This is a genomic window from Pseudomonas fluorescens (genome assembly GCF_001902145.1).
Classification (GTDB): Bacteria; Pseudomonadota; Gammaproteobacteria; order Pseudomonadales; family Pseudomonadaceae; genus Aquipseudomonas; species Aquipseudomonas fluorescens_BV.
In genome coordinates this window covers 116,342-174,012 of the sequence record NZ_MRST01000026.1, presented here as the reverse complement: position 1 = coordinate 174,012, position 57,671 = coordinate 116,342, and the positions used below count along the sequence as shown (strand labels likewise).

General features: G+C 60.5%; 49 protein-coding genes and 1 pseudogene (1 of these 50 cut by a window edge). 21 read left to right on the top strand and 29 right to left on the bottom strand.

Translation table 11 applies throughout. The features are described 5' to 3' along the window. The 3 genes from BUE92_RS20230 to fba all read left to right on the top strand — a co-directional run. Positions 1-161 carry the 3' portion of a hypothetical protein gene (locus BUE92_RS20230; RefSeq protein ID WP_073525920.1) on the top strand. It extends 67 nt beyond the left edge of the window, so the window shows 161 of its 228 coding nt (coding positions 68-228); its start codon lies beyond the left edge, outside the window; it ends in the stop codon at positions 159-161. Between the two features lie 60 nt (positions 162-221). Beyond that, positions 222-554 carry an MliC family protein gene (locus tag BUE92_RS20225; protein ID WP_054898180.1) on the top strand — a complete coding sequence of 111 codons (333 nt, stop codon included), beginning with the start codon at positions 222-224 and terminating at the stop codon, positions 552-554. Between the two features lie 123 nt (positions 555-677). Then, positions 678-1,742: a class II fructose-bisphosphate aldolase gene (gene fba, locus BUE92_RS20220; RefSeq protein ID WP_003177554.1), complete on the top strand. Its 1,065-nt coding sequence runs from the start codon at positions 678-680 to the stop codon at positions 1,740-1,742. A gap of 114 nt (positions 1,743-1,856) precedes the next feature. Here fba and BUE92_RS28190 read toward each other — a convergent pair whose 3' ends face one another. From BUE92_RS28190 to BUE92_RS20210, 3 genes and pseudogenes are all read right to left on the bottom strand, one after another. Further along, positions 1,857-2,204, bottom strand: a complete 348-nt coding sequence (locus BUE92_RS28190; protein ID WP_143170010.1) for a hypothetical protein — start codon at positions 2,202-2,204, stop codon at positions 1,857-1,859. Between the two features lie 150 nt (positions 2,205-2,354). After that, a pseudogene (locus tag BUE92_RS20215) lies at positions 2,355-2,557 on the bottom strand (fructose-bisphosphate aldolase). A 318-nt stretch (positions 2,558-2,875) separates the two neighbouring features. Beyond that, complete coding sequence (locus BUE92_RS20210; RefSeq protein WP_073525918.1) at positions 2,876-3,541, bottom strand: polysaccharide lyase family 7 protein; 666 nt, start codon at positions 3,539-3,541, stop codon at positions 2,876-2,878. A gap of 313 nt (positions 3,542-3,854) precedes the next feature. Between BUE92_RS20210 and BUE92_RS20205 the strand changes: the two genes are divergently transcribed. From BUE92_RS20205 to BUE92_RS20195, 3 genes are read left to right on the top strand one after another with little or no spacing between them, the layout of a single operon-like run. Beyond that, on the top strand, positions 3,855-5,960 hold the full coding sequence (locus BUE92_RS20205; protein ID WP_073525917.1) for a putative bifunctional diguanylate cyclase/phosphodiesterase: 2,106 nt from the start codon (positions 3,855-3,857) through the stop codon (positions 5,958-5,960). A 42-nt stretch (positions 5,961-6,002) separates the two neighbouring features. Further along, entirely contained in the window at positions 6,003-6,503 is a 501-nt protein-coding gene (locus BUE92_RS20200; RefSeq protein ID WP_003194942.1) for a M48 metallopeptidase family protein, read from the top strand. 17 nt (positions 6,504-6,520) lie between these two features. Beyond that, complete coding sequence (locus BUE92_RS20195; protein WP_073525915.1) at positions 6,521-6,817, top strand: winged helix-turn-helix domain-containing protein; 297 nt, start codon at positions 6,521-6,523, stop codon at positions 6,815-6,817. Positions 6,818-6,914: 97 nt separating this feature from the next. Here the strand turns inward: BUE92_RS20195 and BUE92_RS20190 are convergent, their stop codons facing one another. Beyond that, positions 6,915-7,367 (bottom strand): GNAT family N-acetyltransferase, encoded by a 453-nt coding sequence (locus BUE92_RS20190; RefSeq protein WP_073525913.1) that lies wholly within the window; start codon positions 7,365-7,367, stop codon positions 6,915-6,917. Positions 7,368-7,564: 197 nt separating this feature from the next. On the opposite strand from BUE92_RS20190, the gene BUE92_RS20185 reads away from it, so the two are divergent. Continuing rightward, positions 7,565-8,302 (top strand): substrate-binding periplasmic protein, encoded by a 738-nt coding sequence (locus BUE92_RS20185; RefSeq protein ID WP_073525911.1) that lies wholly within the window; start codon positions 7,565-7,567, stop codon positions 8,300-8,302. 626 nt (positions 8,303-8,928) lie between these two features. On the opposite strand, the gene yccS is transcribed toward BUE92_RS20185, so the two are convergent. From yccS to betI, 10 genes are all read right to left on the bottom strand, one after another. Continuing rightward, positions 8,929-11,112, bottom strand: a complete 2,184-nt coding sequence (yccS, locus tag BUE92_RS20175; protein WP_073525910.1) for a YccS family putative transporter — start codon at positions 11,110-11,112, stop codon at positions 8,929-8,931. Between the two features lie 222 nt (positions 11,113-11,334). Continuing rightward, a complete protein-coding gene (locus tag BUE92_RS20170; protein ID WP_073526461.1) occupies positions 11,335-12,513 on the bottom strand; it encodes an NAD(P)/FAD-dependent oxidoreductase in 1,179 nt (392 codons plus the stop codon). A gap of 145 nt (positions 12,514-12,658) precedes the next feature. Then, the gene (dbpA, locus tag BUE92_RS20165) at positions 12,659-13,996 is read right to left on the bottom strand and encodes an ATP-dependent RNA helicase DbpA (RefSeq protein WP_233475092.1); all 1,338 of its coding nucleotides are present in this window, start codon (positions 13,994-13,996) and stop codon (positions 12,659-12,661) included. A gap of 130 nt (positions 13,997-14,126) precedes the next feature. Then, a complete protein-coding gene (gene mdtD / locus BUE92_RS20160; RefSeq protein WP_073525907.1) occupies positions 14,127-15,554 on the bottom strand; it encodes a multidrug transporter subunit MdtD in 1,428 nt (475 codons plus the stop codon). A gap of 36 nt (positions 15,555-15,590) precedes the next feature. Then, entirely contained in the window at positions 15,591-16,481 is an 891-nt protein-coding gene (locus BUE92_RS20155; RefSeq protein WP_073525906.1) for an alpha/beta fold hydrolase, read from the bottom strand. A 264-nt stretch (positions 16,482-16,745) separates the two neighbouring features. Continuing rightward, positions 16,746-18,062 carry a TldD/PmbA family protein gene (locus BUE92_RS20150; protein ID WP_073525904.1) on the bottom strand — a complete coding sequence of 439 codons (1,317 nt, stop codon included), beginning with the start codon at positions 18,060-18,062 and terminating at the stop codon, positions 16,746-16,748. Then, positions 18,062-19,504: a TldD/PmbA family protein gene (locus tag BUE92_RS20145; protein WP_073525902.1), complete on the bottom strand. Its 1,443-nt coding sequence runs from the start codon at positions 19,502-19,504 to the stop codon at positions 18,062-18,064. Before BUE92_RS20145 ends, BUE92_RS20150 begins: the two co-directional genes overlap by 1 nt. A 125-nt stretch (positions 19,505-19,629) precedes the next feature. Further along, positions 19,630-21,333, bottom strand: a complete 1,704-nt coding sequence (gene betA, locus BUE92_RS20140; RefSeq protein WP_014720262.1) for a choline dehydrogenase — start codon at positions 21,331-21,333, stop codon at positions 19,630-19,632. Positions 21,334-21,423: 90 nt separating this feature from the next. Then, positions 21,424-22,896, bottom strand: a complete 1,473-nt coding sequence (gene betB, locus BUE92_RS20135; protein WP_073525901.1) for a betaine-aldehyde dehydrogenase — start codon at positions 22,894-22,896, stop codon at positions 21,424-21,426. Between the two features lie 110 nt (positions 22,897-23,006). Next, positions 23,007-23,600 carry a transcriptional regulator BetI gene (betI, locus tag BUE92_RS20130; protein WP_054898188.1) on the bottom strand — a complete coding sequence of 198 codons (594 nt, stop codon included), beginning with the start codon at positions 23,598-23,600 and terminating at the stop codon, positions 23,007-23,009. Positions 23,601-23,990: 390 nt separating this feature from the next. Here betI and BUE92_RS20125 point away from each other — a divergent pair, with 390 nt between their 5' ends. Continuing rightward, positions 23,991-25,925, top strand: a complete 1,935-nt coding sequence (locus BUE92_RS20125) for a BCCT family transporter (protein WP_256673994.1) — start codon at positions 23,991-23,993, stop codon at positions 25,923-25,925. Positions 25,926-26,077: 152 nt separating this feature from the next. Here BUE92_RS20125 and choV read toward each other — a convergent pair whose 3' ends face one another. The 3 genes from choV to BUE92_RS20110 form a co-directional block, all read right to left on the bottom strand. Then, entirely contained in the window at positions 26,078-27,256 is a 1,179-nt protein-coding gene (choV, locus tag BUE92_RS20120) for a choline ABC transporter ATP-binding protein (RefSeq protein ID WP_073525897.1), read from the bottom strand. Then, the gene (choW, locus tag BUE92_RS20115) at positions 27,253-28,098 is read right to left on the bottom strand and encodes a choline ABC transporter permease subunit (RefSeq protein ID WP_003194913.1); all 846 of its coding nucleotides are present in this window, start codon (positions 28,096-28,098) and stop codon (positions 27,253-27,255) included. The genes choV and choW overlap by 4 nt, the downstream gene beginning before the upstream one ends. 69 nt (positions 28,099-28,167) lie before the next feature. Further along, positions 28,168-29,115 (bottom strand): choline ABC transporter substrate-binding protein, encoded by a 948-nt coding sequence (locus tag BUE92_RS20110; protein WP_034128893.1) that lies wholly within the window; start codon positions 29,113-29,115, stop codon positions 28,168-28,170. A gap of 416 nt (positions 29,116-29,531) precedes the next feature. Between BUE92_RS20110 and BUE92_RS20105 the strand changes: the two genes are divergently transcribed. Together BUE92_RS20105 and BUE92_RS20100 are read left to right on the top strand one after the other, a co-directional pair. Next, positions 29,532-30,908 carry an L-serine ammonia-lyase gene (locus BUE92_RS20105; protein WP_014720257.1) on the top strand — a complete coding sequence of 459 codons (1,377 nt, stop codon included), beginning with the start codon at positions 29,532-29,534 and terminating at the stop codon, positions 30,906-30,908. A gap of 513 nt (positions 30,909-31,421) precedes the next feature. Then, entirely contained in the window at positions 31,422-32,525 is a 1,104-nt protein-coding gene (locus BUE92_RS20100) for a GlxA family transcriptional regulator (RefSeq protein WP_034128892.1), read from the top strand. 127 nt (positions 32,526-32,652) lie between these two features. Here BUE92_RS20100 and BUE92_RS20095 read toward each other — a convergent pair whose 3' ends face one another. The 5 genes from BUE92_RS20095 to BUE92_RS20075 form a co-directional block, all read right to left on the bottom strand. Then, entirely contained in the window at positions 32,653-32,916 is a 264-nt protein-coding gene (locus BUE92_RS20095) for a hypothetical protein (protein WP_073525895.1), read from the bottom strand. 223 nt (positions 32,917-33,139) lie between these two features. Then, the gene (locus BUE92_RS20090) at positions 33,140-33,634 is read right to left on the bottom strand and encodes a thioesterase family protein (protein WP_073525893.1); all 495 of its coding nucleotides are present in this window, start codon (positions 33,632-33,634) and stop codon (positions 33,140-33,142) included. Between the two features lie 130 nt (positions 33,635-33,764). Continuing rightward, complete coding sequence (locus BUE92_RS20085) at positions 33,765-34,730, bottom strand: L-carnitine dehydrogenase (protein WP_073525891.1); 966 nt, start codon at positions 34,728-34,730, stop codon at positions 33,765-33,767. Positions 34,731-34,869: 139 nt separating this feature from the next. Continuing rightward, complete coding sequence (locus tag BUE92_RS20080) at positions 34,870-35,757, bottom strand: 3-keto-5-aminohexanoate cleavage protein (protein WP_073525889.1); 888 nt, start codon at positions 35,755-35,757, stop codon at positions 34,870-34,872. A 74-nt stretch (positions 35,758-35,831) separates the two neighbouring features. Beyond that, positions 35,832-36,776 (bottom strand): choline ABC transporter substrate-binding protein, encoded by a 945-nt coding sequence (locus BUE92_RS20075; RefSeq protein ID WP_073525887.1) that lies wholly within the window; start codon positions 36,774-36,776, stop codon positions 35,832-35,834. A 195-nt stretch (positions 36,777-36,971) separates the two neighbouring features. Between BUE92_RS20075 and BUE92_RS20070 the strand changes: the two genes are divergently transcribed. Together BUE92_RS20070 and BUE92_RS20065 are read left to right on the top strand one after the other, a co-directional pair. Beyond that, the gene (locus BUE92_RS20070) at positions 36,972-37,916 is read left to right on the top strand and encodes a GlxA family transcriptional regulator (RefSeq protein ID WP_073525886.1); all 945 of its coding nucleotides are present in this window, start codon (positions 36,972-36,974) and stop codon (positions 37,914-37,916) included. Between the two features lie 145 nt (positions 37,917-38,061). Then, positions 38,062-38,490 (top strand): hypothetical protein, encoded by a 429-nt coding sequence (locus BUE92_RS20065; RefSeq protein WP_073525884.1) that lies wholly within the window; start codon positions 38,062-38,064, stop codon positions 38,488-38,490. 7 nt (positions 38,491-38,497) lie between these two features. Here BUE92_RS20065 and BUE92_RS20060 read toward each other — a convergent pair whose 3' ends face one another. Both BUE92_RS20060 and BUE92_RS20055 read right to left on the bottom strand, forming a co-directional pair. Then, positions 38,498-38,914, bottom strand: a complete 417-nt coding sequence (locus tag BUE92_RS20060) for a DUF3010 family protein (RefSeq protein ID WP_073525882.1) — start codon at positions 38,912-38,914, stop codon at positions 38,498-38,500. Between the two features lie 40 nt (positions 38,915-38,954). Further along, positions 38,955-39,356 carry a lysozyme inhibitor LprI family protein gene (locus BUE92_RS20055; protein ID WP_073525880.1) on the bottom strand — a complete coding sequence of 134 codons (402 nt, stop codon included), beginning with the start codon at positions 39,354-39,356 and terminating at the stop codon, positions 38,955-38,957. Positions 39,357-39,574: 218 nt separating this feature from the next. Here BUE92_RS20055 and BUE92_RS20045 point away from each other — a divergent pair, with 218 nt between their 5' ends. The 6 genes from BUE92_RS20045 (at position 39,575) to etfB (ending at position 47,341) form a co-directional block, all read left to right on the top strand. Beyond that, positions 39,575-40,552, top strand: a complete 978-nt coding sequence (locus BUE92_RS20045; RefSeq protein ID WP_014720245.1) for a dipeptidase — start codon at positions 39,575-39,577, stop codon at positions 40,550-40,552. Between the two features lie 79 nt (positions 40,553-40,631). After that, positions 40,632-41,162, top strand: a complete 531-nt coding sequence (locus BUE92_RS20040; protein WP_003194877.1) for a DUF5943 domain-containing protein — start codon at positions 40,632-40,634, stop codon at positions 41,160-41,162. Between the two features lie 15 nt (positions 41,163-41,177). Next, entirely contained in the window at positions 41,178-43,238 is a 2,061-nt protein-coding gene (dgcA, locus tag BUE92_RS20035; protein ID WP_073525877.1) for a dimethylglycine demethylation protein DgcA, read from the top strand. 158 nt (positions 43,239-43,396) lie between these two features. After that, positions 43,397-45,340, top strand: coding sequence for a dimethylglycine demethylation protein DgcB (gene dgcB, locus BUE92_RS20030; protein ID WP_073525876.1), 1,944 nt, complete (start codon positions 43,397-43,399; stop codon positions 45,338-45,340). Beyond that, a complete protein-coding gene (gene etfA / locus BUE92_RS20025; protein WP_073525875.1) occupies positions 45,340-46,560 on the top strand; it encodes an electron transfer flavoprotein subunit alpha in 1,221 nt (406 codons plus the stop codon). Before dgcB ends, etfA begins: the two co-directional genes overlap by 1 nt. Positions 46,561-46,564: 4 nt before the next feature. Further along, complete coding sequence (etfB, locus tag BUE92_RS20020; protein WP_178380736.1) at positions 46,565-47,341, top strand: electron transfer flavoprotein subunit beta; 777 nt, start codon at positions 46,565-46,567, stop codon at positions 47,339-47,341. A gap of 840 nt (positions 47,342-48,181) precedes the next feature. Here etfB and gbcA read toward each other — a convergent pair. Further along, positions 48,182-49,477, bottom strand: a complete 1,296-nt coding sequence (gene gbcA / locus BUE92_RS20015; RefSeq protein WP_073525874.1) for a glycine-betaine demethylase subunit GbcA — start codon at positions 49,475-49,477, stop codon at positions 48,182-48,184. Positions 49,478-49,759: 282 nt separating this feature from the next. Here gbcA and gbcB point away from each other — a divergent pair, with 282 nt between their 5' ends. Continuing rightward, positions 49,760-50,860: a glycine-betaine demethylase subunit GbcB gene (gene gbcB, locus BUE92_RS20005; protein WP_057006609.1), complete on the top strand. Its 1,101-nt coding sequence runs from the start codon at positions 49,760-49,762 to the stop codon at positions 50,858-50,860. 3 nt (positions 50,861-50,863) lie between these two features. Here gbcB and BUE92_RS20000 read toward each other — a convergent pair whose 3' ends face one another. Next, the gene (locus BUE92_RS20000) at positions 50,864-51,679 is read right to left on the bottom strand and encodes a nitrilase-related carbon-nitrogen hydrolase (protein ID WP_073525873.1); all 816 of its coding nucleotides are present in this window, start codon (positions 51,677-51,679) and stop codon (positions 50,864-50,866) included. After that, entirely contained in the window at positions 51,676-53,112 is a 1,437-nt protein-coding gene (locus BUE92_RS19995; protein WP_143170021.1) for a purine-cytosine permease family protein, read from the bottom strand. The genes BUE92_RS20000 and BUE92_RS19995 overlap by 4 nt, the downstream gene beginning before the upstream one ends. Positions 53,113-53,393: 281 nt before the next feature. Here BUE92_RS19995 and BUE92_RS19990 point away from each other — a divergent pair, with 281 nt between their 5' ends. Continuing rightward, positions 53,394-55,211 (top strand): flavin monoamine oxidase family protein, encoded by a 1,818-nt coding sequence (locus tag BUE92_RS19990; RefSeq protein WP_073525871.1) that lies wholly within the window; start codon positions 53,394-53,396, stop codon positions 55,209-55,211. Positions 55,212-55,285: 74 nt separating this feature from the next. Here BUE92_RS19990 and BUE92_RS19985 read toward each other — a convergent pair whose 3' ends face one another. Both BUE92_RS19985 and BUE92_RS19980 read right to left on the bottom strand, forming a co-directional pair. Beyond that, on the bottom strand, positions 55,286-55,486 hold the full coding sequence (locus tag BUE92_RS19985) for a hypothetical protein (protein WP_073526458.1): 201 nt from the start codon (positions 55,484-55,486) through the stop codon (positions 55,286-55,288). 193 nt (positions 55,487-55,679) lie between these two features. Next, positions 55,680-56,720: a threonine aldolase family protein gene (locus tag BUE92_RS19980; protein WP_073525870.1), complete on the bottom strand. Its 1,041-nt coding sequence runs from the start codon at positions 56,718-56,720 to the stop codon at positions 55,680-55,682. 90 nt (positions 56,721-56,810) lie between these two features. Between BUE92_RS19980 and BUE92_RS19975 the strand changes: the two genes are divergently transcribed. Beyond that, complete coding sequence (locus tag BUE92_RS19975) at positions 56,811-57,539, top strand: TraX family protein (protein WP_073525869.1); 729 nt, start codon at positions 56,811-56,813, stop codon at positions 57,537-57,539. Positions 57,540-57,671: the final 132 nt, after the last annotated feature.

The following is a 57,671-nucleotide window of genomic DNA, read 5'->3' as shown; positions in this document are numbered from 1 at the left end:
CGGCGCCCGAGGCGGATAACGCCAAGGCACCGTTGAGAAAAAGCTGTTACCAGGCTGACTGGCAAGCCGAGACCATGCCGGTGATCAACAAGCGCATCGGCAACGAACGGCTGGAGAAATACGACTCCGCGCCCAACGGTCAGGAACAGGGTTGCCCATGACGGGTCTGATCCACTAACCGATAGCAACGGTGGCCCCAGGTCGCCCTGCGAGGATTGGCAATGAAAGGCGTTTTCGCCCTGGCAGCCCTGGCCCTGTTGGCCGGCTGCAGCAGCATGAACCTGTTCGACAAGGCAGAGCCAGCCGACAAATGGACCACCTGGACCTGCGACAGCAAAGCCGAGGTCAACTGGCGCTTTGCCAACCAGGCCCGCTCCGAAGTGGATGTACGCCTCGGCGGTTCGGACCAGGTTTACCGTCTCAAGCAAGAGGTAGCCGCTTCGGGCGTGCTGTACAGCGACGGCCAGTTGGCGTTTCACACCAAAGGTGAGGAAGGCCTGGTTTACTGGGTAGCGACGGATGATTTGATTGGGCGCGGCTGCAAAGCCAACTGAACCCAGTAGCAATAACGATTCAGCAGCTCAAGCTCAACCCCTTGATCTGCAATAACTTGAATAGCAGCCGCCGCTACGGCAGGCTTGCACGATTAACGACCCTCGACCGGGAGAGACAACACAATGGCACTTATCAGCATGCGTCAAATGCTGGACCACGCAGCCGAGTTCGGCTACGGCGTCCCAGCCTTTAACGTCAACAACCTTGAGCAGATGCGCGCCATCATGGAAGCCGCTGACAAGACCGACTCTCCAGTGATCGTCCAGGCTTCGGCCGGTGCGCGCAAATACGCTGGCGCCCCGTTCCTGCGTCACCTGATCCTCGCCGCCATCGAAGAATTCCCGCACATCCCGGTGTGCATGCACCAGGACCACGGCACCAGCCCTGACGTGTGCCAGCGCTCGATCCAACTGGGCTTCAGCTCGGTGATGATGGACGGCTCCCTCGGCGAAGACGGCAAGACCCCAACCGACTACGAGTACAACGTACGCGTCACCCAACAAACCGTGGCCATGGCACACGCCTGCGGCGTATCGGTTGAAGGCGAACTGGGCTGCCTGGGTTCGCTTGAAACCGGCATGGCCGGCGAAGAAGACGGCATCGGCGCCGAAGGCGTGCTGGACCACAGCCAGATGCTGACCGACCCGGAAGAAGCCGCCGACTTCGTCAAGAAGACCCAGGTCGACGCCCTGGCCATTGCCATCGGCACCAGCCACGGCGCCTACAAGTTCACCAAGCCACCTACCGGCGACGTGCTGGCCATCGACCGCATCAAGGAAATCCACAAGCGCATCCCCAACACCCACCTGGTGATGCACGGTTCTTCCTCGGTACCGCAAGAGTGGCTGGCGATCATCAACCAGTACGGCGGCGACATCAAAGAAACCTACGGCGTACCGGTTGAAGAAATCGTCGAAGGCATCAAATACGGCGTGCGCAAGGTCAACATCGACACCGACCTGCGCCTGGCGTCCACTGGTGCAATGCGTCGCCTGATGGCCACCAACCCGAGCGAGTTCGATCCGCGTAAATTCTTCGGCGCCACTGTGACGGCGATGCGTGATGTGTGTATTGCGCGTTATGAAGCCTTTGGTACTGCGGGTAATGCTTCGAAGATCAAGCCGATCTCGTTGGAAGCGATGTACCAGCGGTATTTGAAAGGTGAGTTGAATGCCAAGGTGAACTGAACCTCAAGCGTCTAACAAAAAGCCCGCAGCGATGCGGGCTTTTTTGTTAGACGTAAAAGAGGGTGTCGCTGAGCCGCTAATCTTTTTGTGTCGTCCTCATCGTTTGACGATCAACTAATAAGTTCTTTTCAAGTCTATGCGATGGCTGGCACCATTCAGCCAGTAATCTCCACTTAAAGTATCGAATGGGGTGGAAATATCCACTGGATTTGAAACCAGTACAAATTTGTAAGACGCTTGCTCGCCTGGGGGGCTGGCCAAATCGAACCTCGCTTGCCCTCCTTTTTCCGCATTAGCGAATTTATATGTTCCGCTGATCGAATTGGCCCTGGCTCCGTCATGGTAGAGTGCCGTTACGTCACCGGTATGGCTGTCTGCACCTGTAATTGTCAAGTAAAGATACTGATTGGTATTGGCGGCTTTTACTCCGGCATATGTCCCCATGGGATTAGGCATTGTCATGATAATGCTCCTTGGTTGATTGGTTTAAATGAAGTGCAAACTAAATTTAAATTCTTTTATAGGGATCGTCACCTGTTAAAGTTGACAGGTTTTAATAATTTATAAGAATAGAGGTGCGGGATATATCGCATATAACCTCAGTCTGAACCATTACGGGTATGCCAAGTTGGGGCGTTTTCCGACGTCCTGAACCAGAATGCGTGCGGTATTGGCCACGTTGTTCAGGTCTCGCTTGGGGAATCCGGCAGGCTGGAGCAAGCCATCAGGTTGAGGTGTTCCAGAGCGGCGTTAAGACGTTCGCGCAGGCAGGCGTGGAGGTCGAGCAGTGGGGCTTCGCTGTCGATGAGGAGCACGGGGTAGTCGGTGGCGGTTTCTGTGCAGTGGCTAAATCGTTAGGGCTGCGAAACCCTATCGCCGATCAATGCCAGCGACGGGGCGAACTGTAAGCGGCGATTTGGCTTGTCGCAATGGTGTTGCAGGACCCGCACCGGACCTTGAGCCGATGCACGGTCAATGTGGGAGCCGGGCTTGCCCGCGATGGCGGTGTGTCAGGCACCGACGATGTTGGTTGTTACGCCGTCATCGCGGGCAAGCCCGGCTCCCACAGGGTGCAGCGGTGTGTTTAAGACTTTGGATTTATCCGGGAAAAATCCTGTGTATTACGGGACGATTCACTCGTGATCAATATCCAACTTCGCAAACGTCACCCGCGCCCCCTCATTCGTGTCGCCCGTATTGTCCTGCACGTACACCCCCGCCTTGAAGTACAACGGCTTGTCACCCCAGGCCGCGCCAATCCTTTCATTCCACTCACTGTCAGCGGCATACACGCTCAACAGCCCGGCCTTGTTGAGGTTGATCACATAGGTGAAGCTCTTCTCCAGCGGCACATTGGAGGCGACGATGATCACCTGGCTTTCGGCGTCGTCCGGGCGCATGCGCACCTTGGCGACGATGTTGCCGGCCTGGGTTTTCTCCTTGAATTGGTACTCCAGCTTGATCAAGGGTTTCTGGCTGTCATAGGCATGGATCTGGCCGATCACGATCTTGCCGGAGGAGGGCACCTGATTGACCGCCAGGGTGGCGCGCAGGAAGTTGTCGGCCTCGGGGTAGGTCCAGTTGCGCAGGCGGCCGTCGGCGTAGGTTTCGCGCAGTTCGCTGCGTGGGTAGATGGCGTTTGCGGTGCGCGAGCCGGTCACAGGTGTCCAGAACTGCACGTCGCTGTCTTTGGCCTGGAAGTATTGATCGTTGAAGCCGCTCATCAGCCTTGATGTTTCAATGGTCGTGGGTGGGGAGCCGACCGGAATGCTCAGGTTCCAGGTGGAGAGGTCGATCATGGCGTTGGCCTTTTTTACAGAGGGTGAAGGCATTGGCCCAGAGGGCCTTCCAGGTTCTTTATAGGCGGTGCTGGCGAGATTGTTAAACAATTGCTGGCAATTTATTGGCGTCAAAGGAATGCCAAAAAGCCATGTTGCCCGTGAACCGCGGGCTACAGGACCTTACCGTTAGTCGGCTTCCTGGCCTTTGGCACAATGAGGGCACCCACGTCACTTCTGCTTTTTTGGCCGCGCGGCTAGAGTGAGCCCTCAGTGTTTATCCGGCCTTGGTAGCAAAAGTGACCGGTGCAGCTCCCTAAGGAAGAGACGTAGCATGGATGGCGCTCCACAACACGGCGATGCAATCTCGGTGCTTTTGGTGGTCGATGACTACCCGGAAAACCTCGTCAGCATGCGTGCGCTGTTGCAGCGTGACGACTGGCGTGTGATCACCGCCACGTCTGGCCTGGAAGCCTTGGAGTTACTGCTGGCCCACGATGTCGACCTGGTGCTGTTGGACGTGCGCATGCCGGGGATGGACGGTTTTGAGGTGGCACGCCTGATGCGTGGCAGCCAGCGCACGCGCATGACGCCGATTATCTTTCTGACGGCCACCGCCCATTCGCCCGACGCGGTGCTTGAAGGCTACGCCAGTGGGGCGATCGACTACCTGTTCAAGCCCTTTGACCCGCACATCCTCAAGCCCAAGGTGCAGGCGTTGCTGGAGCACCAGCGCAATCGCCGTGCCTTGCAGCGCCTGAGCCATGACCTGGAGTTGGCCCGCGCTTTTAATGCCTCGGTGTTGGATAACGCCGCCGAGGGCATTTTGGTGGTGAGCGAAAACAGTGTGATCGAGTACGCCAACCCGGCAATTTCCCGGCTGTTGAATGCGACGATGGCTGAGTTGCAGGGCGAGAGTTTCCTCAGCTTCCTGCAAAAGCCCCATGTGCCAGCCTGGTTGGGCTTTCCCATGTACGAGGCGTATCGCCGGGGCGAGACGTGGCGCCAACACGACGCCATTTTGCGCACCGGTCGGGGCCAGCAGGTGCCGGTGGCGTTGTCCTGCGCGCCTCTGCCTGCCGAGCAGAAGGCGATGGTGGTGACAGTGCTGGACATGTCCGAAGTACGGCATCTGCACCAGCAACTGGAGTTCCAGGCCGTGACCGACCCGCTGACCGGGCTGCTGAACCGGCGCGGTTTTCATCAGGCGATGGAGAATACGTTGCTGCGCAGCGAACGTAGCGAGCAGGCGCTGGTATTGCTGTACCTGGACCTGGATGGCTTCAAGCGGGTCAACGATACGTTGGGCCACGACGCCGGGGATCGCGTGCTGCGTTGGGTTTCGGAGCAAATGCAGGCGTGCCTGCGTTCCTATGACATTCTCGGGCGCATGGGCGGGGATGAGTTCACCGCGTTGCTGGAGCTGGAGTTTCCCGAGCAGGCCGCGAAGATCGCGGAAAAGCTCATCGAGCGGGTATCTGTGTGCCAGCAGGTCGATGGTTTGGAGGTGATGCTTGGGGTCAGTATTGGCATCGCGACGTTCCCGGATTGCGGCTCGGACTTGAGCGGCCTGCTACGGGCCGCGGACATTGCCATGTACGAAGCCAAGCGCGCCGGCCGTCAGCAGTATCGTTACTACGACCAGGAAATGAACGGCCGCGCCCGCTCGCGGTTGATGCTGGAAGACAGTGTGCGTACCGCCATTGCCAACAAGGATTTCACCTTGGTGTACCAGCCTCAGGTCTCCCTGGAGGACGGGCGTTTGCGCGGCGTCGAGGCGCTGTTGCGTTGGCAACATCCCAGCGTCGGCGATGTGCCGCCGGGCCTGTTCTTGCCGCTGCTGGAAGAGGCGCGGTTGATCAATCAGTTGAGTGCCTGGATCTACCAGCAAGTCGCCGCCCAGCGCCAGGCCTGGCAAGCCACCTTCGACCCCGAACTGGTGTTGAGTGTGAGCCTGAGCAGCAACCAGTTCAACATGCCCAATCTGGCCAACCAATTGCAGCAGATGCTGGAGCGGCATGGGTTACAGGCGCGGCAACTGGAGGTGGAAATCGGCGAAGACTGCTTGATGAGTAATCTTGCCGAGTCTACCAAGCAACTCCAGTTACTGCGCCGGATCGGGGTGCGGATTGCCCTTGACGATTTTGGCTGCGGCCAGTGCTCCCTGGCCCATTTGCGCGACTTGGCGTTCGACACCCTCAAGCTTGACCCTCAACTGGTGGCGCGCCTGCCTGGCTCGGCGCGGGATGCGGCAATGGCGCGCAGCATCATCCAGCTGTGTGAGCATTTTGGTGTGCTGGTGATCGCCGAAGGCGTTGAGACCCTTGAGCAAACCCAGTGGCTCAAGGCCAATGGCTGCGCCCATATCCAGGGGCCGTGGGCGGCGCTGCCGTTGATGGCCGAGGACGTTGCCGGCTGGTCGTACCCTCGCGCGCTTTGAATTCGCTACACTGGCGCCCGTCCCAATTGCGTTGCAGAGCCCATGACCGCGTTGAAATACCTCCAGGCCTACCCCGCCGCACTCCAGGAGCAAGTGCGCCAACTGATCGCCAAGGACCAGTTGGGGGCCTACCTGGAACAGCGTTACCCCGAACGCCATGCGGTGCAGAGCGACAAGGCCCTGTACGCCTATGCCCTGGCCTTGAAGCAGGAGCACCTGCGTAACGCGCCGTCTATCGACAAAGTGCTGTTCGACAACCGCCTGGACCTGACCCATCGTGCCTTGGGTTTGCACACCACGATTTCCCGGGTGCAGGGCGGTAATCTCAAATCCAAGAAAGAGATCCGCATCGCTTCGCTGTTCAAGGAGGCGGCCCCGGAGTTTCTGCGCATGATCGTGGTGCACGAGCTGGCGCACTTCAAGGAGTCGGACCACAACAAGGCGTTCTATAAACTCTGCCAATACATGATGCCGGGCTACCATCAGGTGGAATTCGACCTGCGTGTGTACCTCACCTGGCGCGATTTGCAGGGCAAGCCCTAACCCCAAGGCGACTGACCATGGATGTGAGCAAGACCAAAAGCAGCTTCTACCGCCGCCTGTACGTGGCGTACTTGATCGACAGCCAACTGGCCAGCAGCGTCCCGGCGCTGACCGAGGCCACCGGCATGCCTCGGCGTACCGCCCAGGACACGATTGCGGCGTTGGCCGATCTGGATATTGTGTGTGAGTTCGAGCAGGAGGACGGTGCGCGTAACCATGCCGGGTGCTATCGGATTCGGGACTGGGGGGCGATTGATCGGGGGTGGATCGAGGCTAATCTGGCGTCGATCAAGCAGGTGTTGGGCTATCCCTGAGTTTAGCGGTGGCAGGGCTGACGCTATCGCGGGCAAGCCCGGCTCCCACAGTTGAATGCGTTCCAGTGTGGGAGCTGGCTTGCCTGCGATGGCGCCCTCAGAGGCGCCGCATACCGATATGTGGAATATCGTCCTCCAGGTATTCCTCACCCGCCACTACAAACCCATACCGCCCGTAGTACTCCTGCAAATGCGCCTGAGCTGACAGAAAGATCGGTGTCTCGGGCCAGAGTTCTTCAATCTGCTTGAGGGCCTCTTCCATCATCGTGTGCCCCAACCCGGTGCCGCGTGCCGATGGCGCGACGATCACCCGGCCGACCACCACGTCGCCGCCCTGGGACTCCGGGTCCAGCAGGCGCAGGTAAGCCAATAGCTCATTATCTTGCCAGGCCATCAGGTGATGGGTGTCACCCGCCAGGTCCTGCCCGTCGATGTCCTGATACGCGCATTTCTGCTCGACGACGAATACCTTGCTGCGCAAGCGCAGGACGGCGTACAGCTGGTCCTTGCCCAAGTCGTCGTGATGTTTGCAAACCCAATCAACCGTCATGATGTGTGCTCTTGTAAAGACGTGCCTGGATAGTAAGCGCGGCGGGCGCCGCTGTCTAAAATTGGCAAATGTGTGAATGGCGTCAATTTGCCATCATTGAGTGCGTGCGCTGCTGGCTGCTTTGTGTAATCTGCAATGCAGGCTCATTGATGAGCTACTGTTATCAGGCCACCGCCTGCCCGCCAAGGACTTTGAGCATGCCGCGATTGACTCGTGCTGTCGCTTTGATCGCAGTGCTGCTGCTGGCCCAACCGGTGCTGGCGCAGCGTCTGCGTCTGGTGGCGGATGGCTGGCCACCGTTCACCGATGCCACCTTGGTCAATGGCGGTTTGGCCACGGATATCGTCAGCACCGCCCTGGCCCGCGCGGGGTACGCCAGTGATTTTGAACAGGTGCCCTGGGCCCGCGCGCTCAAGGGCGTGGGGGATGGGCGCTACGATGTGCTGATCAACGCCTGGTACGACGAGGCCCGCACGCAGTTTGGCCAGTTTTCTGCTGAGTACCTGCTTAACCGTGTGCGCTTTCTCAAGCGCAGTGACGATGCCATCGAATATCACAGCCTGGCCCGACTGCACGACGAGACCATCGCCGTGGTACGCGGTTACGCCTACTCGGCGGCGTTCGATCAAGACATTCAGCTACAGAAAGTGCCGGTGCACAACTTCGCCATGGCGGTGCGCATGCTCGCTGCGCGGCGGGTGAGGTTGACGCTGGAAGATGAATACGTAGCGCGTTATTACCTGGCTCGGGAGTCGCTGCGGGTGCGCAATGCGGTGGCGTTTGTGGGCAAGCCTTTGAGCGAGAACAGCCTGCACATCCTGGTGAGTTTGAAGAACCCCGAGCATGCGCAGATTGTTGCCGGTTTTGATCGGGAGATCGCCAGGATGAAGGCTGATGGCAGTTATGCGCGGTTGATGAAGGCGCATGGGATGTAGCGTTCTTGCGGGCCTCATCGCGGCATAGGTATCTACACAACTTTGGGGCGGTGCTGGACCTGTGGCGAGGGAGCTTGCTCCCGTGACGGACTGACAGCCGACGCTGATCTAACTGATGCGCCGCGATCCAAATGTGGGAGCTGGCTTGCCTGCGATGGCGGCCTTACAGCCGACCAGGATGTTGGATCTGACCGCGTGTATATCCGTTCCTGCGGTAACGGCCACTTAGGGTTCCGCTTTTACAGCGGCTCACTTTTGAAAAGCCGGAATGCCGGCCCAGACAAAAGTAAGCAAAACGCTCTTGCCCCACCACTCGGCACCTCGCCTAGGCTCGGTGTGCCCGAACGCATGCTTGAATCCGTGGGCCGCCGCCACGCGCCATCCGTGGCGCGGGGCGGCTAACCCGGCGTCCTGCCGGGTTACCCACGAATTCAAGCCTGCGTTCGGCCAGCGTGGTTTAGCGGGGCGCCTGAAGAGCAAAGGCAGATCAAGAGCGGCTCGCTTCGCATCGTGGTTACCGTTGAACGCTTCAGAGTTGTGTAGATACCTATGCTCATCGCGGGCAAGCCCGGCTCCCGCATTGGAATGCATTTCAAGGTGGGAGCTGGCTTGCCTGCGATAGCGGCCTAAGCCGCGCTGGTATCCTTGATCAGATGCGCCGCCAACGTGCGCAACGGCCCCAACTGCCGGCAAATCAATGCCAACTGCGTCTGTACCAACCGCTGCCCTTCGTCGATCTCATCGGGCATTTGCTCAAGCTCGGCGGCCAGCGCTTCCTCGTCATCACTCTGGATCGCAATCGGCTGTTTATTGGCCAGGCCGGTGGCGATCTCATCGATGCTCGCCGCCAGGCTGTTGCCCGCGCCTTCGATCAAGTGCTCGCGCACATCGCTCGGTAGCGAGGTATCGCGATGCGCGCCTAACCCGGATAAATAGCTGAGCAAGGTGTGAGACAGCACCAGGAAGCGGAAGCCCACGTCGGCTTCCTTACGGAAGTGCCCAGGCTCCATCAGCATGTTCGCCAGGGTGGTGGACAGCGCGGCATCGGCGTTGTGGGCGTTGCGACGGGCCAGGCGGTAGGCCAGGTCGTCGCTCTTGCCGGCGGCGTATTGCTGCATGATCTGGCGCAGGTAGATGCTGTTGCAGGTCAGCGTGTTGGCCAGCACTTTGTTCAAGCGCCGGCCTTGCCAGTCCGGCAGGAACAGGAACACCGCCAGGCCCGCGATCAGGCTGCCGAGCAAGGTATCGAACAGGCGCGGCAGGAACAGCCCATAGCCATCGCCCACCTGGTTGAAGCAGAACAGCACCATCAGGGTGATCGCCGCCGTCGCCAGGGTGTAGCGGGTGGTGCGGTTGATAAAGAACACCAGACCTGCGGCGATAGCGAACATCGACTGCACCACCGGGTTAGGGAACAGATCAAACAGCGCCCAGGCCACGGTGAGGCCGATGGCGGTGCCGATGATCCGCTGGCCGAGCTTGCGCCGGGTGGCACCGTAGCTCGGCTGGCAGACGAACAGGGTGGTGAGGATGATCCAGTAGCCCTGGGACGCGTGGATGGCGTGCAGGGTCGCGTAGCCGACGGTCAACGCCAGGGACAGGCGCAAGGCATGGCGAAACAGCAGCGATGTAGGCGTGAGTTGGGTGCGCAGGCGCGTCCACATTTCCTTGAGGTTGCGCGGGGCGCGGTCCAGCAGGTTGCTGTCGGTGGCGTCGGCCAGGGCATCGGGGTTGCTGGCGTCGCCCAGCAGGCGGTCGAGGGTGGACAGGTTGGCCGCCAAGGCGCGCAATGACCGCAGCAGGCCACGCCAGGCCGGGTTGCTCTGGATGCGCAGGTGCTCCAGGGACGCGTTGAGGTCGCCCAGGGCTTGGGCAAAGCTGTCGTCATAGATGAACGGTTGGCGCAGCTGGATCGACTCGGCCAGGGTCTGGCAGGCCTTGCCTTGCTGGCGCAGCAAGCGCTGGCAGCGAAACAGCACATCGCTGTGGAAGAAGGCTTCGGTGAGGGCGTTGTAGGGGTAGTGGGAGGAACTGGCGCGCTCGTGGATGTCCTGGGCCAGGAAGTACAGTTTCAGGTAACGGCTGACCTTCGAGCCCGGTCGCCCATTGCCGACGCGGTGCAAGATGATTTCCTTCGCGGCATTCAGCGCAGCGACTACCCGGCCATTTTGCTGGGCCAGCTCCAGGCGCCGTGCTTCTACATCCAGCTGCCGGATCGGTTCGAACAACGATGACTTGAGCTTGAGGTAACGCCCCAGCTCGCGGAACAATCGCGCCAGGCTCTGCTGCACCGGCTGGTTGGAAAACAGCGCCTGCCACAGCACGGACAGCACGCCGTACCAGGCGGCACCGGCGACCAGCAACAGTGGCTCATGCCAGAAGTCCGTGACGGCGCCGCCGCGCTGGTCCACGCCGATCATGGTGTAGACCGACAGAATCAAGGTGGCCGAAGCAATCGCGCCATAGCGTTCGCCCAGTGCGCCGAGCATGGTCAGGCCGAAACTGGCCAGGGCCAGGGCGATGGCAAATATCCAGGGGTAAGGGAACAGCAGCTCCACCGACAGCGCGGCAATGCTGAAACACACCAGTGTCACCGCCAGCGCGTTGAGGCGGCCTTGCCAGCTGTCATCGGTCTCGGCCAGGGCGCTGGCGATAATCCCCAGGAAGAGCGGGATCAGCAGCGTCATTTCATCCTGGTACCAACACAACGCCATGCTGCCGGTGAGGGCGATGAACACCCGTACGCTGTAGCTGAATTTATCCAGCGCCCACAGGCGCCGCATGGACTGCTTGAACGAGGTCGATGACATGAAGTCTGGAGTCTTCCGGGACGTTGTCGCTAAATTGAGCTATCAAGGACGCCACGGCAAGCGTGGCGATCACATCGGGCAGCAAAATTTTCAGTCTCACTGCAAAACCAAAGTGGGAGCGGGCTTGCCTGCGATAGCGGTGCTGAATTCACCGCCGCTATCGCAGCGATGCGGCGGCCCGACAAGCCAGCTCCCACAGGGGATTGCATTTCAAGGCGAAAGTCAGGCGTATTGCGCGGCCGCGTACCCCGATGCCCAGGCCCACTGGAAGTTGAACCCGCCCAGGTGGCCGGTCACGTCCAGCACTTCGCCGATAAAGTACAGACCGGGGCTTTTCAGCGATTCCATGGTCTTGGACGACACTTCCCGCGTATCCACCCCGCCCAATGTTACCTCGGCAGTGCGATAACCCTCGGTGCCGGCCGGTACCAGTTGCCAGTTCCCCAGCTTTTGCGCGATATCGGCAATTTCAGCATGGGTGTACTGCTTCATCGGCTTGGATTCGAACCAGCTTTGGGCCAGCAGGTTGGCCATCTTCTTGGTGAAGATCTCGCCCAGTAGGGTTTTCAACTCGCTGTTGGGGTGTTCGGCCTGTTGCTGTTGCAGCCAGGCATGGGCGTCGTGGTCGGGCAGCAGGTTGATTTCTACCGTGTCGCCGGAGTGCCAATACGAGGAAATCTGCAAAATCGCCGGCCCGCTCAGGCCGCGATGGGTGAACAGGATATTCTCGCGAAAGCTCTGGCCGTTGCAGCTCACCAGGCAGTCGACCGAGGTGCCGGACAACTCGCCGCACAACTCCTTGAGCTGGTCGGTGATGGTGAACGGCACCAGCCCGGCACGGGTCGGCAGCAGTTCATGGCCGAATTGTTTGGCCACTTGGTAACCGAAACCGGTGGCGCCCAGCGTCGGGATCGACAAACCGCCCGTGGCGATCACCAGGGATTCACAGCGCAGCTCACCCAGGGTGGTTTGCAGTTGATAGCCGCTTTCGAGCTTGGCGATTGCCTCGATGGAGGTGTCCAGGTGCAGGCTCACGCCGGTCTGGATGCATTCGTCGAGCAGCATGCCGAGGATGTCGCTGGACTTGTTGTCGCAGAACAGCTGGCCGAGTTTCTTCTCGTGGTACGGCACGCCGTGCTTGGCCACCAGCCCGATGAAATCCCACTGGGTATAGCGGGCCAGGGCGGATTTGCAGAAGTGCGCGTTGTGCGAGAGGAAGTTGGCAGGCTCCGTGTACATGTTGGTGAAGTTGCAGCGGCCGCCACCGGACATCAGGATTTTTTTGCCGGCCTTGTTGGCGTGGTCGATCAACATCACCTTGCGCCCACGCCCGGCGGCGGTCAGCGCGCACATCAAGCCTGCGGCGCCGGCGCCAATGATCACAACTTCGGTCGAGCGCACAGCCATGTCCTCACAAAACTATTGATTTGAAATGCAATCAACACTGTGGGAGCTGGCTTGCCTGCGATGGCGGTAGTGGATTCACCGTCGCTATCGCAGGCAAGCCAGCTCCCACATTGATTCGGTTCTTGCAGTAACTATGTTGTTACAGGATCCGCACGCGCAGCGAACGGCCTTTGATCTTGCCGTCATTCAAACGCTGCAACGCCTGCTTGGCGATGCCACGCTCCACGGCCACGAAGGCCTGGAAGTCAAAGATCGCGATCTTGCCGACCTGGGCACCCGGGATGCCGGCTTCGCCAGTCAGTGCGCCAAGAATGTCGCCTGGGCGAACCTTGTCTTTACGCCCGGCGGCGATGCACAGGGTGCTCATCTGCGGCAGCAACGGGCCACCGCTTTGCGGCTTGAGGTTGTCCAGTTGGTCCCAGTTCAGCGGCGACTTCTGCAGTTGCTCGATGGCCTGGGCGCGGTGGGCTTCGGACGGCGCCACCAGGCTGATGGCGATGCCGGTCTCACCGGCACGGCCGGTACGACCTACACGGTGGATGTGAATTTCCGAGTCGCGGGCCAGTTCGACGTTGATCACCATGTCCAGGGCGTCGATGTCCAGGCCACGGGCGGCGACGTCGGTGGCCACCAGCACCGACGTGCTGCGGTTGGCAAACATCGCCAGTACCTGGTCACGGTCGCGCTGTTCCAGGTCACCATGCAGGCCAACGGCGCAAATGCCTTTGGAGGTCAGGTGGTCGACGGTTTCCTGCACTTGCTGCTTGGTAAAGCAGAACGCCACGCAGGAAGCAGGGCGGAAGTGCGCCAGCACCTTGGTCACGGCGTCCATGCGCTCTTCCGGGGAGATCTCGTAGAAGCGCTGTTCGATCTGGTCGTCGGAGTGGAACGCTTCGGCTTTCACTTGCTGAGGCGCACGCATGAACTTGGAGGCCAGTTGCTTGATGCTCACCGGGTAGGTGGCCGAGAACAGCAGGGTCTGGCGGCGCGGTGGGGTCTTGCTGATGATGTCTTCGATGGCGTCGTAGAAGCCCATGTCGAGCATGCGGTCGGCTTCGTCGAGGATCAGGGTGTTCAAACCGTCCAGCACCAGCGAACCTTTACGCAGGTGCTGCTGGATGCGGCCCGGGGTACCGACGATGACGTGGGCACCATGCTCCAGGGAGGCGATCTGCGGGCCGAGGGACACGCCGCCGCACAGGGTCAGTACCTTGATGTTGTCTTCGGCACGGGCCAGGCGACGGATTTCCTTGGCGACCTGGTCGGCCAGCTCACGTGTCGGGCACATCACCAGCGCCTGGCACCCGAAGTAGCGCGGGTTGATCGGGTTCAACAGGCCGATGCCGAATGCGGCGGTCTTGCCGCTGCCGGTCTTGGCCTGGGCAATGAGGTCCAGCCCTTTGAGGATCACCGGCAAGCTTTGCGCCTGGATCTGCGTCATCTCGACATAACCCAGCGAGTCGAGGTTAGCCAGCATGGCGGCGGACAGGGGCAAAGTATTAAAAGCGGTGGCGATGGTAGTCACGGGACTGGCTCTGCAAAACAAAATGTCGCGCAGTGTACCAGTCTCGTGGGATTTTCCCCGCAAGTTCTCGACGAGACGCCCGTTAGTGCTCGATATCGTGCTCGCGGCTGACCAGCCGTTTGCCGTCCTTGGGCGACAGTTGCAGGAAGATCGCCGCCGCCAGCATGGCCATGATGCCCACGGTGAGGAAGGTCAGCTGGAAGGCGCCCAGTACTGTATTGACCCCGTCATTACCGGCTTCGGCCGTAAAGCCGCCGAGCAATGCACCGGCACAGGCCACGCCCAGGCTCAGGGACAACTGCGCCACCACCGACAGCAAGCTGTTGCCGCTGCTGGCCTGGGCGTCGTCGAGGTCGATCAGGGTGACGGTGTTCATGGCGGTAAATTGCAGGGAGTTGATGGCCCCCAGTACCGCCAGCATGGCCAACAGCAGCGGGTAGGGCGTTTGTTCGCTGACCAGGCCCATGCTCGCCAGCATCAGGCCCAGGGCCAGGGTGTTGCCGGTCAGGACGATGCGGTAGCCGAGGCGCTCGATAAGCGGGCGTGCGATGGACTTGGCGAACATCGCCGCCGCTGCCAGCGGCAGCATGCTCATGCCCGCTTCCGACGGCGAGTAGCCCAGCGCCACCTGCAGCAGCAGCGGTACCAGGAACGGCAATGCGCCGCTGCCCAGGCGCGCAAACAGATTGCCCAGAATCCCCACGGCAAAGGTGCGCGTCTTGAACAGCACCGGCGAGAACAGCGGGTTATCGATATGCCCGGCGCGCAGCCAGTACGCCGCCAGGCAGGCGAACCCGCCGAACAGCAGCAATATCACACGCAGATGCGGCAGGTGCAGTTCGCCCAGGCCTTCCATCGCGATGGTGATCAGCACCATCGCCGCGCCGAACAGCAGAAAGCCCAGGCCGTCGAAGCGCGTGCGCTCGCTGCCGCGCAGGTCGGGGATGAATTTCCACACGGCATAGCAGCCGATCATGCCCACCGGCAGGTTGATCAGGAAGATCCAGTGCCAGGTCAGGTATTGCACCATCCAGCCGCCCATGGTCGGGCCAAGCAAGGGGCCGAGCAGGCCGGGAATGGTGATGAAGCCCATGATCCGCACCAGCTCGGAGCGCGGATAAGCGCGCAGCACCACCAGCCGCCCGACCGGCAGCATCAGCGCACCGCCCAGGCCCTGGATCACCCGTGCGCCCACCAGCATGCTCAAGCTATTGGACAGCGCACACAGCAGCGACCCGATGCTGAACAGCATGATCGCGCCAAAGAAAATCTTCTTGGTGCCAAAGCGGTCAGCGATCCAGCCCGACGCCGGAATCAGCAAGGCGACGGTGAGCATGTAGGCGATCACCACCCCTTGCATGCGCAGCGGGTTTTCCGCGAGGTCCTGCGCCATGGCCGGTAGCGCGGTGTTGAGAATCGTCCCGTCCAGCGACTGCATGAAGAAGGCAATCGCTACCACCCAGGGGAGCCAGCGGGCGGTCTTGGCATCGAGAGGGGCACGATTCGGCATGGGATCCCTTTTAATTAGCAGGCTATGTGTTGGCGATTATGCGCCATCCGTCGCTCCTTTTCCCACTGGCGGTTCGTCTATATCTGACAATGTCACATGCTCTCCCACCAGGAAGTCCAGCAACGCCCGATGCACTGCCAGCGCGGCTTCGCGGGACTCCAGATCCAGCAGATGGCCGGTGTGTTCGGCCACCGCAAAGCTGCTGCGGCCTACGTAGTGTTTGAACAGCTGGGCTTCGTCGGCCGGCGTGTATTCGTCCAGCGCGCCGTTGAGAAAGTGCACCGGTGTTCCAATCTGCCGCAGCGCCGGCAAGTAGTTGCCATCGCCCAAGCCCAGCACCTGGTGGATATGAAAGCGCGCCTGGCGATACTCGGTGGTGGCCATGGTCGACAGGTGTCGATGGTTATTGCGCTTGAGGCGCGGCGACAGGTATTTGCCAACCGTTTCGTTGAGCAGATGGCCGACCGCCGACTTGTCATCGGCCTCGATCAGCACACGCACGCGCTCGACATATTCCAGCATCGCCTGGTTGAGGTTGGGCGCCAGGGCCATCACCACCGAGCTTTCGATGGAGGGCGGATTGTGCGCCAGGGTCAACAGCGTGGAGATGCCGCCCCATGATGCCGAGACCAGATGGTTGACCGCAAAGCGCGCTACCAAGGCACGCAGGATTTGCACCTCGTCGTCCTTGGTGACCAGGTCGAGTTCGGTGTTGTGCTCGCGTGACAAGCCAGAGAAGGGCAAGTCGAACAGCAGCACATTGAAGTGCTCGGCCAGGCATTTGCTGGTACGGGCAAAGGAGCGCGTGGTGGACAGCGCCCCATTGACCATCAGTACGGTTTTTCTGTGCGGATCGTTACCCAGTTGCTCTACGTGAACGTTGTAGTGCTTGAACAGTTTTTCTATGACGAAACTTCCGTGGTTCATGTCAACGCTCCAGCTTGCTTTTCCCGGGCAAGGTTATGCTCTCGTGGGCAGGGGTGGCGAGAAGCCATTAACTGTTATAACGAGGAAAAAGCAGAGCGACAACAGGCCGAACGGCCAAAGTAGGCGGGATAGAAGTTTCGTCGCAGCGCAGGTTATTGAACTGTAGGAGCGAGCTTGCTCGCGAAAAACGTCAACGATAACGCAGCGCTGACAGCCAGCCCGCGGTGTCTGTACGTTCTTCGCGAGCAAGCTCGCTCCTACAGTTTATAAGGTCAGCGTCAGGCGTTTTACCAAAGCGCCTGGCAACAGGTTGGAAGCGGTGTTGCGCTGGTCATAGGTACTGGCCGACAACAGCAGCTCCCGATCAGCGGTCAGCGCTTCCAATTGTGAACCGAGCAACTGATAGACACTGTCATCAAAACGCATGGTGCTGACCGGTGCCTTGATCTCGCCGTTTTCCACCCAGAAGGTCGCAAAGCGCGTCATGCCGGTCAGGCGCGCTGCCGGCAGGTCGGAGTAGTTCAGGTACCAGAGGTTGCTGATATACAGACCGGTGCCCAACTGCTTGAGAATATCGGCCTGGGCCAGGCTGCCGGCCGCCATTTGCAGGGCGCTGGGCGACTCGTCGCTGCTGGCGCCGTTGGTGTTCATGCCGTATTCGGCGGCGCTGCGCGAGTTGACCAACTGGCCCTCGGCCTTGCCTGCGTTGATCAGGGTGACATCCTCACGCGGATAGCCTTCAGTAGAAAACGCCTGGCTCAGGGAGCCGCTGATCTGCTCATCCACCGTCACCAGCGGGCTCAGTGACTGATCACCCGCGTACAGGCGTTGCAACGAACTGCCTTTGCTCGCGATGGCCTGGGCCGAAAAACCACCCCACGTGATGATGCTGATGATTTCTTCCAGCGCTGCCGGCGCAAGGTAGGCGCGATATTGGCCGGGCGCCAGATTGTGGAGCGGGCGACCGAGAAACGCCAGTTGCTCACGGGCCTGCTGGAAACGGGCGGCGAATTCGGCGCTGTTCCAGGTGTGCCCGGCGTAGCTGGCTTTTACCGCTTCGCCATTGGCGTGGAACAGGCTGAAGTCGAAATTGAAGCTGTTAGCCCGGTGCCAGCCGAACGCCCCCGATGAGCTGGCGAAACCACGGCTGATCGGGCCGGCGGCGTAGAAGCCAACCAGGTCCACGCCATCGGCGGCCTGGCTGATATCGTCCAGCACTTGTGCCAGTTCCGGCAGCGGGCGCAGCTGTTCGTTATGGCTGTGCCAGGCATCGGGGTTCAGCAGCAGGTACGGGTCAGGCGGCAACAGCGGCAAGGTTTCGCGCAATTGTTGCAGGCCATTCGCCAGGCGTTGACGATCCAGCTGCGCCTCGCCCGACAGGGTGATACCCAGATCGGCGTGGCGCCCATCGTTGATCAGCTTGAGGTTCAGGCTGGCCTGCTGTACCTGGCCGGCCTGGCGTACCTGCGCATGGTTGAAGCGCACGAACTCGGACGCCTCATCCGCGTAGCCGAGGTGAAATTGTTCTTGATCGGTGACCGCCTGCTTGAGCCAATCCACCAGAGCCTTGAAGTGGTTCATCAGGCATCTCCCCCAAATACATCGACATTGCTGAATACACAGGCCGGCGACGCATGGCCGACACGGATCACCTGGTTGGGTTCGCCCTTGCCGCAGTTCGGCGTGCCCAAGACCTTGAAGGTGCTGGCATCGCCCACTGCGCTGAGCTTGCGCCAGAACTGTGCGGAAATCGCCCGGTAGTTGGGGTTCTTGACCACGCCCTTGAGTTCGCCGTTTTCGATCAACTGGCCCCACTCGCAGCCGAACTGGAACTTGTTGCGCGCATCGTCGATGGACCACGAACGGTTGGTCGACATCAGGATGCCGCTCTCAATGCCGCCCACCAGTTGCGCGAGGCTTTTATCCCCAGGCTCGATATTCAGGTTGGCCATGCGGTCGATGGGCGCACGGTTCCAGCCGCAGGCGCGGCTGTTGGCGACGCCTGGCAGGTTGGCGCGAAATTGCGACAAGGCCCCGCCCAAGGGCTTGAGCAGCAGGCCCTCGCGGATCAGAAACTGCTTGCTGGCGAGTGTGCCGTCGTCGTCATGGCCGTAACTGGCAAGCTGTTCCGGGATGTCCGGGTCGAAGGTGACGTTGAGCAGCGGTGAGCCATACTGCAGGTGGCCGAAGTCGCTGGCTTTCACAAAACTGGTGCCGGCGTAATTGCGCTCGTCACCGAGGATGCGGTCCAGTTCCAGTGGGTGGCCGATGGACTCGTGGATCTGCAGGATCATCTGGTCGGGCATCAGCAGCAGGTCACGCGGGCCGTGGGGCGTATTCGGTGCGAGCAGCAATTGCAGGGCTTCATCGGCTACCTTGCGGGCGGCGCCCACCAGGCCGAAACGCTGGATCACGCCGGCACTGCCTTGCTGGCCGAAGTTGGTACCGCCCTGGGTGCGGGTCTGGCTGTCGTTGCCGTCAAAGGCGGTCACGCTCAGGCCAGGGAACACAAAGCGCTGGGCCTGACGCAATTGCGCGCCGGCGCTGTTGAGGTAGATCTGTTCAACCCGCGTGGTCCCCAGGCTGACTTCCCAGCTCACCAGGCGCTCATCCTTGGGCACGGCGGCAGACTCATCGGCCAGCAATTGGTAGCAGTCGCTCAGGGACGGGAAGGGCTGGTCGAGGTCGGGAGACAGGTAGTCGGCGACGTCGCTGGACACCGGCTGCTGGTGCAGGTCGAGCAGGGCGTGGGGCTTGATCAACCGGGCTTGCTGTTCAGCGCGCTCAAGGGCGGCTTGCAGGCCGGCAAGGGAAATATCGTTGGTCGCGGCGTAGGCTTCCACGCCGTTGAGACGCACGGTAAGCATGGCGCCTTCATCGTGGCCCAGGTGGGGCGGCTCGGCGACGTTCTTGCGTACCGACAGGTACTGGCCGGATTCGCGCACGTAGCGCAGGGAGAAAAATTCGGCGGTGGTGCGCAGGGCACTGAAGTGTTTCTTGAGCGTGGCGTGGTGTTCGAACATGGGGCCTTCCTTGTGGGCGGCTCGGCGCGGGCAGGCGAACAGAGTAGGCCTGGGCGGGGAGCTGATCAAGGAAAGCTGATGACCCGTGGCGAGGGAGCAAGCTCCCTCGCCACAAGGTGTTTCGGTTACTGCGCCAATGGCCCCACTTCACGCAACGGCTTGCCACGCACCGGCGCATCGCCTGCCACGTAGTAGTCGGCGGTGCTGCGCGGCAGTGGCTTGCGGCCACGGATCTTGTCGGCGATTTTCTCGGCGATCATGATCGTTGGCGCGTTCAGGTTGCCGGTAGTGATGATCGGCATGATCGAGGCATCGACCACACGCAAGCCCTGCATGCCATGCACGCGGCCTTCGCCATCGACTACGGCCATCTCGTCGGTGCCCATCTTGCACGAGCAGGACGGGTGGAACGCGGTCTCGGCGTGCTCGCGGATGAACTTGTCCAACTGTTCATCGGTTTGCACTTCAATGCCGGGGCTGATTTCGCGGCCACGGTACGGGTCCAGTGCCGGCTGCTGCATGATTTCACGGGTCAGGCGGATGCCATCGCGGAACTCCTGCCAGTCCTGCTCGGTGGCCATGTAGTTGAAGAGGATGCTCGGGTAGTCCCGTGGGTTCTTCGACTTCAGCTGGATACGGCCACGGCTTGGCGAACGCATGGACCCCATGTGCGCCTGGAAACCGTGCTCTTTCACACCGTTGCTGCCGTTGTAGTTAATCGCCACCGGCAGGAAGTGGTACTGGATGTTTGGCCACTCGAACTCTTCACGGGTACGGATAAAACCGCCCGCTTCGAACTGGTTGCTGGCGCCGATGCCGGTGCCGTTGAACAGCCATTCGGCACCAATCGCCGGCTGGTTGTACCAGAGCAGCGAGGGGTACAGCGACACCGGCTGGGTGCACGCGTATTGCAGGTACAGCTCAAGGTGGTCCTGCAGGTTTTCACCGACGCCCGGCAGGTCGTGGACCACCGGGATGTCGAGGCTTTCCAGCAGTTTGGCCGGGCCGACACCGGAGCGTTGCAGCAGTTGCGGCGAAGCGATCGCGCCGCTGCACACCAGCACTTCTTTCCGCGCACGGGCTTCAACGCGTTCTTCGGCGGCGCCGATCAGGTAACGCACGCCCACTGCACGCTTGCCTTCGAACAGTACTTTGTCGGTGAGGGCATGGGTGACGATGGTCAGGGTCGAACGCTTTTTAGCCGTGTCCAGGTAACCGCGTGCGGTGCTGGCGCGACGGCCGTTCGGCGTGACGGTACGGTCCATCGGGCCGAAGCCTTCTTGCTGGTAGCCGTTCAAGTCTTCGGTACGTGGGTAACCGGCCTGTACGCCCGCTTCGACCATGGCGTGGAACAGCGGGTTGTTGCCCGCTTTTGGTGTGGTCACGCTGACCGGGCCATCGCCACCGTGCCAATCGTTGGGGCCGATGTCGCGGGTTTCGGCTTTGCGGAAATACGGCAGGCAGTCCAGGTAGGTCCAGTCTTCCAGGCCCGGCAGCTTCGACCAATTGTCGTAGTCCATGGCGTTGCCACGGATGTAGCACATGCCGTTGATCAGGGAAGAGCCACCCAGGCCCTTGCCGCGCCCGCATTCCATCCGGCGGCCGTCCATGTGTGGCTCTGGATCGGTTTCGTAGGCCCAGTTGTAGCGGCGGCCTTGCAGCGGGAAGGCCAGGGCGGCTGGCATCTGGGTACGGAAATCGAGGCGGTAGTCGGGGCCACCGGCTTCCAGCAGCAAAACGGTGACGCCTTCGTCTTCGGTCAGACGGGTCGCCAGGGTGTTACCGGCAGAGCCGGCACCCACAATGATGTAATCGTATTCTTGGGACATTGGATGCACCCTCTTGAAGTCTAGTCAGGTCGGGCCTCATCGGGGGCTTGCCCCCGATGGCGGCCTCAAAGGCAATACAAGGCTCGGCTCTTAGAACACCGAGGCGTAATCGCCCAACTCAACCTGTACCGATTTGATGCGGGTGAAGTTGTTCAGCGAGCTGATGCCGTTCTCACGGCCCACACCCGACTGCTTGTAGCCGCCAACCGGCATCTTCGCGTCGGACTCGCCCCAGGCGTTGATCCAGCAGATACCGGCTTCCAACTGATGAATCACGCGGTGGGCGCGGTTCAGGTCCTTGGTCACCAGGCCAGCGGCCAGGCCGAAGTCGGTGTCGTTGGCGCGGCGGATCACTTCTTCTTCGGTCTCGTAGGTGAGGATGCTCATCACCGGGCCGAAGATTTCTTCACGCACGATCACCATGTCATCGGTGCAGTCGGTGAACACGGTCGGGGCCACGAAGGCGCCTTTGGCGAAGTCACCCTCGGTCAGGCGGTCGCCGCCGCACAGCAGGCGGGCGCCTTGCTCTTTGCCTTTGGCGATGTAGCCCAGCACGCTTTCCATGTGGGCAAAGCTGACCAGCGGGCCGAAGTTGGTGTTTTCGTCTTCCGGGTTGCCGATGCGAATACGCGCAACACGTTCGACGATCTTGGCTTCGAACGCCGCTTGCAGGTGCTTGGGCACGAACACGCGGGTGCCGTTGGTGCAGACCTGGCCGGAGCTGTAGAAGTTGGCCATCATGGCGGTGTCGGCGGCGCGGTCGAGGTCGGCGTCGTCGAAAATGATCAGCGGGGACTTGCCGCCCAGCTCCATGGTTACGTCCTTGAGCGAGGAGCTCGACGCGCTGGCCATGACTTTCTTGCCGGTGTCGGTGCCGCCGGTGAAGGAGACTTTTTCGATGCGCGGGTGCTCGGTCAGCCAGGTGCCGACTTCGCGGCCGCTGCCAGTCAGTACGTTGAACACGCCCGCTGGAACGCCTGCCTCGGTGTAGATCTCGGCCAGTTTCAGGGTGGTCAGCGAGGTGACTTCGCTTGGCTTGAAGATCATCGCGTTACCGGCAGCCAGGGCCGGTGCGGATTTCCACAGGGCGATCTGGATCGGGTAGTTCCACGCGCCGATACCGGCCACTACGCCCAGCGGCTCGCGACGGGTGTAGACAAACGAGGTGTCGCGCAGTGGGATCTGCTCGCCTTCGATGGCAGGCACCAGGCCGGCGTAGTATTCCAGCACGTCAGCGCCGGTGACGATGTCGACGTATTTGGTTTCGGAGAAGGCTTTACCGGTGTCCAGGGTTTCCAGGGCGGCCAGTTCATCGTTGCGCTCGCGCAGGATGTCCACGGCACGACGCAGGATGCGCGAACGCTCCATGGCGGTCATGGCAGCCCAGATCTTCTGGCCTTTTTCAGCGCTGACCACGGCACGTTCAACGTCATCGAAGGTGGCGCGTTGCACTTGGGCGAGAACTTCACCGTTAGCCGGGTTGATGGCTTCGAAGGTGGCATCGCTGCCAGCGTCGCTGTAGCCGCCGTCAATGTAGAGTTTTTGCAGGTCGAAACGGGCCATAAAGTCCTCGCAAGTGCATAAGTGGTTGGCGTTACCCGCCGAACAGTGGGCCATGGGGGTGTGGCAACACTGAGCGGCGGACGTTCAGGGGTTGAGCATTTATAAGGGCTCTAACTCACCTGCTTGGCCAATTGGAAATCCATGTATTCGTAAGCGATCCGTTGCGCCTGCTCCGTGTCGAAAGCGTCTCCCGACAGGGCGCCGCGCAACCACAAACCGTCGATCAAAGCCGCCAGCCCGCGGGCTGCGCTGCGTGCCTCGGGTAACGGCATCGCACGGCGGAACTGGCAACACAGGTTGGAATACAGACGGTGATCGTTGATCCGCTGCAACCTGTGCAATGACGGGTGGTGCATGCTGGTGGCCCAGAAGGCCAGCCAGGTTTTCATTGCCGGGCCGTTGACCTGGCTGGCGTCGAAGTTGCCTTCGATGATCACCTGAAGGTGCGCCCGTGGGCTGTCATCCTTCAAGGCACGCCTGCGCTCTTGCACGTTCTCGATCAGCGCATTCATCAGGTAGCGCATCGTCGCTGCGATCAGGCCGTTCTTGTCCTGAAAGTAGTGGCTGATGATGCCGTTCGAGACGCCGGCCAGACGGGCGATCAGCGCAATGCTGGCATCTCCCATCCCGACCCGATCGATGGCCGTCAACGTGGCTTCGATCAACTGCTGGCGGCGTATGGGTTGCATACCGACCTTGGGCATGTAGCACCTCTCCTTAGGCCTGCCGATGGGCGATCCACGTCCATCGGCTTGAGGGCCAGTCTATTTTGTTTTGATTGAACGTTCAATCAACAAAGAATAAGATCTGCGACAAATGGTCGCTGCCTACAGATGTTTCCTACCTGCGAGCTGCAACCTTCGACACCTGCAAAAACCCTTGAAACAGGCCACTTCAGAGCCTGATCACCGCTTCGGCGGGCTCAAGAATTTTCGGGGTGTCTTTATAACACCCGTCCGTCGACTGCCGAAAAATCGATGTCCCGGGATAACCGTTGCCTTGTGTTTCTCTCTCGCACTGCCTGGAGCATCTGCGCCATGAGTTCTGCCTCTCTTATAAAGACCCCACCGGAAAAGGTCCGGGTCAACGGTTGGGTGTTCTACACCTCCACCGCGCTGATTTTATTGCTGACCGCCATTCTGATCGTCGCCCCGCAGGAGGCCGGGCGCATGCTCGGCGTAGCACAGGCCTGGCTGTCGAAAAGCTTTGGCTGGTACTACATGGTGGTCATCGCCGCCTACCTGGTGTTTGTGGTCGGCCTGGCGTTTTCGTCCTATGGGAAACTTAAGCTGGGTGCGAAGGACGATACCCCAGACTTCAGCTATGGCGCCTGGGCCGGCATGTTGTTCTCGTCCGGTATCGGCATCTCGCTGTTGTATTTCGGTGCGTCCGAGCCGTTGGACCACTACTTCAACCCGCCCGAAGGCGCTGCCGCCAGCAATGGCGCGGCACGCCAGGCGCTGCAACTGACCTTCCTGCACTGGGGCCTGCACGGCTGGGCGATCTATGCGCTGGTCGGCCTGGCCGTGGCGTACTTTGCGTACCGTCACAACCAACCGCTGGCACTGCGTTCGGCGCTGTACCCGCTGGTGGGCGAGCGTTGGGTGAAGGGCGCGGCCGGCCACGCGGTAGACGGTTTCGGCATGTTCGTGACCCTGCTGGGCCTGGTGACCAACCTGGGGATCGGCTCGATGCAGGTGTCGTCGGGGCTGGAAAACCTGTTCGGCATGGAGCACAGCAATACCAACCTGCTGATCGTGATCATCGTGATGAGCACCGTGGCGACCATTGCCGCCGTGTCGGGTGTGGAAAACGGTATTCGCCGCCTGTCCAACCTCAACATCGTGCTGTTCAGCGGTTTGCTGATCTTCGTGCTGTTGTTCGGCCCTACCTTGCACCTGCTCAATGGCCTGGTGCAGAACACCGGTGATTACCTCAACGGTATCGTGCTGAAAACCTTCGACCTGTATGTGTACGAAGGCGACGGTGCCAAGACCGAACGCTGGATGGGTCTGTGGACTCTGTTCTACTGGGCCTGGTGGATTTCCTGGGCGCCATTTGTGGGCATGTTCATCGCGCGTATTTCCCGTGGTCGTACCGTGCGCGAGCTGGTGGCTGGCGTATTGCTGATCCCGCTGGGCTTTACCCTGGCGTGGCTGTCGATCTTCGGCAACTCGGCCCTGGACCTGGTGTTGAACCATGGGGCGGTGGAGTTGGGCAAGACGGCGCTGGAACAACCGTCCATGGCCATCTACCAACTGCTTGAGCATTACCCGGCGTCGAAAGTGGTGATCGGCGTGTCGATCTTCGTGGGCTTTGTGCTGTTCCTGACCCCGGCGGATTCCGGCGCGGTGATGATGGCCAACCTGTCCTGCAAGGGCGGCAACGTGGATGAAGATGCGCCGCACTGGTTGCGTATCTTCTGGTCGGCGGTGATCACCCTGGTGACCATCGGTCTGCTGTTTGCCGGTAACTTCGAAGCCATGCAAACCATGGTGGTGCTGGCGGGGCTGCCGTTCTCGGTGGTGCTGGTGTTCTTTATGTTCGGTTTGCACAAGGCCATGCGCCAGGACGTGGCCATCGAACAGGAGCAGGCGCAATTGGCTGAACGCGGGCGTCGTGGTTTCAGCGAGCGCTTGAGCGCCCTGGACCTGCAACCGAGCCAGGCCACCGTGCAGCGCTTTATGGACAAGCACGTAACGCCGGCGTTGGAAGAAGCCGCGAGTGCGTTGCGTGATCAGGGCCTGGAAGTGCAGACCCTGCTGGGCAAATCCAAACGCTGCATCGGCGTGCGGATCGAGATGGACGAGGGTAACCCGTTTGTCTACGAAGTGAGCCTGGATGGCTACTCGGCGGCGCCGGCTGACCTGCCTGAGGAAGAGCGCACCCGTTACTACCGTGCCGAGGTGTACCTGCACAACGGGCCGCAGGAGTATGACCTGATGGGCTTCACCCAGGAACAGATCACCCGGGATGTGCTCGATCAGTTTGAAAGCCATCGGCAGCTCCTTGGCCGGGTCTATAGCTGATGCGTGAAAGCCGGTGGCGTCGTCCTGACGCCCCGGCTCCCTGTAGGAGCGAGCTTGCTCGCGAAAGACGTGAACGATAACGCAGCGCTAATCTGGTAGCCCGTGTCGCTTGCTCGTTTTTCGCGAGCAAGCTCGCTCCTACAGGGGGTCTTCTAGCCCAGGTTCTTGCCCAGCAGGGCGTGGTAGAGCTCACTGTCTCCCAAAATCCCCACCACCTTGTTGTTGTCATGCAGCACCAGCTTGTTCCCGGTCTGATAGCGAATCTGCAACGCATCGCGCATGCCAATGTTCGAGTCCACCAGCGTCGGTACGCGGCCCAGCCCTTCCACGGCTTGCCCTGGCGCCCAGTTCTGCAGGTTCATCGTCACGCCATTCTGGCGTGCGCCCCGGATCGTGTTGCCATCGGCCAGGTCGAGCCAGGAGTCGCCACCCGGATCAAGGCATACCGAACCATTCACACGCGTGCAGTTATCCAGGGTGCGCATCAGGCTGCGCCCGCACAGCACGTTCAACGGGTTGGTATGGGCGACGAAGGTGCGCACATAGTCGTCCGCCGGGTTCAGCACGATCTCTTCCGGCACGCTGTACTGGATGATCTTGCCGTCTTTCATGATCGCGATACGGCTGCCGAGCTTGAGTGCTTCATCCAGGTCGTGGCTCACGAACACGATGGTCTTGCTCAACTTGCGTTGCAGTTCCAACAGTTCATCTTGCAAGCCTTGGCGAATCAGCGGGTCGAGGGCCGAGAAGGGTTCGTCCATCAGCAGGATATCGGCGTCCATCGCCAGGGCGCGGGCCAGGCCGACGCGTTGCTGCATACCGCCGGACAACTCATCGGGCTTCTTGTTGCGCCATTGGCTCAGGCCCACCAGTTCGAGTTTCTCGTCCACCAGCGTGCGTCGTTCTTTCTCCGGTCGGCCCTGCATCTCCAGGCCGAAGCTGATGTTCTCGCGCACCGTCAGCCAGGGCATCAAGGCGAACTTCTGGAACACCATGGCGATGCGTTTGGTGCGCATCATTTTCAGCTCGGCGGGGGTGCAGGAGGCGATGTCGATCTGGCGACCTTCATGCTCCACAAACAGTTGGCCGCGGCTGACGGTGTTGAGGCCGTTGATGCAGCGCAGCAGGCTCGACTTGCCCGAGCCAGAGAGGCCCATCAGCACACAGATCTCGCCTTTCTCGATATCCAGGCTGGCCTTTTCAACGCCGACAATCTGCCCGGTTTTCTTCAGGATTTCGTTACGGCTCATGCCCTGGTCCAGCAGCTTGAGCGCTTCGCGTGGGTCTTTGGAAAAGATCACGTCGACGTTGTCAAATCGGATAATGCTCATGCATCACCCCCTACTTTAGCGTCGGGTTGTTTGCAGATACGGTCGAGCATGATGGCGAGCAACACAATGGCCAGGCCCGCTTCAAAGCCCAGCGCAATATCGGCAGTGTTGAGTGCATTGACCACCGGCTTGCCGAGGCCGTCAGCGCCCACCAAGGCCGCGATCACCACCATCGACAGCGACAGCATGATGCATTGAGTAATGCCGGCGGCGATGCTCGGCATGGCGTGGGGCAGTTCAATGCGCGAGAGCAACTGGCGGCGCGAGCAGCCAAAAGCCTTGCCGGCGTCCATCAGCTCTTGCGGCACATCGCGGATACCCAGGTAGGTCAGGCGGATCGGCGCGGCAATCGCGAACACCACCGTGGAAATCAGCCCAGGCACCACACCCAGCCCGAAGAGGGTCAGGGTAGGGATGAGGTAGACGAAGGTCGGTACGGTCTGCATCAGATCGAGCACCGGCCGCATCATGGTGTAGAACATCGGTTTATGCGCGGCAACAATGCCCAGCGGCACACCAATGACCACGCAGACGAGGGTGGCGAACAGCACCTGCGCGAGGGTTTCCATGGTTTCCTGCCAGTACCCCAGGTTGAGGATCAGCAGGAAGGAGGCGATGACAAAAACAGTCAGTCCCCATTTACGTTGAATAAAGTGAGCCAGCAGCGCAATCAGACCGATCAATGCCAGTGGATTGAACCAGGTCAGCGCAAACGTCACGCCGTGGATCATCGTTTCCAGTGTCGATGCGATTGCGTCGAAGTAGTTGGCACCGTGTTGGGTCAACCAGTCGACGAAGGCAGCGATGTACTGGCCTAGTGGGATTTTCTGTTCAGTCAGCATGGTAGTGAATGTCCACATGCGAAGGGGAAAACATCCCAGGCCAGCGCACCGGCCTGGGGTCAGCGGGTGCTATTTGGCGAGGTAAGCTTTAACGGCATCGAGCCCTGGTTTGCCATCAACGGTGGTGACACCGGCGAGCCAGGTGTCGAGCACTTGCGGGTTCTTCTGCAGCCAGGCCTTGGCGGCTGCATCGGCCTTCATCTTGTCGTCCAGGACGTTACCCATCAGGGTGCTTTCCATATCGAGGGTGAACACCAGGTTTTTCAGCAGCTGGCCGACGTTGCTGCATTCCTGGGTGTAGCCTTTGCGGGTGTTGGTGTAGATGGTGGCCTGGCCGTAGTTGGGGCCGAACGAGTCATCACCACCGGTCAGGTACTTCATCTTGAAGCGGGTGTTCATCGGGTGTGGTTCCCAGCCGAGAAACACGATGGCCTGGTTGCGCTTGGAGGCGCGTTCAACCTGGGAGAGCATGCCGGCTTCGCTGGATTCGACCACCTTGAAACCGGCGGTTTTCAGGCCGAAGGCATCTTTGTCGATCAGTGTCTGGATGGTGCGGTTGCCATCGTTGCCCGGCTCGATGCCGTAGATCTTGCCGCCCAGCTCATCCTTGAATTTGGCGATGTCGGCGAAGTCCTTCAGGCCCTTCTCATACAGCGCCTCAGGGACCGCCAGGGTGTACTTGGCGTTCTCCAGGTTGGCGCGTACGGTTTCCACGGTGCCGGCATCACGGTACTGCTTGATGTCGTTTTCCATGGTCGGCATCCAGTTGCCGAGGAAAATGTCCATGTTCTTGCCGTCGGCCAGGGACTTGTAAGTCACAGGTACCGAAATCATCGTGGTGCGTGGCTTGTAGCCCAGGCCCTTGAGGATTTCGCTGGTGGTCGCGGTGGTGACGGTGATGTCGGTCCAGCCGACATCGGAGAAGTTGACGGTCTTGCACTGTTCCGGTTCTGCGGCGTGTGCCACGACTGGCAGACTCAGCATGGCGGCCAACAACAACGAGGGTGAACCTTTCATGTGGGTAGACTCCTGTGTCTTTTCTGGCGGCATTCGCCGCGCTTTATAAGTGTTGCGGTTGGAGCGTGCGACGAAGCGGATGGCGCGGTGCCGTGCAAACGAGTCGAGACTGATCATGTACCAGTGAAAATCTGACGCCTACAGGGGGCGTCGTATCCAGTACAGGGAGGGTCGTATCCAGTACCGATGACGTCGCTTACAGGTTTTTCCGAAGGTAAAACTGCTGTTTTTACCCTTCTGCACCGCAAAAAACGGCCAAAATAGACGTTCGCACGCGAGCGACGCTGGTGAGCATGGACGCGTCGGTGTGGGACGCCGTGATGACGAACAAAAGCTTGATGATGCCGCCATCTGGGCGATCTGAGCGTAGCACCTCGTTCAAGCCCGGCCCGTGCTTATCGAGGAGTTTCACGTTAATGGCTATCAGCGTTTTCGACCTGTTCAAGATCGGCATCGGGCCTTCGAGTTCGCACACCGTGGGGCCCATGCGCGCCGCGGCGTTGTTCGTTCAAGGGTTGCGTGAGCGTGGGTGGCTGGAACAGGTGCAGCGTGTCGAAGTGCAACTGTACGGCTCGCTGTCGGCCACCGGCATCGGCCACGGCAGCGACACCGCCACCATCATGGGCCTGATGGGCGAGTGGCCAGACGCAATCGATCCCACGCAAATCGGCGCACGCATCCACACCCTGCGCGAAACCGATACGCTGCTGCTGGACGGGCGTTTGCCGGTGCCGTTTGTGTGGGCGCGCGACATGCGCCTGCTCGATGAGAACCTGCCGTTCCATCCCAATGCCATGACCCTGGTGGTGTTTGGCGAAAACGGCGAGTTGCACCGCGACACCTATTACTCGGTGGGCGGCGGTTTTGTGGTGGATGAAGCCCAGGCCCAAAGCGGTGTGGCGGACATGGACCGCACCGAGCTGCCTTATGATTTTTCCAGTGCCGTGGAGCTGTTGCAGCTGTGCAAGACCCACAACCTGCGCGTTGCCGAACTGATGCTGGCGAATGAAAAAACCTGGCGCAGCGAAGAAGAAATCCGCAGCGGCCTGATGAAGCTCTGGCGCGCCATGCAAGATTGCGTGGAGCAGGGCCTCAAGCACGAAGGCATCCTGCCCGGCGGCTTGAACGTGCGCCGTCGCGCTGCCAAGTTGCACCGCAGCTTGCAGGAGCTGAACAAGCCCAATGTGATCGGCTCGACCTTGAGCGCCATGGAATGGGTCAACCTGTTCGCCCTGGCGGTCAACGAAGAAAACGCTGCCGGTGGGCGCATGGTCACGGCGCCCACCAACGGCGCGGCGGGAATCATCCCGGCGGTGTTGCACTACTTTATGAAGTTCAGTGAAGAAGTCACCGAAGCCAACGTGGTCGACTACCTGCTGGGCGCGGCGGCGGTGGGCATCCTGTGTAAAAAGAACGCTTCGATTTCCGGTGCCGAAGTCGGTTGCCAGGGCGAGGTCGGTTCCGCGTGCGCCATGGCCGCAGCCGGGCTGGCGGAGATCCTCGGCGCCACGCCGGAGCAACTGTGCAACGCCGCCGAAATCGGCCTGGAACACAACCTCGGCCTGACCTGCGACCCGGTGGGCGGCCTGGTGCAAGTGCCGTGTATCGAGCGCAATGCAATTGCGGCGGTGAAGGCGATCAACGCGGCGCAAATGGCGTTGCGTGGCGATGGCCAGCACTTTATCTCGTTGGATCGGGTGATCCGCACCATGCGTGATACCGGGGCCGATATGCATGACAAGTACAAAGAGACATCACGCGGTGGGTTGGCGGTGAGTGCTGTGGAGTGCTGAGACCGAGTCGCCTGAATTCGCGAGCAAGCCCGCTCCCACCTTTGACCGAGTAGATCCTGAAGGAATGCAGTCAAATGTGGGAGCGGGCTTGCTCGCGAATGCGGTAGCTCAGCCAACACTGCTCACAAAGTGAACACCCTCAACCAAAATCGCCATCTTTTAGCGCGTCGCAAATAGATAAGTAGCTTCCGAACGATTTCCTACACGATCACACGCCTGATGTGCTTTGGGTGACAGACTTCTCCTACGCCCGCAAAGCGCCTTCCCACAAGTGCTACCGATCTGCTCACCCCCCTTGAACCTCGCCGGTTATGCTTCATATCCCGCACTTCACGCGCGGGCTTGTATAGACGCATCAACAGGTCGTTTTCAGGAGTTCTTGAATAGCCATTCAATTTTAGGCATGGCATTTGCTCTATCAATTACAAAGCCTCTCCTTTCCAGGACGAGCGCAATAACAAGAGCCTCGCCTGAGGCCGCCACCCGCTTTGTGTGATGTGAGGAGATACCGCGATGACGTCGACCAACTCCGGGGCCCAACCCCAGAACCGTGCGCCTCAATCCATCGGCTTTTTGCTGCTGGACAATTTCACGCTGATTTCCCTGGCGTCTGCCGTGGAGCCACTGCGCATGGCCAACCAGCTGTCCGGCCGCGAGCTGTATCGCTGGACAACCCTGAGTGTCGACGGCAACCAAGTGTGGGCCAGCGATGGCCTGCAAATCACACCCGATGCCTCCATGCACAAAGCACCCGTCCTGGACACGGTCATCGTGTGCGGCGGCGTAGGTATCCAGCGCACCGTCACCCGTGAACATGTGTCGTGGCTGCAAAGCCAGGCACGCCAGTCTCGTCGCCTTGGCGCAGTGTGCACCGGCAGCTGGGCCCTGGCCTGCGCCGGCTTGCTCGACGGCTTTGATTGCAGCGTGCACTGGGAATGCCTGGCGTCGATGCAGGAAGCCTTCCCGCGGGTAGCCATGAGTACGCGCCTGTTCACCCTCGACCGCAACCGCTTCACCAGCTCCGGTGGCACCGCGCCCCTGGACATGATGTTGCACCTGATCAGCCGCGACCACGGCCGTGAATTGTCGGCCGCCATCTCCGAGATGTTCGTGTACGAACGCATCCGCAACGAACAGGATCACCAGCGTGTGCCGCTCAAGCACATGCTTGGCACCAACCAGCCCAAGCTGCAGGAAATCGTCGCGCTGATGGAAGCCAACCTCGAAGAGCCGATCGACCTGGACGAACTGGCGGTGTATGTTGCCGTGTCGCGCCGGCAGTTGGAGCGGCTGTTCCAGAAATACCTGCACTGCTCGCCGTCGCGCTACTACCTCAAGCTGCGCCTGATCCGCGCACGGCAACTGCTCAAGCAGACGCCGATGTCGATCATCGAAGTCGCCTCGGTGTGCGGGTTTGTGTCTACGCCGCACTTTTCCAAGTGCTACCGCGAATATTTCGGCATTCCGCCACGGGATGAACGCGTAGGCTCCAACACCACCCAGCAAGTGGCGATGATGCCGATTCCGCAGGCGTTGGTGTTGTCACCGTTGTCGGGGCCGATGTCGGCGTTGAGCCAGGCGCGCAATGAGTCGACCTTTGCCAGTGTAAGGCTCTGACACCGGGCTGCCTTATTGTAGGAGCGAGCTTGCTCGCGAAAAACTCAAGATCGCCGTGGGATATCTGATGCCCCGCGTTATCGTTGGCGATCTTCGCGAGCAAGCTCGCTCCTACAGAGGATGTATTTCAGGCGCCAGAGCTCTGTTTGAACTGCATCAGCGCCGGCAACAATTGCTTGTCGATCGCCTGCCTCACCGCCGGCAAAATCGTCGCGCTGCCGCTGTACATCTTTTCAACCATGCCCTTGAGCGCCTTGGCCCGCGCTTCGCTCAACCCGCGCACCGCACACTCGCAAGCCTGCTCGGCAGTAGCGCCGCTGGACACTTCAAAACCCAGCGAGCGCAGGTGGCCCAGCAGGTCATCCTGGTCAATCAAATCCGCGTGCATCATGACGGTCATCCTGGTGTAGGGAGCGGGAACTGACTTGGATTCTGGTAGGCCCCGTGACTCGCGGCAAGGGCAGAATCCACCGATGGCTCGGATGGCTATGAACAGGTCGTTTTCGGGGTACTTGACCCTACCCGTAACGGGCACACTGAACCCAGGCACGCAGCTTGAAGGTTTGGTCACCCTCGGATGCACGGCTCACACAAGGCACTCTGCCCCGATCCCGTCACGGCTGGATCGGGGCTTTTTTTTGCGCGGGCAGCCCAATCACCCGACCCAGAAGGGCAGGCCGGGGTAGATCGGCCTGCTCCTGGCTGAGGGCGGCGAGTTTTTCCAGGGTCGCGCCAGTAAACGGCGCCGACTGCGGCCCGCCCAGATCGACATGCAGCAGCATCTGTTCGTTACCCGCCAACTCGCGCCCTTCGCCCACAAGGTGCAGGCTGTGATAGAGGTGCAGGCGCTTGGCGTCGTGGGCGATCAGTTGGGTATGCACCTCAACCTCGGCGCCGAGCTTTACCTCATGCAGGTAGTTCAGGTGCAACTCCAGGGTGAACAGCGAGTGGCCGCTGGCTTCGCGGTTTTCGCTGTCCAGCCCCAGGGTGTCCATCAGCGCATCGGTGGCGTAGCTGAAGATCAGCAGATAGAACGCGTCACGCAGATGGCCGTTGTAGTCGACCCAGTCGGGCAGGATGTTCGTGGTGTAGGTGGTCAGTGCGGGCATGGCATGAATCCAATTCAAAAGGCTTTTTGCAGGAGCGAGCTTGCTCGCGAAAAACTCAAGATCGCCGTGGGGTAACGGGTGCCCCGCGTTATCGTTGGCGATCTTCGCGAGCAAGCTCGCTCCTACATGATTAGTCGGCGAAGTTCATGCCGTGCTTGGCCTTGGTTGCTTTTACGGCTTCCAGCACCGCCAGCAGGCAGTCATCACGATAGCGCTCCAGCGCCGAGATGCTGTGGTTACTTAACTGTTTGCTGGTGCCATCGACCACATCATCAATCAGTTTTTCAGTCAGTTCAGGTGCCGGTAGATAAGTCCACGGCAACTGCAACGCCGGGCCGAACTGTGCCATGAAGTGGCGCATGCCGGCATCGCCGCCCGCCAGGGTGTAAGTGAGGAAGGTGCCCATGAACGACCAGCGCAGGCCCGCGCCAAAGCGAATGGCATCGTCGATTTCGCCGGTGGTCGCCACGCCGTCATTGACCAGGTGTAGCGCCTCACGCCACAGCGCTTCCAGGAGGCGGTCAGCAATAAACCCCGGTACTTCCTTGCGCACATGCAAAGGGCGCATGCCCAGGGATTCATACACCTTGATCGCCGCCTGGATTGCCTCTGGCGCGGTGTTTTTGCCGCCCACCACTTCTACCAGTGGCAACAGGTAGACCGGGTTGAAGGGGTGGCCGACCACGCAGCGTTCCGGATGGGTGGAGCCCTCATAGAATTCGCTGGGCAACAGCCCTGAGGTGCTGGAGCCAATCAAGGCATTCGGCTTGGCCGCCGCGCTGATCTGGCTGTGCAATTGCAGCTTCAGCTCCAGGCGCTCCGGGGCGCTTTCCTGGATGAAGTCGGCGTCTTTTACGCATTCTTCGATGGTAGTGACAAAGCGCAGGCGGTCCTGGGAGGCACCTGGCGCCAGGCCCTGTTGTTCAAGGGCGGCCCAGGCGTTGGCGACGCGTTTGCGCAGGGCCGCCTCGGCACCGGGCGCGGGGTCCCAGGCCACCACATCCAGGCCATGGGCAAGGGCACGGGACACCCAGCCGCTGCCGATGACACCGCTGCCCAACGCAGCAAAGGTTTTGATTTCGGTGATAAAGCGCATGGCGACATTCCTGAAAAGTTCGGTAATTCCTTGTGGGAGCGGGCTTGCTCGCGAATGCGGTGGTTCAGTTGGTGCATTCGGTACTGACCCACCGCATTCGCGAGCAAGCCCGCTCCCACAGGGTTGTGTGGTGTCTGTGCTAGCCGCGTTGGGTCAGGCCCATCTTGATGCGGCCTTCGGCTGGGGTCAGGACCCGTGCGCCTAACCGGCTGAGGATTTCACTGGCACGTTCCACCAGTTGGCCGTTGGTGGCGAATACGCCCTTGTCCAGCCACAGGTTGTCCTCCAGGCCCACCCGTACGTTGCCGCCCAGCAGCACTGCTTGCGCGGCCATCGGCATTTGCATGCGACCAATGCCGAAGCCGGCCCACACTGCGTCAGCGGGCAGGTTATCGACCATGGCTTTCATGGTGGTGGTGTCGGCTGGTGCGCCCCAGGGAATGCCCAGGCACAGTTGGAACAGCGGGTTATCCAGCAGCCCTTCCTTGATCATCTGCTTGGCAAACCACAGGTGGCCGGTGTCGAAAATTTCCAGCTCGGCCTTTACGCCCAGTTCCTGGATGCGTTTGGCGCCGGCACGCAGTTGCGCCGGGGTGGACACGTAAATGGTGTCGCCATCGCCGAAGTTCAGCGTGCCGCAGTCCAGGGTGCAGATTTCCGGCAGCAGTTCTTCAACATGGGCCAGGCGGGTCAGCGGGCCCACCAGGTCGGTATTGGGCCCGAACTCCATGGGATTCTCGCCGCCACCGATCTCCAGGTCGCCACCCATGCCGGCGGTGAGGTTGACGATGATGTCGATGTCGGCCTCGCGGATGCGCTCCATCACTTCGCGGTACAGGGCCACATCACGGCTGAACTTGCCGGTCTCGGGGTCGCGGACGTGGCAATGCACGACCGTGGCGCCGGCCTTGGCGGCCTCCACCGCAGCGGCGGCAATTTGTTTGGGGGTGACCGGCACGTGTGGGCTTCTGGCGGTCGTGTCGCCAGCACCGGTGAGTGCGCAGGTGATGATGACGTCGTGGTTCATGAGGCGGTTCCTTACAGGCGTGGTGGTGCCGTTCGCGCTCGGGAGTGAACGGCGAAACGGTGATTCAAGAAACGTTATTTGTTGGTCAGTTGCAGGTTGGCGGCGGCGGGTTTGCCGTCAAAGGTGGTTACCCCTTCCAGCCAGCGCTGCTGGTCTTGCGAGTGGTCCTTGAGCCACTGCCTGGCGGACTCGAGCGCGTCTTTGTGATCCAGCAGCGGCTGCATCATCCGGCTCTCATCGGCGGCGGTGAACGTCAGGTTGGTCAGTAGCTTGTGCACATTGGGGCACTGCTCGGCGTAGGTCGGCGCGGTCACGGTCCATACGGTGGCCATGCCTTCGTTCGGGCCCAGGGCGTCTTCGCTGCCGGTGAGGTAAGTCATCGCCACATTGACGTTCATCGGGTGCGGCGCCCAACCAAAGAACACCACGGCTTCCTTGCGACGCACGGCACGGTCCACGGCCGCCAACATGCCGGCTTCACTGGACTCCACCAACTGGAACTTGCCCAGGCCGAACTGGTTCTTGGCGATCATCGCCTTGATTTGCGTGTTGGCCCCCGAGCCCGGCTCGATGCCATAAATCTTGCCGCCCAGCTCTTTCTCGAACCTGGCGATGTCGGCAAAGGTTTTCAGGCCCTTGTCCGCCAGATAAGTCGGCACCGCCAGGGTGGCGCGGGCGTCTTCCAGGCTGGGTTTTTCGAGGACCTTGACTTGCTTGGCGTCGACGAACGGCGCGATGGTCTGGGTCATCAACGGGTTCCAGTAACCGAGAAACAGGTCCAGGCGCTGGTCGCGGATGCCGGCAAAGATGATTTGCTGAGAGGCGCTGGTTTGTTTGGTCTTGTAGCCGAGGCCATCGAGCAGCACCTGGGCCATGGCGCTGGTGGCGATAACGTCGGTCCAGTTGACCACGCCCATGCGCACGTTCTGGCAGGCAGGGGCATCCGCTGCCTGGGCGTTAGTGCTCAAAATGGCGCTGGCGCTGAGTGCAAGTACGCAGCGGCTGATCAGTCGGTTCATGGGTGGAGCCCTCGGCAGGTCGTTATTGTGGGTGCCGGCGTCTTTGTGCGCCGTGGGATCACGTTACGCAGCTTGGCGCTGTGCAAAGCGCACGGCGGCGACCCGCTCTTGCACTGCAGCGACCTGTGCTCTTGAATGGCTCGTTGAACTGGCGTATCACAGTGACCACGCTGCCCGTCCAACGAGAGCGCCACCATGTCCCAGGATGTCTATTTCTTGCTGATGCCGGGGTTCTCGGCCCTCGGTTTTATTTCCGCACTGGAACCGTTGCGGGTGGCCAACCGCTTTCGCGGCGAGTTGTACCGCTGGCACGTCTTGAGTGCCGATGGCGGCGCGGTGCTGGCGAGCAACGGCATGTCGGTCAACGTCGATGCTGCGCTGGAACCGTTGAAAAAAGGCGCGACCTTACTGGTGGTGGCCGGCTTCGAACCCCTGCAGTTCGCCACGCCCGCCCTGGAACATTGGCTGCGCCGCCTCGACCATGACGGTGTAACGCTCGGCGCCATCGACACCGGCGCCTGTGTGCTGGCCGAGGCGGGGCTGCTCGACGGGCACCGCCTGACCCTGCACTGGGAAGCCATCGACGCCTTCAAGGAGTCCTATCCGCACCTGACCGTGACCCAGGAACTGTTCGAAATCGACCGGCGCCGCATCACATGCGCTGGCGGCACCGCGTCCATCGACCTGATGCTCGACCTCATCGCCCAGGCCCACGGCCCGGAGCTGGCGATCCAGGTGTCCGAGCAGTTCGTGCTCGGCCGCATCCGCCCCCGCAAAGACCACCAGCGCATGCAGATCGCCACGCGCTACGGCATCAACAACAAGAAACTGGTGCACGTGATCGGCGAAATGGAACAGCACACCGAACCGCCCCTGAGCACCTTGGCCCTGGCCGAAACGATCAAGGTCACCCGACGCCAACTGGAGCGGCTGTTTCGCCTGCACCTGAACGACACCCCGAGTAATTTCTACCTGGGCCTGCGCCTGGAAAAAGCCCGCAAACTGTTGCGCCAGAGCGACATGAGCGTGCTGGAAGTGAGTATTGCGTGCGGGTTTGAGTCACCGTCGTATTTCACGAGAAGTTATCGAGCCAGGTTTGCCAAATGCCCGAGGGAGGATCGGCGCCGGGAGGTGGTTTGAGCCAGCTCCCACATTGGTAAGTAGTGTGGTGTCAGAAAGTGCATGTGGTGGCGTGGGAATATTCTTGTTTTGCAAGGCTGCGAGCGATTACTGGAAACGGACTGCTAACGTCCAGTGGTTCCATACGTAACCATAAGAGGTTGGCATGCTCAAAAAACTAGTCACTTTGATTGCACTCGCGTCCACCCCAGTGTGGGCAGCCCAGGCGCCAGCGCCGTTCACCGGCGCCGATTACAGCGGCCGTTATGAATGTAATGGCCAGGACAAACATATCGGCAACTTCAAAGGCATTGTCGAGATGAAACTCGATGCCAAGCAAAGCACTGGCAAGTACGCCGCCTACACCTTCACCCTGACCCTGGAAGACAAGTCCCGCTATGAAGGCATGGCCGCCGGGACGGCCGATACCCTGGGGATCTACTTCGCCCACACCGACCCGGCCTTGAAAGACTTTGGCGTGGGGGTCGCCCAAGTGACCCCCACCCCCGAAGGCAAGGTGTCCTTCGTCAAGTATTACTACGGCCCTGAATACGAAGGCGGCGGGCACGGCCTGGAACACTGCGTCAAAAGCTGACGTGCAGTTATTTCTTCAGCAGGCCTGAGCAGGCAGTTTTATACGCCTCGTGCTGATATTTGTTGAGCGTCGCTGGCAGATCAAAGGTGTGCTTTTTGTTCTGCGCATTGATGGTCTGCGGCGACAGCAGCGTCACCTCAACCCCCTCCAGCAATTGAAATACACCTTCAATCTTGAACGTCGTCGGGCCACCGGCGAACTCACCTTTCTTGCTGCGCTTCTTGATGGCAATGCGCGTGATGCCGTTGGCCTGGACGAACGCCACGACCTGGGCGGCAAAGGCTTTGACGTTGGCCGCTTCATCGTCATCGTCGAGGGCGAGTTTCTTGGTGGCCAGGGCGACGTGGGTCAGCGTCTGGTTGTCCAGGGAGGCGACAGCGATGATGGCTTCGCTGCCTTTGATTTCGATGCCGCACAGAGTCATGAGTAGCCTTGGTCAAAAGAGAGAGTGACGCGATTGTCGTTTATTCCTGCCCAATCGACTCCAGAAACTCCGACCGCTCATCGCTCATCCGCGCCAGGCAATCATTCTGGGCAATTGCATATTCCTTGCTGCCGTTCACCGCAGGGAAGGTGTCCACCGCACAATCGGCATCGCGCAGTTTTTCCCATTTCTGCTGGGCATCCTTCAGACGGGCGGTAATGTCCGCCAGTTTGGTCTTGTCGCTGCCGTAGGTCGAACCCATGCGCTCCAGCAACCCCTGATAGTTGTCCTTGAGCAATTGCTCGGCAGTGGTTTTGTTGTAGCTGGCGCATTCCAGGGTTTGCTGGTCGTTCTCGATGCCGTCGCACGGCGTGCTGTCGGTGTCTTCGGCCGCGTGGGCGGTGGTTGCGATGAGTGCCAAAGCCAGGAAAATCGATTTCATTGCGCCGTCTCATATCACGTGATGCGCAATTCTGGCTCAAGCGTAAGACAAAGAACAGCCGACCGTAGGGCCTGTCTTCGCAGCCTTTGTCGCGGATTGACGCTTTCGGCAATTCCCCTGTCGTTTTTGCACCCGGCTCCGTCGGTCCCTGGGCATATGCTGGCCCCAAAGCGCCGGCAGACGATTCGGCGCATGAATCGCCAATAAGGGGACGCCTGATGAGCCCAGCCGAGTTGCACGCCGACAGCATCGTTATCGACGGTCTGATTATTGCCAAGTGGAACCGCGACCTGTTCGAAGACATGCGCAAAGGTGGCCTCACCGCCGCCAACTGCACGGTGTCGGTGTGGGAAGGCTTCCAGGCCACGATCAATAATATCGTCGCCAGCCAGACCCTGATCCGTGAGAACAGTGACCTGGTGATCCCGGTAAAAACCACCGCCGACATCCGCCGCGCCAAGGAGCAGGGCAAGACCGGAATCATCTTCGGCTTCCAGAATGCCCATGCGTTTGAGGACCAGCTTGGCTACGTCGAGATCTTCAAGCAGCTCGGCGTCGGTGTGGTGCAGATGTGCTACAACACCCAGAACCTGGTGGGCACCGGTTGCTACGAGCGCGATGGCGGCCTGTCGGGTTTTGGTCGCGAGATCGTCGGCGAGATGAACCGCGTCGGCATCATGTGCGACCTGTCCCACGTCGGTTCCAAGACCAGCGAAGAAGTCATCCTCGAATCGAAAAAACCGGTGTGCTACTCCCACTGTCTGCCATCCGGGCTTAAAGAGCACCCACGCAACAAGTCCGATGAAGAGCTGAAGTTCATCGCTGACCATGGCGGTTTTGTCGGCGTGACCATGTTCGCGCCGTTCCTGGCCAAGGGCATCGACTCGACCATCGACGACTACGCCGAAGCCATCGAATACACCATGAACATCGTCGGCGAAGACGCGATCGGCATCGGCACCGACTTCACCCAGGGCCATGGCCAGGATTTCTTCGAAATGCTCACCCATGACAAGGGCTATGCCCGCCGCCTGACCAGCTTCGGCAAGATCATCAACCCGCTGGGCATCCGCACCGTGGGTGAGTTCCCCAACCTCACCGAAACCCTGCTCAAGCGCGGCCACAGCGAGCGCGTGGTGCGCAAGATCATGGGCGAGAACTGGGTCAATGTGCTCAAGGACGTCTGGGGCGAATAAGCCACTGCTCGCTTAATCCTTCGCCCGCTGCCACCCGCGCGGCGGGCATCAAAACGAATTTTTCTGGAGTTAAGTTTCCATGGCCAAGATCGCCCCGCAATTGCCTATCGAAGTTGACAGCGAAACCGGTGTCTGGACCTCCGACGCCCTGCCGATGCTGTACGTGCCGCGCCACTTCTTCGTCAACAACCATATGGGCATCGAAGAAGTGCTGGGCGCTGATGCCTACGCCGAAATTCTCTACAAGGCCGGCTACAAATCCGCCTGGCACTGGTGTGAAAAAGAAGCCGAATGCCACGGCCTGGAAGGCGTCGCGGTATTCGAGCACTACATGAAGCGCCTGTCGCAACGCGGCTGGGGCCTGTTCAAGATCCAGGACATCGACCTGGATAAAGGCACCGCCAGCGTCAAGCTGGAACACTCCGCGTTCGTCTACGTGTACGGCAAGGTCGGGCGCAAGGTGGACTACATGTTCACCGGCTGGTTTGCCGGTGCCATGGATCAGATCCTGCAAGCGCGTGGCAGCAACATCCGCACCGTCGCAGAACAAGTCTACGGAGGCTCCGAAGAGGGCCACGATGATGGTTTGTTCACCGTCAAGCCGTTGTAAGCCGAGGACCGTGCCATGGCTTTCGAAGCAATGTTTGCGCCGATCCAGATCGGCAAACTGACCATCCGCAACCGGGTGCTCAGCACTGCCCACGCGGAGGTGTACGCCACCGACGGCGGCATGACCACCGACCGCTATGTGAAGTACTACGAAGAGAAAGCCAAGGGCGGTATCGGCCTGGCGATCTGTGGCGGCTCCTCCGTGGTGGCCATCGACAGCCCACAGGAATGGTGGAGTTCGGTGAACCTGTCCACCGATCGCATCATCCCGCACTTCCAGAACCTGGCCGATGCCATGCACAAGCATGGCGCCAAGATCATGATCCAGATTACCCACATGGGCCGTCGTTCGCGTTGGGACGGTTTCAACTGGCCGACTTTGATGTCGCCGTCCGGCGTGCGTGAGCCGGTGCACCGTGCCACCTGCAAGACCATCGAGCCGGAAGAAATCTGGCGCGTGATCGGCAACTACGCCCAGGCCGCGCGCCGGGCCAAGGCTGGTGGCCTGGACGGGGTGGAATTGTCGGCCGTGCACCAGCACATGATCGACCAGTTCTGGAGCCCGCGGGTCAACAAGCGTACCGACGAGTGGGGCGGCAGCTTCGAGGGCCGCATGAAGTTCGGCCTGGAAGTGTTGAAGGCCGTGCGTGCCGAAGTGGGGGATGACTTTTGCGTGGGCATGCGCCTGTGCGGTGACGAGTTCCACCCGGACGGCTTGTCCCACGAGGACATGAAGCAAATCGCCAAGTATTACGACGACACCGGCATGCTCGACTTCATCGGCGTGGTGGGTTCGGGTTGCGACACCCACAACACCCTGGCCAACGTCATCCCGAACATGAGCTACCCGCCGGAGCCGTTCCTGCACCTGGCGGCCGGCATCAAGGAAGTGGTGAAGGTTCCGGTGCTGCACGCGCAGAACATCAAGGACCCGAACCAGGCCACGCGTATTCTGGAAGGCGGCTATGTGGACATGGTCGGCATGACCCGTGCGCACATCGCCGACCCGCACCTGATCGCCAAGATCAAGATGGGCCAGATCGACCAGATCAAGCAGTGCGTGGGCGCCAACTACTGCATCGACCGCCAGTACCAGGGTCTGGATGTGCTGTGCATCCAGAACGCCGCGACCTCCCGTGAATACATGGGCGTGCCGCACATCATCGAGAAGTCCACCGGGCCCAGGCGCAAGGTGGTTGTGGTGGGGGCCGGCCCGGCCGGGATGGAAGCCGCGCGCGTGGCGGCTGAACGTGGCCACGACGTGACGCTGTTTGAGAAAAAAGAATTTATCGGCGGGCAAATCACCACGGCATCGAAAGCACCGCAGCGCGACCAGATCGCCGGTATCACCCGTTGGTATCAACTGGAACTGGCACGCTTGAAAGTCGACCTGCGCCTGGGCGTGGCGGCAGACGCCGAGACCATTCTGGACGTGCGTCCGGACGTGGTGGTGCTGGCGGTGGGCGGGCATCCGTTCATCGAGCAGAACGAACACTGGGGCGCCGCCGAAGGCTTGGTGGTGAGCAGTTGGGACGTGCTCGACGGCAAGGTGGCGCCGGGCAAGAACGTGCTGGTGTACGACACCATCTGTGAATTCACCGGGATGTCGGTGGCCGACTTCCTGGCCGACAAAGGCAGCCAGGTGGAGATCGTCACCGACGACATCAAGCCGGGCGTGGCGATCGGCGGTACGTCGTTCCCCACGTACTACCGCAGCATGTACCCCAAGGAAGTGATCATGACCGGCGACATGATGCTGGAAAAGGTCTACCGCGAGGGCGACAAGCTGGTGGCCGTGCTGGAGAACGAATACACCGGCGCCAAAGAGGAACGGGTGGTCGACCAGGTGGTGGTGGAGAACGGCGTGCGTCCGGACGAGGCCATTTACTACGGGCTCAAGGAAGGCTCGCGCAACAAGGGCCAGATCGACGTTGAAGCGTTGTTTGCGATCAAGCCGCAGCCGTGCTTGAGCGAGGCGGGTGAAGGGTACTTGCTGTTCCGCATTGGTGACTGTGTGGCCCAGCGCAATACCCACGCCGCCATCTATGACGCCCTGCGCTTGTGCAAGGATTTCTGACGAGGTGAACTCGGTCAAATGTGGGAACGGGCTTGCTCGCGAAGGCGGTTTATCAGGCACTGGATGCATCGACTGACACACCGCCTTCGCGAGCAAGCCCGCTCCCACATTCAGGGCCAGTTTCACAGTAGACCTGTGTGGTCTTCGGGAGCTTCACCATGCTGAATACCCTTCTTCCCATCCTGCTCTTTGCCGCCCTGGGCCTTGCGGTCCTCGGCGCCTTGCGCCGGGTGAACATGTGGCGCCGTGGCCGCTCATCCAAAGTCGACCTGCTGGGTGGCCTGCTGGCCATGCCCAAGCGCTACATGGTCGATTTGCACCACGTGGTCGCCCGCGACAAATACATCGCCAACACCCACGTAGCGACTGCGCTGGGTTTTGTGCTGTCGGCGCTGCTGGCGATTGTGGTGCATGGTTTCGGCCTGCAGAGCCGCATTCTTGGTTATGCGCTGCTGCTGGCGTCGACATTGATGTTTGTCGGCGCGATCTTCATGTACCTGCGCCGCCGCAATCCGCCTGCCCGCCTGTCCAAAGGCCCGTGGATGCGCCTGCCGAAAAGCCTGATGGCCTTCTCGGTGAGCTTCTTCCTGGTGACCTTGCCGGTGGCCGGGATTCTGCCCGCCGATTTCGGCGGCTGGCTGCTCGCGGCTTTGCTGAGCGTGGGCGTGTTGTGGGGCGTGTCCGAAATGTTCTTCGGCATGACTTGGGGCGGGCCGATGAAACACGCCTTCGCCGGTGCCCTGCACCTGGCCTGGCACCGCCGCGCCGAGCGCTTTGGCGGTGGCCGCTCCACCGGTTTGAAACCGTTGGACCTGAGCGATAAAACCGCGCCGCTGGGCGTAGAAAAACCCAAGGACTTCACCTGGAACCAACTGCTCGGCTTCGACGCCTGCGTGCAGTGCGGCAAGTGCGAAGCGGCGTGCCCGGCGTTTGCCGCCGGCCAGCCACTGAACCCGAAAAAACTCATCCAGGACATGGTGGTCGGCTTGGCCGGCGGCACCGATGCCAAGTTCGCCGGCAGCCCGTACCCCGGCAAACCGGTGGGCGAGCACGGCGGCAACCCGCACCAGCCGATCGTCAATGGTTTGGTGGATGCCGAGACCTTGTGGTCGTGCACCACCTGCCGCGCCTGCGTGGAAGAGTGCCCGATGATGATCGAGCACGTGGACGCCATCGTCGACATGCGTCGCCACCTCACTTTGGAGAAAGGCGCCACGCCGAACAAGGGCGCCGAAGTTCTGGAGAACCTGATTGCTACCGACAACCCCGGCGGGTTTGCCCCCGGTGGTCGTCTGAACTGGGCGGCAGACCTGAACCTGCCGTTGCTCAGCGACAAAGGCAGTTGCGATGTGCTGTTCTGGGTCGGCGACGGTGCTTTCGATATGCGCAACCAACGCACCCTGCGCGCGTTCGTCAAAGTGCTCAAGGCGGCAGGGGTGGACTTTGCGGTACTTGGCCTGGAGGAGCGCGACAGCGGTGACGTCGCGCGACGTCTGGGCGATGAAGCGACCTTCCAACTGTTGGCCACGCGCAATATCCAGACCCTCGCCAAGTACAGCTTCAAGCGCATCGTCACGTGCGATCCACATAGCTTCCATGTGCTGAAAAACGAATACGGTGCCTTCAACGGCAACTACCGCGTGCAGCACCACAGCACCTTCATGGCCGAGCTGATCGGCGAGGGCGCGCTGAACCTGGGCCAGTACAAAGGCAACAGCGTGACCTACCACGACCCCTGCTACTTGGGTCGCTACAACGGTGAATACGAGGCGCCGCGCCAAGTGCTGCAGGCGTTGGGTATCGAGGTCAAGGAAATGCAACGCTCGGGCTTCCGTTCGCGCTGCTGCGGTGGCGGTGGCGGTGCGCCGATCACCGATATTCCCGGTAAGCAGCGTATTCCCGATATGCGCATGGACGACATCCGCGAGACCGGTGCCGAACTGGTGGCCGTGGGTTGCCCGCAATGCACAGCGATGCTTGAAGGCGTGGTCGAACCGCGCCCGTTGATCAAGGACATCGCCGAGCTGGTCGCCGACGCATTGCTTGAAGACCCCGCGCCGGCCAAAGCCCCCCTCAAGCGTGAACCTGCGGAGGTGCACTGATGAGCGATATTATCCGCCGCGACCCACGGGCCGAATGGATCGCCCGTAATCGCCTGCACCCGTTGCACGCGGCCATGCAGCCGGTGCAACACAGCTGGATGGGCCCCAACGGCGTCATTCGCAAAAACGTGCATGGTGTCGGTTTTATCGGCCCCAACGGCATCAAGCGCATCGACCGCAGCGGTGCCCAGCAGGGCGGCGCGGCCAAGCGTACCGCGGCAGTGGAAGTGCAATTGCCGCTGCATCAGGTGCCGGCCCCGGCGTTTTACATCAACGTAGTGCCGGACATGGTCGGTGGCCGCCTGAGCAGCCATGACCGTGACCTGCTTGGCCTGGCGCGCCAGTTGGCCGGCAGTGACGGCGCGGTGTTGGCAGTGGTGTTCGGTGAACACAAGGAAAGCGCCTTTGCCACGGCGGGCGTCGACCGTCTGCTGGTGCTGGAGGGGCATGAGTTCGAGGGTTATGCACCGGAGCAACGCGTGCAGGGCCTGCGCGCTGTGGATAACCAATTCAGCCCGCGCCACTGGTTGCTGCCAGACAGCCGCAGCGGTGGTGGTGAGCTGGGGCGGCGCTTTGCCGCCAACCTCAAGGAACGCCCGGCGACGCGGGTGTGGCAGATCAAGGGCGAGGAATGCATCGGCCGTGCCGGCGCCGGCCAGGAAGACCTGGCGCGGCCCTTGCCCCGTCTGATCCTCGCCGCCGCCGAATGTGCTGACCCGGTCAGCGAGACCCGCCACGAAGTCTTGCCCGTGGAGTTATCCACAAGCCTGGCGCGCAGTTTGCTGCGTATCGAAGACCTCGGCGCGGTGGCGGTCGACCCGGCAGCGATTCCGATGGCCGAGGCAGAGTTCATTTTCTCCGGTGGCAACGGCGTGAAGGACTGGGCGCTGTTCCACCAGGCCGCCGCGGCCCTGGGCGCTACCGAAGGCGCCTCGCGGGTGGCAGTGGACGATGGCTTCATGGCGCGTGATCGCCAGGTCGGCGCCAGCGGCACCTGGGTCACTGCGCGGGTGTACGTGGCGGTAGGCATTTCCGGGGCGATCCAGCACCTGCAAGGCATCGGTGCCTGCGACAAGGTGGTGGCGATCAACCTCGACCCAGGGTGCGACATGATCAAGCGTGCCGACCTGTCGGTGATCGGCGAAAGCGCCGCGATACTGCAAGCCTTGATCGCGGCGGTCGAGACCTACCGCAACGGCGCCAAGCGCGATGCAGCCTGAGGATATGACCATGACCAACACTGTATTCAGCCTGGTGTCCATCGGCGCTCACCCCACCTCCGGGCGTCCACGCCGCGCCGAGCAGGACGCGCGCGCGGTCGAGCTGGGGCTGCAACTGGCTGGGGATAAGTTGCAGGTGCTGCACGCCGGCAACATCGCCGAACCGACCCTGCGCAGCTACCTGGGCATGGGCCTGCCGCAACTGCAGGTACTGGAGCAGCTGGCCGGCTCGGATGCCTTGCCGGTGCTCAGCGAGTATCTGCGCGACGCCGGTGCCCAAGTGGTACTCACCGGAAGCCAGGCAGAAACCGGCGAAGGTTCGGGGATGCTGCCGTTCCTGTTGGCCGAGCAACTGGGCTGGCCGCTGATTGTGGGGCTGGCCCAGGTGGAGTCCATCGACGCCGGTGTAGCCCTGGTGTTGCAGGCGCTGCCTCGCGGCCAGCGGCGGCGCTTGAAGGTGCGCCTGCCGTTTCTCGCCACTGTGGATAACGCCGCGCCCAAGCCACGCCAGAGCGCCTACGGCCCGGCGCAACGGGGTGAGCTGGCAGCCCATGAAGTCGAGGTTGAACACGATGAGTTATTCACAGGCGCACTGCTGCAACCGGCAAAGCCACGGCCAAAGCGCCTCAAGGTGATCAAGGCCAAGAGCGGCGCTGATCGCATGAAAGCCGCGACGGCCAAGGCCAGTGGCGGCGGTGGGCAGGTGCTCAAGGGGCTGAGCCCCGAAGCTGGCGCCGAGGCCATCCTCAAGCTGCTCGTGGAAGAAGGGGTGGTGCGCTGATAGCTGACAGCCACGAACCTTGTGGGAGCGGGCTTGCCCGCGAAAGCGGTGTGTCAGTCACTACATCTGTTACTGAACTACCGCTTTCGCAGGCAAGCCAGCTCTCACACTGGCCTGCGTTGCCTGGCTTACCCACATTCCCTGTTGATCCGCCTGTGGATAACCTGTTCGCGGGTGTCCACAACCTCGGTGTATCAAGCCCTGCAGCCCTCTGTACGAAAAATAACCATCCTAACTTACGGTTTTTGCAGGGCTTTTTCATGGGCTAAAGTCTCGACTTGCCCCCAAAGTCTGTTGGTGCCTTTGTGGATAAGATGTTCGCTATCCGCTACAGGCCTTATGGAACGGGGCTTTCGTGAGTCTGGTTGAAAATTGATCAAAGCCGATTCTTTTGTGTTTAAAAATGCTGAGTGGCCCGATTTATGAGGGTTTCATGGGCTTTTCCACAGCCCAGGCAAAGTTGCCCCCAAAGTCTGTTGGTGCATCTGTGGATAAGGTGTTCGCTTACCGCTGTAGGCCACGCCAAACAAGGCTCTTGGAGGTTTGATCAATAAATGAACAGCTCAAGGCAAAACCCGTAAGTTTAAATAAGTCACGGATTTTCTTGATTTAATTTGCGTGCGCGGCGCACTTGCCCACAATTGCTGTGGGTGGCTTTGTGGATAAGTTGTTGAGTAAAGGCTGGAGGGCAGGGCGCTAGCGGCTTGCGCGAGAACTGATTTAGGAGCGAGCTTGCTCGCGAAAAACGTCAACGATAACGCGTGCTACCTGAATAAACGCGGTGCCTGTGAGTTTTTCGCGAGCAAGCTCGCTCCTACATTGTGATCCATAGGGTGTCAGTTATTCGTGAGCAGCTACGCCTTTGAGATAAGGCGCTGGCGCCGCACCCAGGTTGCTCAACATCCGCTCGCTGTACCAATCCACAAAATTCACCACGCCAAACTCATAGGTCTTGGAGTAAGGGCCTGGCTGGTAGGCGGTGGAGTTGATGCCGCGCTGGTTTTCTTCAGCCAGGCGGCGGTCCTGGTCGTTGGTGGCATCCCACACCTGGCGCATGCGCTCCACGTCGTAGTCCACGCCTTCCACGGCGTCCTTGTGCACGATCCACTTGGTGGTGACCATTGTTTCCTGGGCGCTGATCGGCCACACGGTGAACACAATGATGTGATCGCCCATGCAGTGGTTCCAGGAGTGGGGCAGGTGCAGGATGCGCATCGAGCCCAGGTCCGGGTTCTTGATGCGGCCCATGAGCTTGGCGCAGCCTTGCTTGCCATCCAGGGTCATCGACACGGTGCCCTTGAGCAGCGGCATGCGCACAATGCGGTTACGCAGGCCGAAGCTGGCGTGGGCGTAAGGGATTTTTTCGGCATCCCAGGCGGTGGCGCAGGCGCTCACGTGGTCCTTGAACGCCTGGTCGGCGCGCGGGTCGGTAACGTCGTCCCACTCCAGCAGGGTCTTCAGCAGTTCGGGGTGTGACGCGTTGCAGTGGTAGCACTCGCGGTTGTTTTCCAGCACCAGCTTCCAGTTGGCTTTTTCGAACAAGGTGGTCTGGATCGCCACCTTGGTGTTCTCCATGTCGTAGGGCTCCATGTAATGGCTGAGCGTCGACAGGAAGTCATCGATGGCCGGTGGGGTCTCGGCCAGGCTGATAAAAATGTAGCCGCCAGCGGTCTTCACGTTCACCGGCTTGAGGCCGTACTGCTTCATGTCGAAATCGGCGCCCATCTCCGTGCCGGCGAACAGCAGGCGGCCGTCCAGCTCGTAGGTCCACTGGTGGTAGTGGCATACCAATTTGGCGACCTTGCCCTTGTCGCTGGTGCACAAGCGCGAGCCACGGTGGCGGCAGACGTTGTGGAACGCATGCACAACGCCGTCGGCCCCCCGGATCACGATGATCGGGTTCTTGCCCACTTGCAGGGTCAGGTAGTTGCCCTTGGTGGGGATTTCGCAGGTCATGCCGGCAATCAACCACTCTTTCTGGAAGATCTCCTGCATGTCGATATTGAACAGCCGCTCGTCAGAGTAGAACGGCTGCGGCAGTGAAAAAGTGCGCTCGCGCTCTTGCAGCATTTGCGCGGTGGCCTTGCGTGCGGGTTCCAGCGGATCGCCCAAGCTTAAGGTTGCGGTGACGTCCATCGTGTGTGTCCTCATGGCCATTCTGTGTGGCCGGCGAATAGTGGCTACGGTTGGTGCTGTGCAAGGCGTAAAGAACGCGTCTTTGTTGGGAGCGAGTGTGGGCCCGGCGTAACGTCGGACCTTATCCATGGGCGACATGGCCCAATCTGATCCCGACGCGCAAGCCCCTGTCTTTGGGGGCTGGTCGCCGTAAGTATGTGAATGTCGCAGATAGGTAAATGGGTGGTTCTCGCGTTACGCAGAATCGCCACCATAAGGCCGACGTCGGCGGTGGAGAACAACATGTCCAATAATTTCCTGAATCCGGTAACCACCCAGACCTGGGCCAATGGTCGGCACATCGTCCGCTGCGTCAAAGTCATCCAGGAAACCTGGGACGTGCGCACCTTCTGCTTCATGGCCGATCAGCCGATCCTGTTCTTTTTCAAGCCGGGGCAATTCGTCACCCTGGAGCTGGAAATCGAAGGCCAGCCGATCATGCGCTCGTACACCATTTCCAGCTCACCGTCGGTGCCTTACAGCTTTTCGGTGACCATCAAGCGCGTGCCGGGCGGGCGTGTGTCCAACTGGCTGCATGACACGCTGCACGAAGGCCAGGAGTTGGCGGTGCACGGCCCGGTCGGGCTATTCAACGCGATCGATTTCCCCAGCCCGAAAGTGCTGTACCTGAGCGGCGGGGTGGGGATCACCCCAGTAATGTCCATGGCGCGTTGGTTTTACGATACCAACGCCAATGTCGACATGACGTTCGTTCACAGCGCGCGTTCACCCAAAGACATCATCTATCACCGCGAGCTGGAACACATGGCGTCGCGGATCGACAACTTCAGCCTGCACCTGATTTGCGAAAAACACGGCCTGGGCGAACCCTGGGCCGGCTACCGCGGTTACCTGAATCACAAGATGCTGGAACTGATGGTGCCGGACTTCCTGGAGCGCGAAGTATTCTGTTGCGGTCCGACGCCTTACATGAGCGCGGTGAAGCGCCTGCTGGAAGCCGCCGGTTTCGATATGGCGCGCTATCACGAAGAATCCTTTGGTGCGACGCCGCCGGAAGCGCGGGCCGACGCCGTGGAGCAGGCAGAACAAGCGGCGGATGCGCCGGAAGTCGATCTGGCGGATCTGCATCAGGTGGAGTTCATCGCCTCGGGCAAAAGTATTCGGGTGGCGCCTGGCGAAACCGTCCACGCGGCAGCCGCCAAGCTCGGCCTGCTGATTCCCAAAGCCTGTGGCATGGGTATCTGCGGCACGTGCAAAGTGATGAAGCTGGGCGGCGAGGTGGAGATGGAGCACAACGGCGGAATTACCGAAGAGGATGAAGCCGAAGGCTATATCCTGTCGTGCTGCAGTGTGCCGAAGGGCGATGTACGGATTGAGTTCTGAGGGTCAGTACAAGCCCGGTCGGCGGTCCTGGTGAACGTGGTTGTAGTCGCTGATTGACTTGTGCCTGGCCTGGGCCAGTGGCAGGTCAGCCACTAACTGCTGTTCCTGTGGGTGGTAGGCTGCTCCGGCCAGCGGATAGCCATCGGCATCGACGATGGCTGAACCGCCCACCCAATTGACGCCTCGTTCTTCGCCATAGCGGTCGCATGCCGCGATGAACATACGGTTGACCGCTGCATTCGCCTGGACTCGCACGATTTCTGCCGGCCGCTCGCCCATAGGGCGCGGGCCGTCCGGCCAGTTCACCGGCGCGCAAAGCAGGTCGGCCTGCGCCAGCGCTGCCAGGCGTACCCACTCGGGCAACTCCAGGTCGTAGCAAACCATCACGCCGATGCGCCCGACGGTAGTGTCGACCACTGGGGGTGGCGCCTCACCGGGGGTGAAGATCAATTTTTCGCGGTCCCACAGGTGGGCCTTGCGATACACCGTCATCCGCCCGGAGGGCTCGATCAGTGCGGCACTGTTGGCAACCCGGCCCGCGCTCAGACGCTCGCAGAAGCCTGCGACGATAATGATCCCCAGCTCACGTCCCAGGTTTTTCCACAGGCCCAAGGTCGGGCCGTCGAGAGTCTCGGAGACGCTGTGGGCTTCCTCCCGGTCCGTGAACGTATAGCCGCTCTGGACCAGTTCCGGCAGCACGATTACCTGGGCGTTTAGGTCGGCTGCGGCGCGAATCGCGTGTTCGGTCAGCGCCCGGTTATAACCGGTATCGCCGATACGCGGCGCCAATTGATGGCAAACGACGCGTAGCGGTTTCATGGCAAGGCCTCTTCCAACGCTTGCTCACTGGCTTGTATGGCGAGCGCTTCGGTGGTGTGGTCGAGGTGGCGACTCATTGTGCAGTACACCCCTGCCGCAACCGCCAGGCCGACGATGAACGCAATATCGGCGCCGCCCAGCATCACGCTGATCGGCCCTTGATAAAAACCCAGCGACATGAACGGAACCATCGCCGCCAGGCCGAGGAAATATGCAATGAGTCCTGCGCTCGACCAGCGACCATAAATACCGGCCGGGTTGAAAATGTCGCTGATTGCGTAGCGCCCTTTTCGTACCGCGTAGAAATCCGCCAGGTTCACTGCTGTCCAGGGCACCAGGAAATACAGCATCAAGAGGACGAACGTGTTGAAGCTGCTCAGGTAACTTTCGGGGATGCTCAAGGCGATCACAAAAATGACTGCGGCCACCAGGCTTATCCCGATGATTCGGCTCTTGATCCGCGGTTTGATCGGCACAAAGCCGTCAATGGCACTGATCCCGGTGAGCATCGCGCCATAGCAGTTGACCGCCATGATGCCCACCAGCGCGGGGACTGCGATCAACACGGTAAAGGTGCCAAACCCCGGAAACAGTTGGTTGCCCACAGCCTGCACGCTGCCGATGGCATCGGGCGAGGGCAGCGCCGAGGCGAGAAAGGCCCCCAGCGACATCAGCCACAGCGCCGAGCCGGCAGCGCCCAGGTAGGTCCAGGCAATGACACTGCGCGACGGCGTGTTATGGGGCAGGTAGCGCGAGTAGTCCGAGACGTAGACGGCGTAGCTGATCTGGTAACCGGCAGCGGCCGAAAGCTGGATCAGGAAGGCCGACCAGGAAAAATGTGCGTCGGCCACCGCCGTGTCGGCCTGCAGGGTCATTACGGCCGCGACCGTGAGGACCGCGAACACGCTGATCATCACGTAGGTCAGCCAGCGTTGCACGGTGTGCAAAAGGTCATGGCCGATCACCGCGATCACCACTGCCAGGATAATCATCAAGGCATACCACGGTGCCCGGTTGCCGGGCAGCACGGTATTGATGGCGTCGGTCGCCAGAATCACATTGAACACGTTAAAACCGATGTACACGAAGACCACCGCGATAAAGGGCACGATGGCTCCGCGCAGGCCGAATTGCGCTCGCGACTGGATCATCTGCGGCAAGCCCATGCGCGGCCCCTGGTTGGCGTGGAAGGCCATGGCGAACGTGCCGAGGCATACGCCGATGACAATCGCCAGGATTGCGTATACCAGGCTCAGCCCCAAGGCGGCGCCGGTAAAACCGGTAACCATGGTGGTGAGTACGAAGTTGCCGGTGAACCAGAACGGCGCCTGATGCCAGACCTTGCCGTGGCGTTCGTTGCGCGGCACATAGTCGATGGAACGCGTTTCTATTTTCAGCGCGGGGCGGGGAGCTACCGCTTGGTCGCAGGGCATGTTCATAGGCTTCACGGTCTGTTTATTATTGAGTGATCGCTGAAGAGTCTTACAAGCAGGTGCGCGATTGAATCGATATTCATAAATAATCACTTCAGTAATCTCTGAACTGATTGCGCAAAGCCTTATAGGGATGAGGTTAGCCCTATGCGACGGTTTCTTATTTCTAACCAATATAAAGACAATTCTTACGTCATCTACGCTGAGGATCGCATTCGTCGTTGTCGCCTTCGCCAAGAAGTAAGAGGTGGACGTTCGTTTACCCACCAAGGATGACCGATATGTCAGCTATCCCTTCCCGTAGTAAAGGCGCTAAGCGCTTGCTCGACGCCGATGTCACCGCGCTTATTCCAGACTTCCCTTTTCATTACGCCCGGTTCCTTAAGCAGGCTGGCGAAAACGGCAATTCGTTGGCACAGGTTCCCGAGAGCGAGTACGGGCGCCAAGTATTGATCGTAGGGGCCGGAGTCGCAGGCCTTGTGGCCGCTTATGAGGCTATGCGCATGGGCCTGCATCCGGTGGTGGTGGAAGCCAGCGACCGTATTGGCGGGCGGCTCCATTCCTATGTGGCGGGCGATCCACAAGACCCGGCCAACAGTGTCATCTGCGAACTGGGCGCCATGCGTTTTCCTATTTCCGGTAAGGCGCTGATGCACTATTTCGATAAAGTGCGCATGGCGGAAAACTCGACGGGTTTTCCTAACCCTGGCTCGCCTGTAACCCCTAGCACGGTGGTCGACTACCAACAGCAACAGGTCTATTACGAAGGTGATGACTTACCCGCCGAATATGCCGAAATCGAACGCAAGTTCTTCGAGGTTTTCCTGGAGCAGGACCCCATCAAGTTCTCGGAGATGGAGGCAGCGATGTCCGGGGGGAGCCCTGATCAGGAGAAGATCAAGGTCCTGTGGAATGCCATTCTGGAAGCAGGTTGGGACAATCTGAGTTTTTTGGCTGCCATGGTGGAGCAGGCAAAGTGGAGCCGGGAGGATATCGATCTGTTCGGCCAGATCGGCTTCGGCACAGGCGGGTGGAATACCGACTATCCCAATAGTTTTCTTGAAGTACTGCGAGTGCTGTACACCGGTCTGGATACCAACCATAAATTGATGTACGACGGCTCCAGCGAACTGCCTCGCCGGTTGTGGGAGCGCAGCCCGAGCGCGATGGGCGACAGCATGGCCTATTGGCCTGCGGGAACTACTGTCGAGAGACTGAGCACCAAGGTCATTCCCCAGGTTTTCAAGCAAGAAGTGCGACAGATCATACGGCGGGAGGACGGCCAGTTCGACGTGTGGATCTTTGATCATAACCAGAGCCGTGAACAGTCACACACCTTTCCTGCTGTGGTCTATACCCCCCACAAACGGATTCTGGACAAATTCCGTTATATGGACGGTGTCGAGCGCTTCAACCGCATGAATAGCCTGCTGTCGGTTAAAGAATGGGAAGCAGTGATGTACACCCACTACATGCAATCGGCCAAGATCTTTGCCCAGACCAAGCGACCTTTCTGGACTGATGTCGAGATGGATTGTCAGCATAAGATGAGTGTGACCTTATCGGATCGAATTACCCGTGGTACTTACCTGCTGGATTACGCGCCAAGTCAAGGTAAATACAAGGGCAGCGGAATGTTCTTGTCTTACACCTGGAACGACGACAGCATCAAGTTCCTGGGGGATCGTGTCGAGCCGTTGCCGTCCCACGTGACGGTATGTTCGACCTTGCTGGACTCGGTGTATGCCCACCATCAACTGAACCTGGCGGCGGAATTCGGCATGACCGACCCATTTGTAGAAATCAACTGGGAGGAGCAGCCGTTTTATCTCAGTGCCTTCAAGATGAACCTGCCGGGGCAGTACGAATACCAACGCCTGCTGTTTTCGCAGTTCATGAACGGCTTGGCTGAGAGACGGCCCGATGGGTTCATTCTTGCCGGGGATGATGTGTCCTTTACCGGCGGCTGGGCGGAAGGCGCGGTAACCACGGCCTTGAATGCAGTTAATAAGCTGGCGGTGAAATTCGGTGGAGGCACCTATGACGGTAACCCTGGCCCCATTGATGAGTGGGCGGCGCTCCAGCCGAAAACGTTGTAGGTAAGCGACAGTCCAGTCGTTTCGGTACCGCGTCGCAGGTCATGAACCTCCGGCGCGGCCTTCGGTATTAAGGGTTACTGGGCGTAGATATGGACAACGAAGTGCTGGCCTGAGGTTGTCAATTCATAGACTTTGTCATAGATGGTCAGCGTTCTCGATGGCTCCTGAATGGTGTCTCCGATTTTCGCGTGTTTCCTGAACTCATCCCAGTCGATGACCGTGGTGCTAGTGCTGCTGCCGCTTTGCAGTGCGTTGCTGTTGTTTTGATATTCCATGATTAAGCTCTCCATTGATGTGCCTTTGCGACCGATTGTTCGGCTGGCAGTGAAACCCGAAAGGTGGCAGATAACGCTGCGTTTTCCTTGCGGGTAACAAGAGGCTAGACAATGAATGCGAGCTACGTAGCTGTCAGAAATATCAAAAAACAGTCTCGGCAATCGGCCAGTAAGGACTGGCCGGGGCCCGGCTTTAAGCGTTCATCACTTCCCGAATATCGGCAGCCAATTCCCTTACACGCTCTTCCTCGGTATCCCACGCACACATGAAGCGCGCACCGCCTTTGCCGATGAAGGTGTAGAAGCGCCAGCCCTTGGCGGTCAGCGCTGCAATCGCGGGTTCGGAGAGTTGCAGGAACACGCCGTTGGCCTGCACCGGGAACATCAATTCCACGCCGGGAATATCCGCCACCAGGCTGCTCAGCAATTGCGCGCAATGGTTGGCGTGGCGTGCATGCTTGAGCCAGGCGTCATTTTCCAGCAGGCCCACCCATGGCGCAGAAAGGAAGCGCATTTTCGACGCCAACTGGCCGGCCTGTTTGCAGCGGTAGTCAAAGTCTTCAGCCAGTTTGTGATTGAAGAACAGGATGGCTTCACCTACCGCCATGCCGTTTTTGGTGCCGCCAAAACACAGCACGTCGACGCCGGCTTTCCAGGTCAGGTCGGCCGGTGAGCAACCCAGGAATGCGCAGGCGTTGGCGAAGCGTGCGCCGTCCATGTGCAGGTTCAGGCCCAGCTCCTTGCAGGTGGCGCTGATGGCACGGATTTCTTGCGGGGTGTACACGCTGCCGACTTCGGTGGCCTGGGTCAGGGTGACTACGCGGGGTTTGGGGTAGTGGATGTCCTGGCGCTTGAGGGCGATCTCACGGATCGACTCCGGGGTCAGCTTGCCGTTTTCGGTACGGGCAACCAGCAGTTTGGAGCCGTTGGAGAAAAACTCCGGCGCACCGCATTCGTCGGTCTCGACGTGGGCGGTTTCCGAGCAAATCACGCTATGGTAGCTCTGGCACAACGAGGACAGCGCCAGGGAGTTGGCAGCCGTACCGTTGAAGGCGAAGAATACCTCGCAGTCGGTCTCGAACAGATTGCGGAAACCGTCGGCGGCGCGGTGGGTCCATTCATCATCGCCGTAGGCGCGCTGATGGCCCTGGTTGGCTTGTTCCATGGCGGCCCAGGCTTCCGGGCAGATGCCGGAATAGTTGTCGCTGGCAAATTGTTGGCTCTTGTCGGTCATGGCCCGTTCCTGTGGTCGATGTTGGTGCGCACTTTACCCAAGATTGCCGGGGGCACGCACGCACTGTAAATGCAAAGTCGTTGGGGAATTATGCACGGTACTGAAACCTTGCCTGTCGGACCTGTCCGAGATGGCGCTTTGGATCTGCTCAAGTGGCTGGCGCTGCTGAGTATGGTGCTCGATCACCTGCGCTATGTGGGGCTGAGCCTGGATGGGCTATACGTGCCGGGGCGCCTGGCGTTTCCGTGGTTTTGCCTGGCGATTGCGGCTAATTTGCACCGTGTCCGTTACGCCCCAGTGACCGGCCATTGGCGCTACCTGGGTTGGTTGCTGTTGTTCAGCGTGATCAGCGAAGTGCCGTATCGGATGTTCATCGAAGATGCCGATACCTTGAATGTATTGCCGACCCTGGCGCTGGGCCTGCTGGTTGCCCGAGGTTGGCAGCAGAAGGCGTTGGTTGATCGAGGATTGGCGCTGATCGCCGGCACAATGGCGGCCGTGTTTTCACACCAGTTGATGTTCGGTTTCTTTGGTGTATTGCTGCCACTGGCGATATTGCTGGTGTTTCGTCGGCCCTGGTATTTCAGTGTGCTGCCGGGTTTGGTCTGCGTCGCCGCCAATCAGTGGCAGATTCTGCTCAATAGCGGCACGCTCGTGGCGGTGTTGGGGTTGGTTGCCTGTCTGATTGCGCCGCTGGCTGGGTTGATCTTACTGCGGCACGCTCGGAGTGCTGCGCCCCCAGCAATGCGCCGCTGGGCCTATGCCCTTTATCCGCTTCACTTCCTCCTGCTGCTGCTCCTTCGCAAGCTCATCGCCTAACCCTTGTAGGCACCCAGTTAGCATTTGCTCAGGCCATGTCGTAAACGCACCTTTGCGTGGCGTGCGCAGGCATTTGGCCCGCACGCGCCAGCCCTACCATCGCATCAAAGGGCCCTGCACGGGCCTCAACAA

Coding starts and splice junctions, on each gene's coding strand:
- BUE92_RS20225 (WP_054898180.1), top strand. CDS start 222: ATGAAAGGCGTTTTCGCCCTGGCAGCCCTGGCCCTGTTGGCCGGCTGC.
- fba (WP_003177554.1), top strand. CDS start 678: ATGGCACTTATCAGCATGCGTCAAATGCTGGACCACGCAGCCGAGTTC.
- BUE92_RS28190 (WP_143170010.1), bottom strand. CDS start 2,204: ATGACAATGCCTAATCCCATGGGGACATATGCCGGAGTAAAAGCCGCC.
- BUE92_RS20210 (WP_073525918.1), bottom strand. CDS start 3,541: ATGATCGACCTCTCCACCTGGAACCTGAGCATTCCGGTCGGCTCCCCA.
- BUE92_RS20205 (WP_073525917.1), top strand. CDS start 3,855: ATGGATGGCGCTCCACAACACGGCGATGCAATCTCGGTGCTTTTGGTG.
- BUE92_RS20200 (WP_003194942.1), top strand. CDS start 6,003: ATGACCGCGTTGAAATACCTCCAGGCCTACCCCGCCGCACTCCAGGAG.
- BUE92_RS20195 (WP_073525915.1), top strand. CDS start 6,521: ATGGATGTGAGCAAGACCAAAAGCAGCTTCTACCGCCGCCTGTACGTG.
- BUE92_RS20190 (WP_073525913.1), bottom strand. CDS start 7,367: ATGACGGTTGATTGGGTTTGCAAACATCACGACGACTTGGGCAAGGAC.
- BUE92_RS20185 (WP_073525911.1), top strand. CDS start 7,565: ATGCCGCGATTGACTCGTGCTGTCGCTTTGATCGCAGTGCTGCTGCTG.
- yccS (WP_073525910.1), bottom strand. CDS start 11,112: ATGTCATCGACCTCGTTCAAGCAGTCCATGCGGCGCCTGTGGGCGCTG.
- dbpA (WP_233475092.1), bottom strand. CDS start 13,996: ATGCTGGCTAACCTCGACTCGCTGGGTTATGTCGAGATGACGCAGATC.
- mdtD (WP_073525907.1), bottom strand. CDS start 15,554: ATGCCGAATCGTGCCCCTCTCGATGCCAAGACCGCCCGCTGGCTCCCC.
- BUE92_RS20155 (WP_073525906.1), bottom strand. CDS start 16,481: ATGAACCACGGAAGTTTCGTCATAGAAAAACTGTTCAAGCACTACAAC.
- BUE92_RS20150 (WP_073525904.1), bottom strand. CDS start 18,062: ATGAACCACTTCAAGGCTCTGGTGGATTGGCTCAAGCAGGCGGTCACC.
- BUE92_RS20145 (WP_073525902.1), bottom strand. CDS start 19,504: ATGTTCGAACACCACGCCACGCTCAAGAAACACTTCAGTGCCCTGCGC.
- betA (WP_014720262.1), bottom strand. CDS start 21,333: ATGTCCCAAGAATACGATTACATCATTGTGGGTGCCGGCTCTGCCGGT.
- betB (WP_073525901.1), bottom strand. CDS start 22,896: ATGGCCCGTTTCGACCTGCAAAAACTCTACATTGACGGCGGCTACAGC.
- betI (WP_054898188.1), bottom strand. CDS start 23,600: ATGCCCAAGGTCGGTATGCAACCCATACGCCGCCAGCAGTTGATCGAA.
- choV (WP_073525897.1), bottom strand. CDS start 27,256: ATGAGCATTATCCGATTTGACAACGTCGACGTGATCTTTTCCAAAGAC.
- choW (WP_003194913.1), bottom strand. CDS start 28,098: ATGCTGACTGAACAGAAAATCCCACTAGGCCAGTACATCGCTGCCTTC.
- BUE92_RS20110 (WP_034128893.1), bottom strand. CDS start 29,115: ATGAAAGGTTCACCCTCGTTGTTGTTGGCCGCCATGCTGAGTCTGCCA.
- BUE92_RS20105 (WP_014720257.1), top strand. CDS start 29,532: ATGGCTATCAGCGTTTTCGACCTGTTCAAGATCGGCATCGGGCCTTCG.
- BUE92_RS20100 (WP_034128892.1), top strand. CDS start 31,422: ATGACGTCGACCAACTCCGGGGCCCAACCCCAGAACCGTGCGCCTCAA.
- BUE92_RS20095 (WP_073525895.1), bottom strand. CDS start 32,916: ATGATGCACGCGGATTTGATTGACCAGGATGACCTGCTGGGCCACCTG.
- BUE92_RS20090 (WP_073525893.1), bottom strand. CDS start 33,634: ATGCCCGCACTGACCACCTACACCACGAACATCCTGCCCGACTGGGTC.
- BUE92_RS20085 (WP_073525891.1), bottom strand. CDS start 34,730: ATGCGCTTTATCACCGAAATCAAAACCTTTGCTGCGTTGGGCAGCGGT.
- BUE92_RS20080 (WP_073525889.1), bottom strand. CDS start 35,757: ATGAACCACGACGTCATCATCACCTGCGCACTCACCGGTGCTGGCGAC.
- BUE92_RS20075 (WP_073525887.1), bottom strand. CDS start 36,776: ATGAACCGACTGATCAGCCGCTGCGTACTTGCACTCAGCGCCAGCGCC.
- BUE92_RS20070 (WP_073525886.1), top strand. CDS start 36,972: ATGTCCCAGGATGTCTATTTCTTGCTGATGCCGGGGTTCTCGGCCCTC.
- BUE92_RS20065 (WP_073525884.1), top strand. CDS start 38,062: ATGCTCAAAAAACTAGTCACTTTGATTGCACTCGCGTCCACCCCAGTG.
- BUE92_RS20060 (WP_073525882.1), bottom strand. CDS start 38,914: ATGACTCTGTGCGGCATCGAAATCAAAGGCAGCGAAGCCATCATCGCT.
- BUE92_RS20055 (WP_073525880.1), bottom strand. CDS start 39,356: ATGAAATCGATTTTCCTGGCTTTGGCACTCATCGCAACCACCGCCCAC.
- BUE92_RS20045 (WP_014720245.1), top strand. CDS start 39,575: ATGAGCCCAGCCGAGTTGCACGCCGACAGCATCGTTATCGACGGTCTG.
- BUE92_RS20040 (WP_003194877.1), top strand. CDS start 40,632: ATGGCCAAGATCGCCCCGCAATTGCCTATCGAAGTTGACAGCGAAACC.
- dgcA (WP_073525877.1), top strand. CDS start 41,178: ATGGCTTTCGAAGCAATGTTTGCGCCGATCCAGATCGGCAAACTGACC.
- dgcB (WP_073525876.1), top strand. CDS start 43,397: ATGCTGAATACCCTTCTTCCCATCCTGCTCTTTGCCGCCCTGGGCCTT.
- etfA (WP_073525875.1), top strand. CDS start 45,340: ATGAGCGATATTATCCGCCGCGACCCACGGGCCGAATGGATCGCCCGT.
- etfB (WP_178380736.1), top strand. CDS start 46,565: ATGACCATGACCAACACTGTATTCAGCCTGGTGTCCATCGGCGCTCAC.
- gbcA (WP_073525874.1), bottom strand. CDS start 49,477: ATGGACGTCACCGCAACCTTAAGCTTGGGCGATCCGCTGGAACCCGCA.
- gbcB (WP_057006609.1), top strand. CDS start 49,760: ATGTCCAATAATTTCCTGAATCCGGTAACCACCCAGACCTGGGCCAAT.
- BUE92_RS20000 (WP_073525873.1), bottom strand. CDS start 51,679: ATGAAACCGCTACGCGTCGTTTGCCATCAATTGGCGCCGCGTATCGGC.
- BUE92_RS19995 (WP_143170021.1), bottom strand. CDS start 53,112: ATGCCCTGCGACCAAGCGGTAGCTCCCCGCCCCGCGCTGAAAATAGAA.
- BUE92_RS19990 (WP_073525871.1), top strand. CDS start 53,394: ATGTCAGCTATCCCTTCCCGTAGTAAAGGCGCTAAGCGCTTGCTCGAC.
- BUE92_RS19985 (WP_073526458.1), bottom strand. CDS start 55,486: ATGGAATATCAAAACAACAGCAACGCACTGCAAAGCGGCAGCAGCACT.
- BUE92_RS19980 (WP_073525870.1), bottom strand. CDS start 56,720: ATGACCGACAAGAGCCAACAATTTGCCAGCGACAACTATTCCGGCATC.
- BUE92_RS19975 (WP_073525869.1), top strand. CDS start 56,811: ATGCACGGTACTGAAACCTTGCCTGTCGGACCTGTCCGAGATGGCGCT.